This window comes from Leclercia sp. UBA5958, assembly GCF_002430365.1.
GTDB classification, from domain to species: Bacteria; Pseudomonadota; Gammaproteobacteria; order Enterobacterales; family Enterobacteriaceae; genus Enterobacter; species Enterobacter pneumoniae.
This window is the reverse complement of record NZ_DJCE01000008.1, coordinates 288,358-345,469: the sequence shown is the minus strand read 5'-3', so window position 1 is coordinate 345,469 and position 57,112 is coordinate 288,358. Positions and strand designations below refer to the sequence as shown.

Below are 57,112 nucleotides of genomic sequence, written 5' to 3'. Positions count from 1 at the left end.
GCGTTACATGCTCTGTAATTATTTCTTTACAAAAATTCGCCGGACATGCTTTCCGGACATTTGCCCAACAAATTTGGTAAATCCATCTACTTCATAAGGACAATGTTTTCCCGGCACAATCGGGCGTAACGTAAACAAATCCCGCAAATAATCAAAAAAATGAGGTAGTGATGACTGACAGCAACCCATTTCAGGCATCCTGGAGCCGCTCAGGTAATTTGCTCTGTCACGGACACTGGACCATCCTCTGGCAAGGGCAGCCCCTGACGTTGCCCGAATCGCGACGCGAAAAAGAGATGGGGACCTGGGGTATCTACTCCATCATTGATCCGGAGGACGAGACCTTTGCGCAGGGTCTGGAAGAAGATGAGTGGATCATTGCAAACGTGGAGTGGCTAACCGACCTCTTTTACGACCAGGGCATACCGCTGGAAAGCCGCTCATACCGCCAGTTTTATCAGGCCGTAAATCGCCATGACTGGCGCTGCACCAGCTGTGCAGGCTGCATGTAAACCTGCGCCAGCGCAAGGCAAGCGTAGGGCGAAACGGGTAGGCTGCGGCTTTAATCTGGAGGGTTTATGGCATCGATACACGGTCACGAAGTATTAACCATGATGATAGCATCCGGCGAGCGCTACACCCGGCAGAGCCTGGCGGCGGCCATTATTGCGCGTTTTGGTGATAAGGCTCGTTTTCACACCTGTTCAGCCGCGCAGATGACCGCGGCAGAGCTGGTAGCCTTTCTGGCCGGGAAAGGGAAATTTATTCCGCTGGAGGCGGGGTTCACAACAGACGAAAGTAAGATATGTAAGCACTGAAAATAATAACGGCGCCCATTGAAGGCGCCGCGGAATAATTATTTCTGTGCGTCGAGTGTAGCCAGCTCTTTATCAATAAAGTACAGACCTTCGCCCGATTTACCCGCCAGCGACAGTTTATCGAGAACAGATTTAAACAGTTTCTCTTCTTCGTGTTGTTCCGCGACATACCACTGCAGGAAATTAAAGGTGGGATAATCCTGGCCGATCATAGCAGAGTGAACCAGCTCATTAATTTTTTGGGTGATCAGCTGCTCGTGTTCATAGGTGGCACGGAACAATTCATCCAGTGAGCCATATTCAGCGACGGGCGAGGCGACCGGTGCGATGCGTGGCAGGCTGCCGGTATCGGTCAGGTAATCGAACAGGCGCTGCATGTGCGTCATCTCTTCCTGAGCGTGGCGGCGCAGGAAAGCCGCAGCGCCTTCAAAGCTATGGTAACTACACCAGGCGCTCATCTGTTGATAAAGCAGAGAGGAGAAAAGCTCCAGATTCATTTGCTCATTCAGCTTGTCGATCATTTCAGGTTTAAGCATGGTGTCGCTCCGTTTTATTATTCATTGGTCAACGCGAACGCCACTATAATTTGTTATTTATATATTTGCAAAAGTTAAAATAAATAATTAAATGATCATAATACGAATGGGAATAACACGCATTGAGGCTTATTAAATTATATTAATGAGAATTATTCTGTTTCGTGTTTAATAGAAATATTGCCAGCCGGGTAAACTGGCAATCAGATTAATAATAAGCGGGGGCCGTCACCGGATTTGGGGCAAAGCCCTGACACTGATACTGAATGGTCACCGTTTCGTTCAGGCACAGCGAGCCGCTAATCACGCTACAGGTTTTAACCGGCTGTCCGTAGGCCATGGCCGTGTTGTAGCCCATCGCCTGGCATTCGCGGGTGGCGGTGCCGTTTGTCACATAAGCGTCGTAGCGGGCATTTTGCAGTGCGGCCTGACCGTAATTCATCCAGACGAGGCCCTGCGGCACATCGACGCGACTCACTTCCGCCTGCCGGGTTACGCTACATCCCGTCAGCAATAAGAGCAGGGCACTAAGGCATACTTTCTTCATGGAACACTCTGCATGAGGTGAAATAGCTTATCCTACCGTGACCCTGCGCGCGCAATGGCCTGAATAGCCGGGGTTTATCCCCTTTCTTTACTGATAGTTAATCGGCCATGCTGTCGAAGATGGCCTGAAACGCCAGATGGTGACGGCGAAACAACTGAACCAGCATGGGATCGAAATGGCGTCCGTTGCCTGCGAGGATCACCTCGCAGGCCTCTTCATGGCTGAAGGCGGGCTTATAAATCCGCTTCTGACGAAGGGCGTCGTAGACGTCCGCCAGCGCCAGAATACGCGCCTCTACTGGAATCTCCTCGCCGCGTAGCCCCTGCGGATAGCCACTGCCATCCCACTTCTCATGATGGAAGTGGATCATGTTTTCTGCCACGGGCCCCAGTCCCAGCCCCTGAATAACGCGCCAACCCTTCAGCACGTGCAGTTTCATTTCGCTGAACTCTTCCGGGGTGAGTTTGCCCTGTTTACGCAGAATACGATCGGGCACCGCAATTTTGCCGACGTCGTGGAGTGAGGCGAAGTGTTCGATATCGTGAACAGTACGACGGGGCAGGCCCAGTTCACGAGCCATCATCCCGCAATATTTCGCCACCCGCTGAATATGGCTGCCGGTTTCGTCATCGTGTGCGCGGTTGACCTTCTCCAGCGCCTGCACGATATTGCGATTGACCAGCCGGTTTTTCTGCATGTGCCGCCACATCATCACCAGCATTCCGAGGCTGAATAGCGAGGCGATAAGCAGTATTACGCTGATCATCTTCCAGCTGTTTTTCGTCAGCTCCGGTAAGGTATCCGGTTTTTCCTGCCGTTCGAGCTGCGTGCGGAAACTGGAGAGCCGCTGCACCTGGCTCAGCAGATTATGCAGCGGATGGTCGGGGGCGACCCAGGGACCGATCTCGAACTCTGACCGGGTTACCCCTGCCACTTTGAGCACGCCGCGGAACAGTTCATTTCCGCGAAGGGCGGCTTCCAGCGTACTGAGGTCGCCGAGAATATAATCTATCTCTTTATCTTCTATGGCAGCGATCAACTGGTCGACAGAGGCGCGGTTAACGATCGTCACGTCCTCGCCGAAGCGACGTTGCAGATAGGTTTGAGCAAAGGAGCCCGTGAGTACCCCGATACGCTGGTTACGGATACTCTCTTCATCCCACAAAAAGGGGTGGCCGATAAGATTGTAATACGCATTGTGCCAGGGAATGGTGGGCCCAATCTGCCCCTGGGTGAGGTTATCACCTTTCGACTCAGCGATATTGAGTAGCCGCACCGGCCACTGCTGCTTTCGCAGGGCAGTTGCGTAATCATCGATAAACTGCACGTCCACTTTCATCCCGAGCAGTTCGCGCATGTCGTTGATCATATTGAGGGCGATGCCATGATAACCCTGACCCTCTCTCCAGATCACCGGGGCGTAGTTCTCATTTTTGGGCAGCCAGACCTGTAAATGATGCTGCTGTAACCAGTCGCGCTTGGCCTCAGACAGCGTGATACGGCTCAGGAGATAATCGCGCTTACTCTCTTCGAGCAGGTGGCGCATCTTTCCGCTACGAAACCATTCGCTAATTAACGTGTTGACCTGCTCCCGTAACGGGCGCAGATCGGGGCTGAAGGTCATGACTACCGGAATTCGAAGTTCGGGGAAGGGGCGGGAGATAACATAATAGCGGGCCGTATTCTCCATTTCGCTGGCGTCGTTAATGTAGAAATCGGCTTTATTCTCGCTCAACAGTCGAAACGCTTCATCGCTGCTGGCCACCTCGCGCAGAGAGCGGAAGGTGAGATCGGGGTAGCGCTGTTTCACGCTTGCGAGGGTAGCGTCGTTTTCGCGAAACAGGACGCGAGCATGGCGTAACGGCTCCAGCGTACTAATCTGCTGTGTCTGGCTGGCGGCTACCACTTCATTATCAAATAGCCGGGAGGAGAGGAGTTTAGTTCGGGCTCGCTGTTCTGTGCGCAAGACGCCCACATAGACTCCATAAGCGTCGGTATTAAAACGCTGGCCAATTTCACTGCCGGAAATCGGACGCAGTTGCAGATTGAGGTTAAAGCGTTGATTAAGGGCTGAAACGAGTATGGGATAAAACCCGCGCGCCTCACCCTGCGGCGTGTGCCAGAATTCGAAGCTGTCCGCATTGTAGATCCAGACCGGCACTGCGTCAGCGGCAGGCTCTGAGCTGGCAAGTAGCCAGGGGGTCCATAATGTCGTCATAAACAGGATGGCGACACGCAAAGCGGTGAAACGAAGCGTCGGGCGGCGCAAATTCACAGTTAAACCTCGAACTGATGGTTTGTCGTCTTTTTCTTGCAGTCTAGTCAAAAGAAGAGCAGGGCGACTAAGCTTTTTTTCAGGTTGTGAATCCATGCAGCAAAACGGTTAAAGGACGAAACTGTGAGCCCATCTTTATTTTTTAAAACTATTTTTCAGTTAATTTGAAAGTATGTTTGCTAAGTAGTAAGGTTGAAAAGGTTAGCTATTCACCGCGGGAAAGCCCGCCACGCATTCAGGAGATGAAGAATGAAAATTGCACTGATGATGGAAAACAGCCAGGCGAGCAAAAACGCCATCATCCTCAATGAATTAAACGCCGTTGCCGATGAGAAAGGTTTCCCGGTGTTTAACGTCGGCATGAGCGATGAGCAAGATCACCATCTGACCTATATTCACCTCGGTATCATGGCGAGCATCCTGCTCAACTCCAAAGCAGTTGATTTTGTTATCGCCGGCTGCGGCACTGGCCAGGGTGCACTGATGTCCCTGAACATCCATCCGGGGGTGAACTGCGGCTACTGCATCGATCCGGCAGATGCGTTCCTGTTTGCACAGATTAACAACGGTAACGCGCTGGCGCTGCCTTTTGCGAAAGGCTTCGGCTGGGGTGCAGAGCTGAACGTGCGCTTTATCTTTGAAAAAGCCTTCACGGGGCGTAAAGGCGAAGGCTATCCACCAGAGCGTAAAGAGCCGCAGGTGCGTAATGCCGGCATTCTTAACCAGGTGAAAGCGGCGGTGGTCAAAGATAACTATCTCGACACGCTGCGCGCCATCGATCCGGAACTGGTGAAAACCGCAGTAACGGGTCAGCGCTTCCAGCAGTGCTTCTTTGAAAACTGCCAGGATAAAGAGATCGAAGCCTTTGTTCGCGGTATTGTTGGCTAATTTGTAGGTAGTAATAAAAAGCCAGCAGCAGCTGGCTTTTTTTATGCCTGCTTACCCGAGACGGCGCTACCGGCGTTTTTCGTCAGCCGCAGCGTATCGAACATGCCTGCCAGGCAGATCAGCGCAATCACCACAAACGCCAGCCGGAAGCTAATGCCGGGCAGCGCGTTAATCTCCAGCATCTCGCTAAAAAGCTCACCAATGCGGATCCCGATTGCGCCAAGCGTGATGCCCAGCCCCACGGCCAGTTGGGTAGCGGTCGAGAAGAGGGTGTTGGCATAGCTCATTTGTGGTGAAGGGACATCTGCAAAAGCGAGGGTGCTAATTGCGGTAAACTGCACTGAACGAAACACGCCGCCGAGATAGAGAATCAGCATAATAAGCCAGACGGGCGTCTCGGGGGTCAACAAGGCACAGGCTAACAGCGCCAGGACGTTCAGCGTCCCGTTGATGAGCAGCAATTTTTTGAATCCCAGCGTGCGAATCAGCGGCGTGGTTGCCGGTTTGATGGTCAGGTTACCGACAAATACCGCCAGCACCAACAGCCCTGAGTGAAACGCATCCATTCCAAACCCCACCTGAAACAGCAGCGGCAGCAGAAACGGCACCGCGCTGATAGAGGCGCGGAATAATGAGCCACCGTACATTGTGACGCGAAACGTCGGCACCTGCATGGCATCGAGGCGGATCATGGGCCATGGTGCCCGCAGGAAGTGGCGCAGAGCCCAGACCAGCGTGACGGTGCCGAGTGCCAGCAAACCCAGGGTCAACCCCAGGTCTATCTGCCCGACACCCAGCGACTCCATGGCATAGACCAGGCTTACCATCGCAATGGCGGTGGCGATGAAGCCTGGCGTGTCAAACGGACGGCGGGCCTCCTCGCGGATATCGGGAATAATGCGCAGGGCCAGGGCGATAGCTATCAAGCCCAGCGGCACATTGATAAAGAAGATCCAGCGCCAGTTGGCATAGCTGGTAATAAAGCCTCCGAGCGGAGGTCCGATAATGGGGGCCACCAGCGCAGGCCAGGTGAGGGTGGCGATAGCGGTAATGAGCTGATGTTTTGGCGTAGTGCGCAGTACGGCCAGTCGCCCGACCGGTACCATCAAGGCGCCGCCCATCCCCTGCAAAATACGCATGGCGACAAATTGATCGACGCTATTGGCCAGCCCGCAAAATACCGAGGCAAGGGTGAAAATGGCTAACGCAAGCGCAAAGACTTTGCGTGCGCCAAAGCGGTCTGCAATCCAGCCGCTGGCCGGAATGAGCACGGCCAGGGTAATCAGATAGGCGCTAATGCCAATGTTAAGATCGACCGCCTGAACGCCAAAGCTTTTAGCCATATCAGGAAGCGCCGTGGCGATCACGGTGCCATCGAGAAACTCCATAAAGAAGGCGCCGGCAACCAACAGCGCGGCGGGCGAGAGCCCACCGGAGGCTTTACCGGTATTGTTTTCTGCCATTAGTCCTCTGCCACTAAAAAAATTTTAAATTTTACTGAGATTTGTTTAATTTTAATCTCATGTTTTTGCTTATATTTTTGGTCAAATGCGCCATTTATCTGGCATTTGCATGAGTGATGGGTATCACAAAACCATTGATTTTTGTGATGCAGGTCATATTATAAGCGCATCAACCAAAACACCTGCACATAAAAACAACCGGAGCATACCGATGAAACTGCGCGCAACCCTGAAGAGCATGTGGGAAACCTACTGCAAAACCTTCAAAGACGTCCCGCCTGGCGCGATGTTCTGATAAAAAAACCTGCTGCGGCAGGTTTTTTTATGCCCGAAAACGGCATCCGGGAAGGTGCAAGGGCAGGAGTTTTGCTACTATGGCCGCCTTTCAATAAGGAGAAGCCAAATGTCTCAAAACCTGAGTGCCGATCAGGAGCTGGTCTCTGACGTGGTCGCCTGCCAACTGGTCATTAAACAGATTCTGGACGTGCTTGACGTCATTGCCCCGGTCGAAGTTCGCGAGAAGATGACCACCCAGCTCAAAAACATCGATTTTAGCAGCCATCCTGCCGCCGCCGACCCGGTCACCCTGCGCGCCATCCAGAAAGCCATTGCGTTGATTGAGCTTAAGTTCACTCCGCAGGGCGAATCCCATTAAAATAAACCGATGTTTTGAATTTAGAAACGTTTTTGTGAAGTTTTTAAACGGGCGGCAGCGCGCCGCCCGGAAAGGTTTTTAGAAGAACAACTGCACCAGCATGTAACTAACCGCGCAGGCGCAGCCTACCCCAATCAGCCCCGGTAAGATAAAGCTGTGGTTGATGATTAATCTGCCAATCCGCGTGGTGCCGGAACGGTCAAAGCCGATACAGGCGAGGTCGCTGGGGTAGGTAGGCAGGACAAAATAGCCGTACGAAGCGGGGAAGAAAGCAATCAGCATTTTGGGATCGATGCCCAGCATAAGCCCCATCGGCGCGACGGCGGTTAAGGCTGCCGCCTGGCTGTTCACCAGCTTTGAGACTAAAAACAGCACGAGGGCGTAGGTCCAGGGATGGTTCTTCACTACCCCCTCCAGGGCCATTTTTAACTCTTCCAGATGGGCCTGGAAAAAGGTATCGCTCATCCACGCCACGCCAAATACCGAGAAGATGGCCACCATACCCGCTTTAAAGACCGCGCCATTGGAAATGGATGAGGGATTAACCTTGCAGACCACCAGCATTACCGCACCGGCTATCAGCATCATCATCTGAATGACCAGGTTCATTGAGAGCGGGGTCAGCTTGCCTTTCACCTCAAATGCCGGCCGTAAATCAGGTAACGCCCCCAGCAGAACCACCAGCGCAATAGCGGCAAAGAATATCCACGTTGACCACCAGGCGTGTTTTTGAAATTGCTGGTTAAGCAGGGTCTCAGTGCTACCGTAAATAAACTTTCGTTGCTCAGGATCGCTGATTCGCTTCTGAAACGCTTCATCATCTGCCAGATCTTTGCCCCGGCGCAGGCTCCAGAGCGCCGCTATCGCCACACCCGCTAACGACGCGGGTACTGACACGGCCAGAATCTGCAGAATGCCCCACGCCTGACCGCCCCCGTGATGCTGGGCAAGGATAGAGATCAATGACACCACCGCCACAGAGACTGGCGATGCGGTGATCGCCATCTGCGAAGCAATAGAGGCCACGGCCATCGGGCGCTCGGGGCGAATCCCTTTTTTCAGCGCGATGTCGGCGATAATAGGAAACATGGTGTAAACCACATGCCCCGTGCCGCAGAGAAAGGTCAGCATCCAGGTGGTAAAAGGGGCCAGCAGGGTAATGTGCTGAGGATGTCGGCGCAGCAGCCGTTCCGCAAACTGCATCATCACATTTAACCCGCCTGCGGTTTGCAGTGTGGCCGCACAGCCGATCACCGCCAGGATGGTGAGCATCACATCGACCGGGGGTTTACCGGGCTGCAGGCCAAAGATAAAGCAGAGAATAAACAGCCCAATGCCGCTTATCAGGCCAAGCCCCATACCGCCAAACCGCGTACCTGCCAGCAGGCAAAGGATAATGACCAGAAATTCCATCGTAATCATGAACGCCCTCATCAATGTAAACAGATTTTGCCAAATCATTACATGATGTGCGGGTATTCATTGCGAGCGGGATCGGATTTATTAAAAGTTAATAAAAGCAATGCGTTAGTAACTTTTGCGTAACATAAAAAAGCCCGGCGGAGCCGGGCGTTTAAGCAACAGGAGGTTTAATGGTGCTGATGGCTGACAATATTCAGGAGATGTCGGTCGGTCTGTTCCTGACATAAGCCCGCCTGGCGGGCATTCTTCACTTCGTCGAGTACCGCTTTTAATAACAGGCCATCTTGCTGCTGTTCTTGTTTAATTTCCTGCAGGAAATTGAGCGTGCTGCTATCTTTCAGCGCTCTGGCATCCTGCGTTAATTCCGCAAGGTTATGATGGCGCTGTTCATAATCTTCAAGCGTTCGTTGAAAGAGTGCTTCCAGCGTGGAGTAATCTTCGTCGCACAAATCAATGGCTTCAAGAACCGGCATGGCGCCAGAGGCTTTTATAAAGTCAAATACCCGCATCATCTGCGTAACGTTGCTCTGCGCCTGGGTACGCAAAAATGTTGCTGTACCATTCAGACTGTTGTGTGAGCACCATTCACTGAGGCGGAGATAAAGATTAGAAGCGTAATACTCCCGATTCATCTGGGTGTTAAGTTTCTTCATCATGACCTGAACAACCATAATAACTTCCTTTTATTTGGGGGTCTTGAACGGGGTAAATTTCACCTCGAAGGGCTTATAAATATAGTTGCTCTTCAGAAGATGAAAGATGAGAAATATTCATTAAGTGCACTTAACACAAATTATAATACCCCTGGCGCTTTTATAAGAAAATCCTTATAAATATATTCTTACCGTTCATTACTCTTAATTTATAAAACTTAACGCAGGGAAGATATTGACAATTTAGTTGGTAGTTATGTTTCTTATAACATGTTGATATATAAAATTTATTTCCATTTATTGATCTGGATGGGTCTTTATCAATCCCCCCTGTTTTTATGCGCTTGAGAAAAATGATCCAAACAATAAAAACCAGTGTCCCTGTCTCAGTTCACACGCGCTGATTATTTATTCAGCACAACGACGGCTAAGCGCCATCTTCAAAAGCCTTTCCCCTGCTTTAGCCCGTTCTGTGATCCATCATGAGGTTTGCTGGCAAAACTTCTGTAAAAATGAAACATTGTTTTATCTTTTGTTGGATACGGGAGTGGTTTATGGCAAAGGTGGCGGTGCTGTTGGCACCCGGTTTTGAAGAAGCAGAAGCGATTATTACCATTGATATCCTGCGTCGCATGCACATTGAGGTCGAGACGCTGGCGTGCGCTGAGTCGCGTGCGGTAGTGAGTTACCATAATATTCCCATGGTGGCAGACAGCACCCTGAGCGAAAAGCGCGAGACCCGCTACGATGCCGTTGTCCTGCCCGGCGGGCCGCAGGGCAGTGTCAATCTGGCCGCCAGCGAAGAGGTGGTGCGCTTTGTGGCGGCACACGATGAGATGGGTAAATACATCTGCCCCATCTGCTCAGCGGCGGCACGTGTACTGGGCGGCAATGGTTTATTAAAAGGGCGCCGCTATGTCTGTTCAGGCGATCTTTGGCAGGACGTAAAAGATGGCGTCTATATTGATGCCCCGGTTGTAGAAGATGGCCACCTTCTTAGCGGCAAAGGATTAGGACATGCGTTCGATTTTGCCCTGACGCTGGCGGCGCGTCTTTTAAAAGACGAAGCTCCGGTACGCGATCACGCCGACCATATCTATTACGCCTGGTAATTTTTCTTACGGGCGCTATGGCGCCCATTTCACAAGGATATCATAGCTGAAGTTATGGATTATCCTGCTTACCCCCTCTTGATTTGTCTGACAAACCCCCCTTTTTTTATGTCATTTTTCGCTGAATTTATGTACGCAATTACTGTAATTCTGCCGTGTGATGGCGCTCTCTTATGGATGATTAATTTCCCGCTAAAACTATCTCAAGCAAACGCGCTTTAATCCCTTCTAGCGCTAATGCCTTGTTTTAAGTCCGATAAAATTAAATTTGAATACGTTTTCCCTACAGAAAAGAACATTAAAGCTGGAGTTTACCATGCACAAATTTACTAAAGCGCTGGCGGCCATTGGTCTGGCCGCGGTTATGTCACAATCCGCTATGGCAGAGAATCTGAAGCTCGGTTTTCTGGTGAAACAACCAGAGGAGCCCTGGTTCCAGACGGAATGGAAATTTGCTGACAAAGCCGGCAAGGATTTAGGTTTCGAGGTGATCAAAATTGCCGTGCCGGACGGTGAGAAAACATTGAACGCCATCGATAGCCTGGCGGCCAGCGGCGCGAAAGGGTTTGTCATCTGTACTCCGGATCCCAAACTGGGCTCGGCCATCATGGCGAAAGCGCGCGGCTACGACATGAAAGTGATCGCGGTTGATGACCAGTTCGTCAACGCCAAAGGTCAACCGATGGAGACCGTACCGCTGGTGATGATGGCCGCCACCAAAATCGGTGAGCGTCAGGGGCAAGAGTTATACAAAGAGATGCAAAAGCGCGGCTGGGACGTGAAAGAGACCGGCGTAATGGCGATTACTGCAGATGAGTTGGATACGGCGCGTCGTCGTACTACAGGCTCCATGGATGCGCTGAAGGCTGCAGGCTTCCCGGAAAAACAGATCTTCAAAGTGCCAACCAAATCTAACGATATCCCAGGGGCATTCGATGCCGCGAACTCCATGCTGGTACAGCACCCTGAAGTGAAGCATTGGCTGGTGTTAGGGATGAACGATAACACCGTGCTGGGTGGCGTGCGTGCAACAGAAGGTCAGGGCTTTAAAGCCGCAGACGTTATCGGTATCGGTATCAATGGCGTGGATGCGGTGAGCGAACTGTCAAAAGCGAAGGCGACCGGCTTCTACGGTTCTCTGCTGCCAAGCCCGGACGTGCATGGCTATAAATCCAGCGAAATGCTCTATAACTGGGTGACCAAAGACGCAGAGCCGGCGAAGTTTACCGAAGTGACCGACGTGGTGCTGATCACCCGCGACAACTTCAAAGCAGAGCTGGAGAAAAAAGGGCTGGGCGGTAAATAAGTTATTGTGATTGCGCCCTCTGCGCTGTGCAGAGGGCCAGACGTTCACTACTCGATCTTCGGAGACGTTATGCAACAGTCTGAACCCTATCTCTCATTTCGCGGCATCGGCAAAACCTTCCCCGGTGTTAATGCCCTTACCGATATCAGCTTCGATTGCTATGCCGGTCAGGTTCATGCCCTGATGGGGGAGAACGGCGCCGGAAAATCTACCCTGCTGAAAATTCTCAGCGGTAACTACGCCCCGACCACGGGCAGCCTGGCCCTGAAAGGGGAGCAGGTCTCGTTTGCTGACACCACCGCCGCGCTGAATGCCGGGGTGGCGATTATTTATCAGGAACTGCATCTGGTGCCGGAGATGACGGTCGCCGAGAACATTTATCTCGGCCAGTTGCCCCATAAAGGCGGTTTTGTGAACCGCTCCCTGCTCAATTACGAAGCCGGTTTGCAGCTTAAGCATCTCGGCCTGGATATTGATCCGCAGACGCCGCTTAAGTATCTCTCCATTGGCCAGTGGCAGATGGTTGAAATCGCCAAGGCGCTGGCGCGAAATGCCAAAGTCATCGCCTTTGATGAACCGACCAGTTCGCTCTCGGCGCGCGAAATCGACAATCTCTTCCGCGTGATTCGCGAGCTGCGCAAAGAGGGGCGCGTCATTTTATATGTCTCCCACCGTATGGAAGAGATTTTTGCCCTCAGCGATGCCATCACCGTCTTTAAAGATGGCCGCTATGTGCGCACCTTCTCTGATATGCAGCAGGTCAATCATGATCAGCTGGTGCAGGCGATGGTGGGCCGCGACCTGGGGGATATCTATCACTGGGAGCCGCGTCAGTATGGCGGTGAATTGCTGCGTCTGGAGGAGGTTAAAGCCCCTGGCGTACGCAAGCCCATTAGCCTGACGGTGCGCAGCGGCGAAATCGTCGGTCTGTTTGGCCTGGTGGGAGCAGGGCGCAGTGAATTAATGAAAGGGCTGTTTGGTGGAACGCGGATCACCGAAGGGCAAGTCTACATCGACGGGCAGCGGATCGATATTCAGAAGCCTGCTCACGCCATTCGTGCGGGGATGATGCTCTGCCCCGAAGATCGTAAAGCCGAGGGGATCATCCCGGTGCATTCAGTGCGCGATAACATCAATATCTCCGCGCGCCGTAAAACCATCCGCGCCGGCTGCCTGATTAACGATAGCTGGGAGGTGAGCAATGCCGACCACCACATTCGTTCTCTGAATATCAAAACGCCGGGTGCCGAACAGCTGATTATGAACCTCTCTGGCGGTAACCAGCAGAAGGCGATTCTTGGGCGCTGGCTGTCGGAAGAGATGAAAGTGATCTTGCTGGATGAACCGACCCGCGGCATTGACGTTGGGGCGAAACATGAAATCTACAACGTGATTTACGCGCTGGCAAAACGCGGAGTGGCGGTGCTCTTCGCCTCCAGCGATCTGCCGGAAGTACTGGGGGTTGCCGACCGCGTAGTGGTGATGCGGGAAGGTGAAATCGCCGGTGAATTACTTCATGAACAGGCGAATGAACAGCAGGCGTTAAGCCTTGCGATGCCTAAAGTTAGCCAGGCAGTCGCCTGATTAAGGAGAATATGATGTCCTCTGTCACAACTTCCGGAGCGCCAAAATCGGCCTTCAGCTTTGGGCGTATCTGGGATCAATACGGCATGCTGGTGGTCTTCGCCGTACTGTTTCTCGGCTGCGCCATTTTCGTGCCCAACTTTGCCACCTTTATCAATATGAAGGGGCTGGGGCTGGCTATCTCTATGTCCGGGATGGTCGCCTGCGGAATGCTGTTCTGTCTGGCATCCGGTGATTTTGACCTGTCGGTGGCCTCTGTCATCGCCTGCGCCGGGGTCACCACGGCGGTGGTCATCAATATGACCGAAAGTCTGTGGATTGGCGTCGCGGCCGGGTTGCTGCTGGGCGTGGCGAGTGGGCTGGTGAACGGCTTTGTCATCGCCCGCCTGAAAATCAATGCCCTTATCACGACGCTAGCCACCATGCAGATTGTGCGTGGGCTGGCCTATATCATTTCGGATGGTAAAGCGGTGGGTATCGAAGACGAGCGCTTCTTTACGCTCGGCTATGCCAACTGGTTAGGGCTGCCGGCGCCTATCTGGCTGACGGTCGGGTGCCTGATTATCTTTGGTTTCCTGCTCAACAGAACCACTTTTGGCCGTAATACCCTCGCCATTGGCGGTAATGAAGAGGCGGCGCGTCTGGCCGGGGTACCGGTTGTACGCACCAAAATCATTATCTTCGTTCTTTCGGGGCTGGTGTCGGCAGCGGCGGGTATTATCCTGGCATCGCGTATGACCAGCGGCCAGCCGATGACCTCCATCGGTTATGAGCTGATTGTCATCTCAGCCTGCGTTTTAGGCGGGGTTTCACTAAAAGGCGGCATCGGAAAAATCTCATATGTCGTGGCCGGTATCCTGATCCTCGGCACGGTGGAAAACGCGATGAACCTGTTGAATATCTCCCCGTTCTCGCAGTACGTGGTTCGCGGCCTCATCCTGCTGGCAGCGGTGATCTTCGACCGTTATAAGCAAAAAGCGAAGCGCACAGTTTAAGCAAAAATCCCCCTCTGGCGACCCAACTTTTAAGTGTAGTTGCCTATAAAACCCCCTTCCAGCCGCAGCGGGAAGGGGGTCTTCAAATGGCGAGCAGCGTCACACTGTCTATACTTACATGGCTGTAGAGATATCCGTTACTTGATATCTCATTAACTGTGAGGAGGACAAGTGTGGCAGATACGTTAACTGCACCGCCTGTGTTAGCTGGAAATTTTGCTTATTTTTTTGATCTCGACGGAACGCTGGCGACGATAAAACCACATCCGGACGAGGTTGTTGTTCCACCTGATGTCTTGCAGGCGCTTAATCAGCTTGCGCTACAAAATCAGGGGGCACTGGCATTGATATCAGGGCGTTCAATGGCCGAGCTTGATCAGCTGGCCGCACCATACCGTTTCCCGCTTGCCGGCGTACACGGGGCAGAGCGCCGCGACATCCATGATCACTCTCATATTATTTCCCTCCCGACTAGCCTGATTCAATCGCTGCATGCCGAGCTGGCCATCGCGCTTGCCGCATTGCCGGGAACCGAGCTGGAAGCGAAAGGAATGGCCTTTGCGCTGCACTATCGGCGCGCGCCGCAGTATGAGGCGGAAATCATGGCGCTGGCGTCCCGCATGGTGGAGAAAACCCCTCAGCTGTCACTTCAGCCGGGTAAATGCGTGGTGGAGTTGAAGCCAAAAGGCATCAACAAAGGTGAGGCCATCGCTGCATTTATGGCAGAACCGCCGTTTTTGGGTAAAACGCCGGTCTTTTTCGGCGATGACCTGACGGATGAGTACGGATTCAATGTGGTAAACCAGGCGGAGGGTTTATCTGTGAAGGTTGGCCCGGGTCACACCGCGGCAAAATGGCGCCTGGAGGGCGTCTCCAGCGTCTGGGAATGGGTTAAACAAGTCGCTAACCAGAAACAAGAAGAAGAAATAGCGCAAACTAACAGGAGAAATCATTATGGGTCGCTTAGTCGTAGTCTCTAACCGAATCGCACCGCCGGACGATAAAAAAGCCAGTGCGGGTGGTCTTGCTGTCGGGGTACTTGGGGCGTTAAAAGCCGCAGGCGGCCTCTGGTTTGGCTGGAGCGGAGACATAGGCAACGAGGATCAGCCGCTTAAAAAGGAGACGCGCGGGAACATCACCTGGGCATCGTTTAACCTTAGCGAGCAGGATTACGAAGAGTACTATTGTCAGTTTTCAAATGCCGTACTGTGGCCAGCGTTTCACTATCGTCTGGATCTGGTTAAGTTCCAGCGTGAGTCCTGGGAAGGGTATACCCGGGTAAATAGCATGCTGGCAGACAAACTGCTGCCGCTGGTGGAAGAGGACGACAGGCTGTGGATACATGATTATCATCTGCTGCCTTTCGCCGGTGAGCTACGCAAACGTGGCGTAAACAACCGGGTCGGTTTTTTCCTGCACATTCCTTTCCCGACCCCTGAGATTTTTAACGCGCTGCCGCCTGCAGAAGAGCTGCTGGAAGCGCTGTGTGATTATGACCTTCTGGGCTTCCAGACCGATAACGATCAGATGGCTTTCCTGGATTGTGTCGCCAGCAAAACGCGCCTGACCAGCCACGATGATGGTTCTTACAGCGCCTGGGGTAAGCGATTCCGCACCGAAGTGTATCCGATTGGTATTGAACCTGACGAGATTGCCGCCGACGCTTCCGGACCTCTGCCGCCAAAACTGGCGCAGCTGAAAAACGAACTGAAAAACGTGAAGAATATCTTCTCCGTAGAGCGTCTCGACTATTCCAAAGGGTTGCCGGAGCGTTTCCTTGCCTTTGAAACCCTGTTGGACAAGTTCCCGCAGCATCATGGCAAAATTCGTTACACCCAGATTGCCCCTACGTCCCGGGGAGAGGTGCAGGCTTATCAGGACATTCGCCATCAGCTGGAGACCGAAGCAGGGCGTATTAACGGCCGCTATGGTCAGCTGGGCTGGACCCCACTTTACTACCTCAACCAGCATTTTGATCGTAAAATTCTGATGAAAGTGTTCCGCTATGCGGAGGTCGGTCTGGTTACGCCATTGCGAGACGGGATGAATCTGGTGGCGAAAGAGTATGTCGCCGCGCAGGATCCTGCCGATCCCGGTGTGCTGGTGCTGTCACAGTTTGCCGGCGCGGCGAACGAATTGACCTCGGCGTTGATCGTCAATCCTTATGACCGCGATGATGTGGCGAATGCACTCAACCGCGCATTAACGATGCCGTTAACGGAACGTATTTCGCGTCATGCAGAAATGATGAAAATTATTAAAGAGAACGATATTGATCGCTGGCAGGCGCGTTTTATTGACGATTTAAATCAAATAACCGCCCGCAGCGTGGAGAGCAATCTCCAAAAAAAGGTCGCAACTTTTCCTAAACTGGCCTGAGGTCATACCGCCGGTGGTTTTATAAACCGCCGAGCGGTATTAACAGCACGTCGACTTTAGTGCTGCTAACAATTTTTTTAGCAGAACAGGTAGTCCGGGAAAAAAAGTTTTGATTATGATTGCCACATACCACTAAATCGACCTGCTGCTTTTCACAAATATCGAGAATATATTCGCTCAATTCACCCGTTGCAATCACTGCGCGGGTGAGAGGATATTCTGCCTGCGCGACAAGTTCATTCAAAAATGTCTGCGTTTCTTCCTGTAAAACCCCACGAATATCTTCCAGCATTGGCGCGGCCAGTTGGTTATACATTTCCGGTTCAGCCCCAAGCGTAACTACTGTAATTTTGGCCTGATAAGGGCGGGCGATGGCCACCGCTTTGGCGAGGAGATAGTGGCTTTCAGGAGAAACAGCAACAGAAACAAGCAGATGGGAGTAACGCATTGGACACTCCTTTTTAGAGCGTGAGCGGTCTATTCATCAGCTTTAGCGCGGAATGTTTTTCAGCGCAAGGGGTAGACATGTCAATTGTGTGACGCTAATCATAATTATTCATTAATTATTCTTATAGAAAGAATAATCCGTGTACTGCATAGCAAGTCAAAAAACATGCACTTAACCGAAATCATACAAATTCAATCCACATCGGCCTACCTCTTTTAAACAAAATCAACGACCCAAAAAATGGTAACGCAAGGTAATAGTTTACCTATTGACGTGCCCCATGCAGCTGTATTTAAAGAGTATTTTATTAACGTTTCTAACATAGAAATGGTTGATATGGCGTAGGGGGCGATGACGGACGCTCTCGGCAAGATGCGTGCCTGACTTATTAACACTTCTGCATGAGTATTCGTCTGTTCAGAATATATTCTTCCCTTAATCGTTCAAAAAGAGGGCAAATTAGAAGTCATACTGATGGATTTCTGCCTCAAATTCACTTAAATTATGTGACGTGGATCACATTTATTTTAAATTTCAGCGAGGGCTGCATTGTATGTGACAAACCGGACGAGTACAGTTGCGTCGAATTAGGAAAAATCTTAGTTATTTGTAAGAAATGATAAACGCGAAGAAAAGGAATCTATTTTTTCGTGTCGTTCGGACTCTATACAAACCTTAATTCAACTATGCATTTTAGCCTTTTCTTCTTTTTTACCGGGGTTTTTCCCGGCGACATCACGGGGTGCGGTTACACCGCATAAAAATATTAGTTGGTTATTCGGGATGGGAAAAATGCATACATCCGAGTTGCTAAAACACGTTTATGACATCAACTTGTCATATTTATTGCTAGCACAGCGCTTGATTAGCCAGGACAAGGCGTCCGCTATGTTCCGACTGGGTATCAACGAAGAGATGGCGACCTCTCTGGGCGGATTAACACTGCCACAGATGGTTAAATTAGCCGAGACGAATCAGCTGGTTTGCCAGTTCCGCTTCGATAATCCTCAGGCTATTACGCGTCTCACTCAAGAATCCCGTGTTGACGATCTGCAACAGGTCCATACCGGTATTTTACTCTCGACACGCCTGCTCAACGAAATCAGCCAGCCTGATGATGCGGCAAGGAAAAAAAGGGCCTGATAATGAGCGAAAAAAGCATTGTTCAGGAAGCGCGAGACATTCAGTTAGCGATGGAACTGATTACGCTTGGTGCTCGTTTGCAAATGCTGGAAAGCGAGACTCAGCTGAGCCGTGGTCGCCTTATCAAACTGTACAAAGAGTTGCGCGGTAGCCCTCCGCCGAAAGGCATGCTGCCGTTCTCAACCGACTGGTTTATGACCTGGGAGCAGAACATTCACGCTTCGATGTTCTGCAATGCCTGGCAGTATTTACTGAAGACTGGCTTATGCAGCGGCGTTGATGCCGTTATCAAAGCCTACAAACTCTATCTTGAACAGTGTCCACAGCCGGAAGAGGGGCCTTTGCTGGCACTGACGCGTGCCTGGACACTGGTGCGTTTCGTTGAAAGCGGAATGTTGGAACTCTCTCGCTGCAACTGCTGCGGCGGCAACTTTATCACCCACGCTCATCAGCCTGCAGGCAGCTTCGCCTGTAGTTTGTGCCAGCCTCCATCCCGAGCCGTAAAAAGACGTAAACTTTCCCGGGAGGCTGCCGATATTATTCCACAACTGCTGGATGAACAGATCGAACAGGCTGTTTAACCCTTACGTGTGGGCAAGATTCCAGCAGCGGTAAGTGATTACCGCTGCTTTTTTTTACCCGCCGTTTGGCTAAACCTCCCGAGCTGCGCATCCTGCGAAAGTCACTAGCGGAAGGATGATGTCGTGCTTATCTTATTAGGTTACCTGGTTGTTCTCGGTACAGTTTTCGGCGGTTACATGATGACCGGCGGGCACCTTGGGGCACTCTATCAACCGGCCGAGCTGATCATTATCGGCGGCGCAGGGGTGGGGGCCTTTATCGTTGGTAACAACGGTAAAGCGATCAAGGGGACGCTGAAGGCGTTACCTTTGCTGTTCCGTCGTTCTAAATACACCAAAAGTATGTACATGGACTTGCTGGCACTGCTGTATCGCCTGATGGCGAAGTCGCGTCAGCAGGGGATGTTCTCGCTTGAACGGGATATCGAAAACCCGAAAGAGAGCGAAATCTTCGCGAGCTATCCACGTATTATCGCGGATACCGTCATGCTCGATTTCATCGTTGACTACCTGCGTCTGATCATCAGCGGCAACATGAACACCTTCGAGATCGAAGCCCTGATGGACGAAGAGATCGAAACCCATGAAAGCGAATCCGAAGTGCCGGCGAATAGCCTGGCATTGGTGGGGGATTCCCTACCGGCGTTCGGGATCGTGGCCGCGGTAATGGGGGTGGTACACGCCCTGGCTTCGGCGGATCGTCCCGCGGCAGAGCTGGGGGCGCTGATTGCCCACGCCATGGTGGGTACCTTCCTCGGGATCCTGCTGGCGTACGGTTTTATCTCGCCGCTGGCTTCCGTGCTGCGTCAGAAGAGCGCCGAAACCACCAAGATGATGCAGTGCGTCAAGATCACGCTGCTCTCCAACCTTAACGGCTATGCCCCGCCAATTGCAGTGGAATTTGGGCGTAAGACCCTCTACTCCAGCGAGCGTCCGTCGTTTATCGAACTGGAAGAACACGTGCGTGCGGTGAAAAACCCCAACCAACAGACGACCACTGAGGACGCATGAAAAACCAGTCCCATCCCATCGTCATAGTTAAAAAACGCAAACACAAAAGCCATGGGCACGGTTCCCATGGCTCGTGGAAAATCGCGTATGCGGACTTTATGACCGCGATGATGGCGTTTTTCCTTGTGATGTGGCTGATTTCAATCTCCAGCCCGAAAGAGCTGATCCAGATTGCCGAATACTTCCGTACCCCGCTGGCGACGGCGGTGACCGGTGGGCAGCGTATCTCCAATAGCGATAGCCCGATTCCTGGCGGGGGCGATGACTACACCCAGTCCAAGGGCGAAGTGAAACGCGAACCGAACATCGACGAGCTGAAAAAACGCATGGAGCGCAGTCGCCTGCAAAAACTGCGCGGCGATCTCGACCAGTTGATCGAGGCGGATCCGAAACTGCGTGCGCTGCGTCCGCATTTGAAGATCGATCTGGTGCAGGAAGGGCTGCGTATTCAAATCATCGACAGCCAGAATCGCCCGATGTTTAAAACCGGCAGCGCCGAAGTGGAGCCCTACATGCGCGATATTCTGCGCGGGATCGCCCCGGTGCTGAACGGGATCCCGAACCGAATTAGCCTCTCCGGCCACACCGATGACTTCCCGTATGCCAACGGTGAAAAAGGGTATAGCAACTGGGAGCTCTCTGCGGATCGCGCTAACGCCTCCCGCCGCGAATTAGTGATAGGTGGCCTGGACGATGGCAAAGTGCTGCGGGTTGTCGGCATGGCCGCAACCATGCGCATGAGCGATCGCGGCCCGGATGATGCCATTAACCGTCGTATTAGTCTTTTAGTGCTCAACAACCAGGCGGAGCAGGCCATCCTGCATGAAAACGCCGAGAGTCAGAGTGAGTCACTGGATGATTTGAAACAGCCTGGCGCCTTGCCTTCGGCTGCCGTTCCAACATCGCCACCAGCCAATCCGAGGTGATAGCGTGAGCATGGATATTAGCGATTTTTACCAGACGTTTTTTGATGAAGCCGACGAACTGTTGGCTGATATGGAGCAACACCTGCTGGACCTGGTGCCCGAAGCACCGGACTCTGAGCAGCTCAACGCCATCTTTCGTGCCGCGCACTCTATAAAAGGAGGCGCCGGAACCTTTGGGTTCACCATTCTGCAGGAGACGACCCATTTAATGGAGAACCTGCTGGATGAAGCGCGGCGCGGTGAGATGCAGCTCAATACCGATATTATCAACCTGTTTTTGGAAACCAAAGATATTATGCAGGAACAGCTCGACGCCTATAAAAGCTCGCAAGAGCCGGATGCCGCCAGCTTTGAATATATCTGCAACGCTCTGCGCCAGTTAGCGCTGGAAGCCAAAGGCGAAGCGGCGGTACCTGCCGTTGCGCCGGCGAAACTGAGCGTTGTAGAGACCGCCCCTGCCGCGGCACCAGCCCAGGACGATCGTCTGCGTATCGTGCTGTCTGGTCTGAAAGAGAGCGAAGTTAACCTTCTCGAAGAAGAGCTGAGCAACCTCGCTACGCTGAGCGACGTGGTGAAAGGGAAAGATACCCTTGCCGCAACCCTGAATGGCGACATCGGAAAAGATGATGTTGTGGCGGTGCTCTGCTTCGTGATTGAACCGGATCAGATTAGCTTTGAAACGCCAGCTGCCGTCGAGCCAGCCGCCGTTGAGGTGGTCGCGGTTGCCGAAACCCCGGCTGCACCGGCCGTCGTTCCTGCCGCACCGGCAGTAAAAGCCGCGCCTCGCGAAGCGGCCGCGCCAAACCGCGCGGAAAAACCGGCGGCGCGCTCCAGTGAATCGACCAGCATCCGCGTGGCGGTTGAAAAGGTCGATCAGCTGATCAACCTGGTGGGCGAGCTGGTGATTACCCAGTCAATGTTGGCCCAGCGCTCGAACGAGCTGGATCCGGTCAACCACGGTGACCTGATCACCAGCATGGGCCAGCTGCAACGCAACGCCCGTGACCTGCAAGAATCGGTTATGTCGATCCGTATGATGCCGATGGAATACGTCTTCAGCCGCTTCCCGCGTCTGGTGCGTGACCTTGCGGGCAAGCTGAATAAGCAGATTGAGCTGACTCTGATGGGCAGTTCCACCGAGCTGGATAAGAGCCTGATCGAGCGCATTATCGATCCGTTAACTCACCTGGTGCGTAACAGCCTCGACCACGGGATCGAGCTGCCGGAAACCCGCGTGAACGCAGGCAAATCACCGGTCGGGAATCTGATTCTCTCTGCGGAACACCAGGGCGGAAACATCTGCATCGAAGTGACCGATGACGGGGCAGGCCTTAACCGCGAGCGTATTCTGGCGAAGGCGATCTCCCAGGGGATGGCAGTCAGTGAAAACATGACCGACGAAGAAGTGGGCATGCTGATCTTCGCCCCTGGCTTCTCCACCGCCGAGCAGGTGACCGACGTCTCTGGCCGCGGTGTGGGCATGGACGTGGTGAAACGTAACATCCAGGAGATGGGCGGCCACGTTGAGATTCAGTCTAAGCAGGGCTCCGGTACCACTATTCGTATCCTGCTGCCGCTGACCCTGGCGATCCTCGACGGTATGTCGGTGAAAGTGGCAGGCGAAGTGTTCATTCTGCCGTTGAACGCAGTAATGGAATCACTGCAGCCGCGCGAAGAAGATCTGCATCCGCTGGCGGGTGGCGAGCGCGTACTGGAAGTGCGTGGCGAGTACCTGCCGCTGGTGGAACTGTGGAAAGTGTTCGATGTGGCAGGGGCCAAAACCGAGGCGACGCAGGGGATTGTGGTCATTCTGCAGAGCGCGGGTCGTCGTTATGCGCTGCTGGTCGATCAGCTGATTGGCCAGCACCAGGTCGTGGTGAAGAACCTGGAAAGCAACTACCGCAAAGTGCCTGGAATTTCAGCCGCCACCATCCTTGGGGATGGCAGCGTGGCGCTGATCGTCGATGTTTCGGCGCTTCAGGGTTTAAATCGTGAACAACGTGTGGCGTACACAGCCGCCTGATACTGTTAAGAAGGTAATAACATGACCGGTATGAGTAATGTAACCAAGCTGGCCGGCGAGCCGTCAGGGCAGGAATTCCTGGTATTCACTTTAGGTGACGAAGAATACGGTATCGATATTCTGAAAGTGCAGGAGATCCGTGGCTATGATCAGGTCACTCGCATTGCTAACACGCCTGAATTCATTAAAGGCGTAACCAACCTGCGTGGCGTCATCGTGCCGATCGTCGATCTGCGCGTGAAGTTTAGCCAGGGCGACGTGGATTATGACGATAACACCGTCGTGATCGTACTGAATCTCGGTCAGCGTGTGGTGGGCATTGTGGTGGATGGCGTCTCTGATGTCCTCTCCCTGACTGCCGATCAGATTCGCCCGGCACCAGAATTCGCGGTGACGCTGTCAACCGAGTACCTGACCGGTTTGGGTGCGCTGGGTGAGCGGATGCTGATTCTGGTGAACATCGAGAAGTTACTGAACAGCGATGAGATGGCACTGCTGGACATTGCCGCGACGCACGTAGCCTGATGTGTAACGGGAGGGGAATCCCTCCCGTTTTTTTATCCCCTTTTCTGCTTTTTCCTCGTAAAAAAAACGCTTCTGCAAAATATATTTCGAATAAATAGCCCGCCTATTATTTAGCTATCCTTAACTGTTTATTATAAGAATTTAAATATAACCCCTTCAGGCTATTTATCCTGAAAGCTTTCAGCGCCCTGAATTGCGAACATGATCATAAATTAAATCGCTAAAACGCTAAAAAACAGCGATTCAGGAAAAGTAAAATTACCTTAAGTTGTTGTTTTTGATGCGCATTAAAAATTAATACCCGTTTTTTCCGATAGAGTGCAATAAAAGTGGCTGATTGTCGTTCCGTAAACTAAATTCATTTTAGTGACTCATAAATAACAATAATGAGTCAGCACCAATTATGCGTTAGCCAAATAGACAACGGCTGATAACATTTTCTGGAGGGTGGAAAATGAACATGAAACTTCTCACGATATTCACAGGTTCATTGTTGGCGTTAAGTGCCGGTTCGGCGCAGGCGGTAACCAGCAGCGGGACGATTGGCGCAACCCTGACGTTGACCAACGGATGCTTGATCAACGGATCGCCAACGCAAAACGGCATTAACTTCGGTACTCTGGACTTCGGTACTCACCCGGCGACTTTCTCCACCCTGACTACCCAGCTTACCGGGGCCAGCGGCGGCAATACCTTTACTATCCAGTGCACCACCGACAGTTATACGGTCGCCATTACCGGCAACACCAACTCCACGGCCCCTGGTACGGTAGTGGGTACGCCAGGGACCCCAACGCGCTATCTGGTGAATACGGCCAATGCCGCACAGGGCGTGGCTTATAGTCTGTTTAGCGACAGCGGGTACAACAACATCATTGCCAATAACGCACCGCTTCCGATTGCATCCACCGCTGGGGGCGTAAACAGCTATACGCTGTATGGCCGAATTACCGGTGGTGGCAACAGCGTGACGGTTGTTCCCGGCACCTATACCGATACCATCAACGTTAGCGTCACCTATTAAGCTGTCCTGCAATGCGCGTAGAGAGTGCATCGCTCCGGCCACGGGGTAAGGGGAAGCTGCGCACATTTTTCTGCCTAAGCCTGGCGCTGCTGGTGGCACAGAGCGCCCAGGCGATCACCACCCAGCAGTTCAGGGTTAACGCCACCATCACTCCCGGATGCTCGGTGATGGCAGGCACGGGCAGTGTGTTAGGGACGCTCAACTTTGGTACCCGCTCCGGGGTGGAGAGCGGCCAGGTCAGCACCAGTTTTGTCCCTAACGGCGCGCTCAGCATTGCCTGTACACCCGGCGTGGCGCTGAGCATGACTATCGACGGTGGCCAGTATTACACCTCGGTACGGAATATGCAGCGCAGCGGAGGGACTCAGCGCGTGGCGTACCGCCTCTACAGCAGCAGTTCGCTTGGGGCCAACAGTGAAATCGGCGTAAACCAGGCCATTCCGGTGGCCTATACCAATAGCAATAACATTGCCTTGCCACTTTTTGGCGTGGCGCTTCTGACCGGCTTTAGCCCGGCAGGAAACTATTCAGATCAACTCACCGTGACCTTGTCATGGTGAATAGGGAGAAGGACGATGAGGATATTTGCATCCGGCAGGGCGCTGGCGTTAGCCATGGCGCTGGGCATCACGGCAGGCACGGCGCACGGCGCGGCAACCATTCTACTCTGGCCAATCGATCCCTGGCTCTCTGCGGATACCAAAGCGACCGAGCTGTGGGTGCAGAATCAGGGAAACAGCGCCACCACCATGCAGGTGCGCATTGTGCGCTGGCGGCAGGAGAATGGCCTTGAGCGCTACACCGCGCAGCAGGATGTGGTTGCCAGCCCTCCTATCGTCACCATCGCGAAAGGCAGTAAACAGCTGATTCGTCTGATTAAACAAGGTGATGTGCCGGTGGGCGTCGAGCAGGCCTACCGGATTATTGTCGATGAAATTCCCCAGCCTCAGGACAACGCGACGCCGCAAATGGGCCTGAAACTGCAGATGCGTTACTCCATTCCGCTGTTTGTTTATGGACAGGGGATCCCGACCATTAAAGAGGGTGAGCATCACGCTCTGGTCGATACCAATGCCCTGAGCTGGCGAGTGGTTCGCGACAATGGACAACCGGCGCTACAGGTGCGTAACCGCAGCGACGTGCATGTTCGCTTAAGCAAGGTCACCCTTTCGCAGGGCGGGCAGCAACGAACTATCGCGGATGGTTTGCTCGGCTATGTTTTACCGGGTAGCGAACGCAGCTGGCCGTTGCCTGCCGGGATTGGCCAGCCGGGACAGATGAGTGCGGAAATTAATGCCCGGGATACGCGATGGCAGTCGGCCCCCGTCAACTGAAACCGACCATGATGATGCTGCTTTGTCTGTCGACCGCGAGCTGGGCAGAAACCGGCGATGACGCTTTACCGCCGCCACCCGCACCGCAGTCGTTAAATGACGAAGCCGTGTTTCAACTGGGGTTGATCGTTAACCATTACGACACCGGACAGGTAGTGCCTGTGAGCCAGCGTAACGGTGAGTTCTGGATCTCCAGCGCCGATCTGCTGCGCGCCGGACTACCGCCGGAAAAAGTGCCGCCAGGCGAGGTCAATCTGGCGCAGCTAACCGGCGTCAGAACCGAATATGATAGCGCCGGCCAGCGTCTATTGCTGAGCGTGCCGCGAGACTGGATCTCTGCCAGGGTTACCCCCTTCGGCGGCACGCCTGCCCAGAGCAAACCGCGTTACGGCAGAGGGGCGCTGCTGAACTATGACTTCTACTCCAGCAAAACCGAGCACGCGGGTGGGCAAGCCTCTCTCTGGCATGAATTCCGCTATTTTGACGACCGGGGTTCATTATCCTCGACCGGTTATTACCGGCAAAACTTCTCTGGCGGTGGCCAGCAGGAGGGGTATGTGCGCTACGACACGACGCTGCTGGTGACCAATGAAGATGACGCCATCACCTGGAGCGCCGGGGATGTGATCAGCGATGCCCTGAGCTGGAGCAGCAGCGTGCGCATGGGCGGTATCAGCTACGGCCGTGACTTCTCGCTGCGCCCGGATCTGGTGACCTGGCCACTGCCGGAATTTTCCGGCGAGGCGGCGGTGCCAACGTCGGTGGATCTCTTTGTGAATGGCTACCGGGCTGGCTCCACCCGCTTACAGCCGGGCCCCTTCACCCTGACCAACCTTCCTTATATCAACGGCGCGGGTGATGCGGTTCTGGTCACCACCGATGCGCTTGGTCGCCAGGTAAGCACCACACTTCCGTTTTACGTCACCAGCGAACTGCTCAAAGAGGGGCTGAGCGACGGGGCGATAACCCTCGGGAGCCTGCGACGCAACTACGGGATTGAAAATTTCGACTACGGCCCGGCGGCGGGCAGCGGATCCTACCGCTATGGTTTGACCGACTGGCTCACTCTTGAAGGACACGTTGAGGGGGCGGAGGAGCTGGCTCTTGGCGGGGCAGGCACGGTGGTTAAACTGGGTCGCTTTGGGGTAGTGAATACCGCCTTGTCTCACAGCCGGATGCGCGGCGACGACGGGGAGCAGATCAACTGGGGTTATCAGTACAGTACCAGCGCATTCAGTCTTGCTACCCAGCACAGCCGCCGCGATCGCGGCTTTGGTAACCTGGCGCTGTACGATCAGCCTACGATTTATGACGAATACAACCAGCCTATTGCCAGTCTCAGCCGCAATACGGATCAATACTCCGTGAGCGTTAACCTCGGCGATTACGGCAACATCGGTGCGGCATGGATTGGCGTAGAGAGTTTTGATAGCCAGAAAACCGAGCTGCTTAACCTCTCCTGGAGCCGCAATCTCTGGGGCAGCAGCAGTATCTATCTGGCCGCCAGCCGGGATCAGCAGCGCGGCGACTGGACCGTGGCCATGTCGTTGCAAATTCCGCTTGGCGAGCGCGACAGTGCTGCGGTAACCCTGGAGAATACGCCGGATTCGGGCAGTACCCAGCGTCTCAACTACAACCATTCGATGCCGACCGACGGCGGCTTTAGCTGGAACATGGCGCTGGCGCGGCAGTCCCGCTCCAGCAACTATCAGCAGGCGTCGCTGGGCTGGCGCAATAACAATATTGAAGTGCAGGGCGGCGGTTACGGCGAACGTGACATGATGACCTGGTGGGGCGAAGCGTTAGGTTCGGTGGTGCTGATGGATGGCGAACTCTTTGCCGCCAATAAGATCAACGACGCCTTCGTGGTCATCAGCACCGACGGGCAGCCGGACGTGCCGGTCAGCTATGAAAACCAGCCGGTCGGAAAAACGAACAGGAATGGCTATCTGCTGGTTAGCGGCGTCTCGGCCTATTATCCCGCCAGCTACAGCATTAACACTCTCGATCTGCCAGCCGATACCCGGCTGAAAGAGACCGAACGCCGGGTCGCCCTGCGCCGTAACAGCGGTTATCTGGTTGATTTTCCGATGGAGCAGGAGCGGGTCGCCAGCGTGATTCTGCACGATGGGGAAGGGCATGCTATTCCGTTGGGCAGTCAGGTTCGACGGGCGTCGCACTCTAACGCTACCGTGGGGTATGACGGTATCGCCTGGCTCGAGGATCTGAACGACGTCAATCCGCTAGAGGTGCGCACCCCGGAAGGCAAAACCTGCAAGGTCACCCTCACACTGGCCGCCAACCCGGATCATAAGCTGCAAACATACGGTCCACTCACCTGCAGGCTGACGCCATGAAACGCCTGCTACTGCTCTTTGTGCTGCTGATGCTCTCCGGCGCCAGCTGGGGAGCCTGTACTGCCAGCACCCTGAACGCCAACTTTGGCAGCGTGACCTCTTTTGCGCTGAGCGGTAGCAATGAAGTGCAGACCACCGGCACGCTGGTCGTGAACTGCGATGCAATACTGAATTTGCTGACCAACGACTCCATCACCTTAACGTACACCGGGGCCACCATTGCCGCGTCGAATCGCGCGACCCTGAAACGCACCGATAATGCGGCAATCACCGACGTCATCCCTGTCCGGCTGTGCGGCGCCTCCGGGTGTAATACCGCTAACGAAGTGCAGATCGGCAGAACCTACACCTGGAGCGGCAACACGCTGCTGGGTCTGCTGGGCAGCCGGCAGTATAATATTCCGCTCTATTTTCGTACCCTGGCCGGGCAGAATGTCACCGCCGGACCCTATCGGGTCACCCTCAATTTCAGCATCTATTACAATGTCTGCTCGGTGGGGGCGGTCGGATTATGCCTTACGCCGCAAACCGGTACGGTCACCACCAGCATCGCGGTGGATATCAATGTCACCAACGACTGTAGCGCCATGACCACGCCGGATATCAACTTCAACAGTGCGCCGCTGGTGCAAAATTTCCCCACGGTCTCGCAGGCAATCTCTGTCTCCTGTACCAAGGGCAGCGTTTACACCATTGGCATTAACAATGGCGCTAACGCCCTTAACAACGTGCGGCAAATGGCCAGCGGCAGTAACCGCATGAGCTATGACATCTATAAAGACGCCACTGCCAACCGCTGGGGAAGCAGCGGTTCGGAGCGCTGGTCCAGCGGCACCTCCTCACAGGTCAGCGCCGATGGCCTGCTGCGTACCTATAATTACACCGCCAAAGTCCTGACGACCCAGGCCACCCCGCCCGCCGGTAGTTACACCGATACCCTGATTGTTGATGTCGCCTTCTAAGCCGCGCTTTTCCCTTTCGCAAATGTAAAGTTCCCGTCAGCTGTGCCGATAACACCGATAACCAATCCAGGAGAAGGTGTTGTATGTTGAACCGTATGCGCGTTGTCACAATGCTGATGTTAGTGCTGGTTGTCTTCGCACTTCTGCAGCTGATTTCCGGCGGTCTCTTTTTCTCATCGTTAAAGGAAAATCAGGAGAGCTTCGCCGCATCCAATGATTTACGCCTGCAACAAAGCGAGCTGACCACCACCTGGGATTTGATGCTGCAAACCCGCATCAACCTCAGCCGCTCCTCCGCCCGGATGATGATGGATCCTAATAACCAGCAGAGCAGTGCCAAAACGGAACTGCTGAAGAATGCGCGTACCACGCTGGATGAAGCCGGTAAACACTACGAGGCCTTTAAGGCTATCGCGCCGCTACCGACGATGGTCGATGCCAGCAACAATATTGAAGAGAAGTACCGCAACTATGCCGCCGCGCTGGCGGAGCTGATTCAGTTCCTCGAAAGCGGGAACATGGATGCCTACTTTGCCCAGCCGACGCAGGGGATGCAGAACGCGCTCGGCGCCGCGCTTGGCGACTACGCCAAAGCCAGCGCCGAACAGTATCACACCGCCTTTAGCGAAAGCGCCAATGACTACCAGTTTGCTAAATGGCAAATGGCATCGCTGGCACTGGCGCTGTTCATTGTGCTGGTCGGCGTCTGGTACGGTATTCGCCATATTCTGCTCAACCCGCTGGGGCGCGTCATTACCCACATCCGAGACATTGCCAGCGGCGATTTGACCCAGACGCTGGTGATTTCCGGGCGCAACGAGATCAGCGAGCTGGCCAGCAGCGTGGATCATATGCAGCGCTCCCTTAGCGAAACGGTAACCAACGTGCGTCACGGCTCTGATGCTATCTACGACGGCACCAGCGAAATCGCCATGGGTAACAATGACCTCTCCTCCCGTACCGAGCAGCAAGCTTCCGCGCTGGAGGAGACCGCTGCCAGCATGGAACAGCTGACCGCGACGGTAAAACAAAACGCCGACAATGCGCGCCAGGCCTCGCATCTGGCAGAAAGTGCGTCGGAAACTGCCCAGCGCGGCGGGAAAGTGGTAGATGGCGTGGTGAAAACCATGCACGAGATTGCCGATAGTTCGCGAAAAATCGCCGACATCATCAGCGTGATCGACGGTATTGCTTTCCAGACCAATATTTTAGCCCTCAACGCCGCGGTAGAAGCTGCCCGCGCCGGTGAGCAGGGACGTGGCTTCGCTGTAGTAGCAGGGGAGGTACGTAACCTCGCCAGCCGCAGCGCCAATGCCGCCAAAGAGATCAAAGCGTTAATCGAAGACTCCGTCTCGCGTGTGGATACCGGCTCGGTGCTGGTCGAGACCGCCGGCGAGACCATGAATGACATCGTGAATGCGGTGACCCGCGTAAACGACATCATGGGTGAAATCGCCTCGGCATCTGATGAACAGAGCCGGGGTATCGATCAGGTCGCTCTGGCGGTATCAGAGATGGATCGGGTAACACAACAAAACGCCGCGCTGGTGCAGGAGTCCGCTGCGGCGGCCGCTGCGCTGGAAGACCAGGCGAGTCGTCTGAAGATGGCCGTCTCGGCGTTTCGTCTTACTGCAGCACCTACAAAATTGGTTTCAGCCCGCAGAAACCCTGGTACGACGGCATCCGCCGCCGCGCCAGGCAGCTTGCGCGTGCCGACAGCCGGACAAGAAGAGAACTGGGAAACATTTTGACTGAACTTTAAACCGCGGCTGCTGGCCGCTGAATGGGAGCGTGGATGTTAAATCGTATTCGTATCTCGACCACACTGTTTTTGATTCTGATCCTTTGCGGTGTGTTGCAGGTTGGCAGTAACGGGTTGTCTTTTTGGGCGTTTCGCGATGGCTATCAGAATTTGCAGGAAGTCGAGACCAGCAATCAACAACGCTCCGCACTGGCGCAGACCCGCGCCGTGCTTTTACAGGCCAGCACCGCGCTCAACAAGGCGGGAACTTTAACCGCGCTGAGTTATCCGCCGGATGACATTAAAGCGCTGATGGTAACCGCGCGCGACAGCCTGAAGCAGGCTGACACGATGTTTAAGGCTTTTATCGCGCAGGATACCCTCAGTGAGCAGGGTAAAAAACTGCGTACAGACATGCAGAAAGGGTATGCCCAGTGGCACGGCGATCTGGAGCACCAGGCCACATGGCTTGAAAACAATCAGCTGTCGGACTTCCTCACCGCGCCGGTGCAGGAGTCGCAGGCGGCGTTTGATAAGAGTTTCAATGCCTGGCAGCTGGAGATTAACCACTTCGTCGAGAAGGCGGGGGCCGACAGCCGCACCAGTTATCACATGTCTGGTGTGATCTTCACCACCGTGGTGATTCTGGCCGCGCTGCTGACCAGCGCGGCGCTGTTCTGGTCGCGCAGGATGATCGTGCAGCCGCTGGCGATCATCAGCAGCCATTTCGACAGCATCGCCAAAGGCGATCTCGCCCGTCCGGTGGCGGTGTACGGTAAAAACGAAATATCGGCGATCTTTGCCAGCCTGAAGGCGATGCAGGGATCGTTACGGGAAACGGTGAGTAATGTGCGGCAGGGTAGCTATGCCATGCACACCGGGATTTCAGAGATCGCCGAAGGCAACAATGATCTCTCTTCCCGCACCGAGCAGCAGGCGGCCTCGCTGGCGCAGACGGCAGCCAGCATGGAACAGCTGACGGCGACCGTCAGCCAGAACGCCGACAACGCTCGCCAGGCATCTGGCCTGGCGCAGAGCGCTGCGCAGACGGCGAAAAAAGGGGGCGATCAAGCAACCCACGTGGCGCGCACCATGTCGGATATCGCCACCAGCTCGCAGAAAATTGGCGACATTATTAGCGTGATTGACGGTATCGCGTTCCAGACCAACATTCTGGCGCTGAACGCGGCGGTAGAAGCTGCCCGAGCCGGGGAGCAGGGACGGGGATTTGCCGTTGTCGCCGGTGAGGTACGTAATCTGGCCAGCCGGAGCGCCAACGCGGCAAAAGAGATCAAAGTGCTGATTGAAGAGTCGGTCTCCCGCGTTCAGCAGGGTTCCGAACTGGTAGACACCGCCGCGAAGACCATGACGGAGATCGTCAGCTCGGTGACGCGCGTGAACGACATTATGGGAGAGATTGCCTCCGCATCGGATGAGCAGCGCCGGGGAATTGAACAGGTTGCCCAGGCCGTAAGCCAGATGGATCAGGTAACGCAACAGAACGCCGCTCTTGTAGAAGAGGCGGCCGCCGCTACCGACCAGTTAGCCAACCAGGCGGATCACCTGACCTCGCTGGTGGCCGTTTTTAATGTAAGTGAGCAGGTCGTAAAAGTAACAGAAGTCGGACGGTCACAAGCCGTGCCAGTGGGATCCTGAAAGTGATAAAGAAGGCGCTATGACATCATCTCTGCCCTCAGGGCAATCGTCATTACTTATGCAGATGACACAGCGCCTCGCGCTGTCCGATGCGCATTTCCGTCGGATATGTCAGTTAATCTACCAGCGTGCCGGGATCGTGCTAGCCGATCACAAGCGCGACATGGTCTACAACCGGCTGGTTCGCCGGTTGCGGACCCTGGAACTGGACGATTTTGGCCGCTACCTGGGCATGCTCGAAGCAAACCCGAACAGCGCGGAGTGGCAAGCGTTTATCAACTCGCTGACCACCAACCTGACGGCATTTTTCCGCGAAGGCCATCACTTTCCGGTGCTGGCGGAGCATGCTCGTCGGCGTAGCGGAGAGTACCGGGTCTGGAGCGCGGCGGCCTCAACCGGAGAAGAGCCCTATTCACTGGCGATTACGCTGGCGGATACGCTCGGCACCGCGCCGGGGCGCTGGAAAGTGTTCGCCAGCGATATCGATACCGAAGTGCTGCAAAAGGCGCAAAGCGGTATTTATCGTCAGGATGAACTGAAAACGCTGTCGCCCCAGCAGCTACAGCGATACTTCATGCGCGGTACCGGCCCGCACGAGGGGCTGGTGCGGGTGCGTCAGGAGCTGGCCAACAACGTGGAGTTTACCCAGCTGAACCTGCTGGATAAGCAGTACAACGTGCCGGGACCCTTTGACGCAATTTTTTGCCGTAACGTTATGATCTATTTCGACAAAACGACGCAACAGGAGATTCTGCGTCGCTTTGTACCGTTGCTCAAGCCGGACGGATTACTGTTTGCCGGGCACTCGGAGAACTTCAGCAACCTCGTGCGTGAGTTTAGCCTGCGTGGGCAAACGGTATATGCGCTGAGTAAGGATAAAGCATGAGTAAAATCAGGGTCTTGTCAGTCGATGATTCGGCATTGATGCGCCAGATCATGACCGAAATTATCAACAGTCACAGTGACATGGAGATGGTGGCAACGGCTCCCGATCCGCTGGTCGCCCGGGATTTAATTAAAAAATACAATCCCGACGTGCTGACGCTGGATGTCGAAATGCCGCGGATGGACGGCATCGATTTCCTGGAAAAATTGATGCGTCTGCGCCCGATGCCGGTGGTGATGGTCTCCTCGCTCACGGGTAAGGGCTCTGAAATTACGCTGCGAGCCCTGGAGCTGGGGGCGGTGGATTTTGTCACCAAACCGCAGTTGGGCATCCGCGAAGGCATGCTGGCCTACAGCGAGATGATCGCGGAGAAGATCCGCACCGCCTCCCGGGCACAGATTGCGGCGCATAAGCCGATTGCCGCACCGGCGACCCTGAAAGCGGGGCCGCTGCTCAGCTCGGAAAAACTGCTGGTTATTGGCGCGTCAACCGGGGGAACAGAGGCAATTCGCCATGTACTCCAGCCATTGCCGCTCTCCAGCCCCGGTATTCTGATTACGCAGCATATGCCGCCGGGCTTCACCCGTTCTTTTGCTGAGCGTCTGAACAAACTGTGCCAGATCAGCGTGAAAGAGGCGGAAGATGGCGAGCGCGTGCTGCCGGGACATGCTTACATCGCGCCGGGCGATAAGCACATGGAGCTGGCGCGCAGTGGCGCAAACTATCAAATCAAAATTCATGACGGGCCGCCGGTTAACCGGCACCGTCCGTCGGTGGATGTGCTGTTTCATTCGGTGGCGAAACATGCGGGGCGCAACGCCGTTGGGGTGATCCTGACGGGGATGGGCAACGATGGTGCCGCCGGAATGCTTGCAATGCACCAGGCTGGCGCCTGGACGATTGCGCAGAATGAAGCAAGTTGTGTGGTGTTCGGCATGCCGCGCGAGGCCATCAATATGGGTGGCGTGAGCGAAGTGGTCGATCTTAGCCAGGTAAGCCAGCAGATGCTGGCAAAAATCAGTGCCGGACAGGCAATACGTATTTAAAGAGGAGTGTAGTTTTATGGCGGACAAAGAGCTCAGATTTTTGGTTGTGGATGACTTTTCCACCATGCGTCGCATCGTGCGCAACCTGTTGAAAGAGCTGGGCTTCAACAACGTTGAAGAAGCAGAAGACGGCGTAGATGCGCTGAACAAACTGCAGGCGGGCGGCTTCGGTTTTGTCATCTCTGACTGGAACATGCCTAACATGGACGGTCTGGAGCTGCTGAAAACCATTCGTGCCGACAGCAATATGTCTGCGCTGCCGGTGCTGATGGTGACCGCAGAAGCCAAGAAAGAGAACATTATTGCTGCCGCACAGGCGGGGGCAAGCGGATATGTGGTGAAACCGTTCACTGCTGCAACCCTGGAAGAGAAACTCGGCAAGATCTTCGAGAAACTCGGCATGTAAGGTGGTGAATATGATGCAGCCTGCAATTAAACCCGCTGAGGAGCATTCACCCAGCGAAATCATCGCCCGTATCGGTAGCCTGACGCGCATGCTGCGCGACAGCCTGCGCGAGTTGGGTTTGGATCAGGCGATTGCCGAAGCCGCGGAAGCGATTCCGGATGCGCGCGACCGTCTCGATTATGTGGTACAGATGACCGCTCAGGCGGCTGAACGTGCGCTGAACAGCGTTGAAGCGTCTCAGCCGCACCAGGACGAGATGGAGAAGGGCGCCAAAGACCTGACCAAACGCTGGGATGAGTGGTTCGAAGACCCGATTGAGCTCTCTGATGCGCGTGAGCTGGTGACGGACACCCGTCAGTATCTGAAAGCGGTGCCGGGTCATACCAGCTTCACTAACGCCCAGCTGCTGGACATCATGATGGCGCAGGATTTCCAGGACCTGACCGGTCAGGTTATCAAGCGAATGATGGATGTGATCCAGGAGATTGAGCGTCAGTTGCTGATGGTACTGCTGGAAAATATGCCAGAGCCTGCCGCCCGTCCGAAGCGTGAAAACGAAAGCCTGCTCAATGGCCCGCAGCTCGACACCACCAAAGCCGGTGTGGTTGCCAGCCAGGATCAGGTCGACGACCTGCTGGACAGCTTAGGTTTCTAATCTGAATCGCTCCGGTTTTGGCAACGAAACCGGAGCTTTTTTGCCTATATCCGAAAAACCTGCCCTTTTTGACCCTTACTCTGCCCATTAGCTTTGCAGGCGGCTGGCATGATATTGCCAAACTTCTACCTGCGGGACGCTTGCCGTGGCAGACGACAGCGACGACAAAACAGAAGCCCCCACACCCCACCGACTTGATAAAGCGCGTGAGGAAGGGCAAATACCCCGATCCAGAGAACTCACCTCCCTGCTCATTTTAGTGGTAGGCGTGTGCATTATCTGGTTTGGCGGGGAGTCTCTTGCCCGCAGGCTGGCAGGGATGCTTTCGGCCGGGCTGCGTTTTGACCACAGTATGGTTAACGACCCCAACCTGATCCTCGGGCAGATTATTCTGCTGATTAAAGGCGCTATGGTGGCGCTGTTGCCGCTGATTGTCGGCGTGGTTCTGGTGGCGCTTATCTCCCCGGTTCTGCTCGGCGGGTTGGTCTTTAGCGGTAAATCGCTGCAGCCTAAGTTTTCCAAGCTTAACCCGCTGCCCGGTATTAAACGCATGTTCTCCGCCCAGACCGGTGCCGAGTTGCTGAAAGCGATTCTGAAAGCAACGTTGATGGGCAGCGCCGCAGGCTTCTATCTGTGGCTGCACTGGCCTGACATGATGCGGCTGATCAGTGAATCGCCCGTCACCGCCATCTCGAATGCTCTCAACCTGGTTGGCTTGTGCGCTCTGCTGGTGGTGCTGTCGATCATTCCGATGGTGGGCTTTGACGTCATCTTCCAGATTTACAGCCACATCAAAAAACTGCGGATGTCCCGCCAGGATATCCGTGACGAATATAAGCAGATGGAAGGCGACCCGCACGTGAAGGGGCGTATCCGTCAAATGCAGCGCGCCGCTGCCCGACGCCGCATGATGGAGGATGTGCCAAAAGCGGACGTGATTGTCACCAACCCGACGCACTACTCCGTGGCCTTGCAGTACGACGAAAACAAAATGAGCGCGCCGAAGGTGGTGGCGAAAGGGGCGGGGCTTATCGCCCTGCGAATTCGTGAGATTGGTAGTGAAAATCGCGTGCCGATGCTGGAGGCGCCGCCGCTGGCGCGTGCCCTTTATCGCCACGCTGAAATTGGACAGCAGATCCCAGGTCAGCTCTATGCCGCGGTAGCGGAAGTGTTGGCGTGGGTTTGGCAGTTGAAGCGCTGGCGTCTGGCTGGCGGTCAACAACCTGTGAAACCGGTGAATTTGCCAGTGCCTGAAGCGCTGGATTTTTTGAACGAGAAGGACACTGATGGCTAATCTGGTGGCAATGTTGCGCCTGCCCGGCAACCTGAAATCGACGCAATGGCAAATCCTTGCCGGCCCGATTCTCATCCTGCTAATTCTGTCGATGATGGTACTGCCACTGCCGGCATTCATCCTCGATCTGCTTTTTACCTTTAACATTGCACTGTCCATTATGGTGCTGCTGGTGGCGATGTTCACCCAGCGCACGCTGGACTTTGCCGCGTTTCCAACCATTCTGCTGTTTACCACCTTGCTGCGCCTGGCGCTGAACGTGGCCTCAACCCGTATCATCCTGATGGATGGCCATACGGGGGCTGCGGCAGCGGGTAAAGTGGTGGAAGCCTTTGGCCACTTCCTGGTGGGCGGCAACTTCGCCATCGGCATCGTGGTGTTCGTAATCCTCGTTATCATCAACTTTATGGTTATTACCAAAGGTGCGGGACGTATCGCCGAAGTGGGCGCGCGTTTCGTGCTGGACGGAATGCCGGGCAAACAGATGGCGATCGACGCCGACCTGAACGCCGGGCTGATCGCCGAAGATGAAGCGAAAAAACGCCGTTCGGAAGTGACCCAGGAAGCGGACTTCTACGGCTCGATGGACGGGGCAAGTAAGTTCGTGCGTGGCGATGCCATCGCGGGGATCCTGATCATGGTGATCAACGTGGTGGGGGGCCTGCTGGTCGGGGTTCTGCAACACGGTATGGATATGGGACATGCCGCCGAAAGCTATACGCTGCTGACCATTGGTGACGGCCTGGTAGCACAGATCCCTGCGCTGGTTATCTCTACCGCCGCGGGCGTTATCGTTACCCGCGTGGCTACTGACCAGGATGTGGGTCAGCAGATGGTTGGCCAGCTGTTCAGCAACCCGAGCGTGATGTTGCTGAGCGCCGCGGTTCTGGGTCTGCTGGGTCTGGTACCTGGCATGCCTAACTTTGTCTTCCTGCTCTTCACCGGTGCGCTGTTGGGGCTGGCGTGGTGGCTGCGCGGACGTGAAACCAAACCGAAGGCGGAGCCTGCGCCGGTGAAAATGCCGGAGAACAGCCAGGCGGTTGAAGCGACCTGGAATGATGTTCAACTGGAAGACTCCCTGGGTATGGAGGTGGGTTACCGCCTTATCCCGATGGTTGATTTCCAGCAGGACGGTGAGCTGTTGGGGCGTATTCGCAGTATTCGTAAGAAGTTTGCCCAGGATATGGGCTTCCTGCCGCCGGTAGTGCATATCCGTGACAATATGGATCTGCCACCTGCTCGCTACCGTATCCTGATGAAAGGGGTTGAGATTGGCAGTGGTGATGCTTATCCGGGGCGCTGGCTGGCCATTAACCCAGGCACGGCGGCGGGGACGCTGCCAGGGGAGCAGACCACTGACCCGGCGTTTGGCCTGGCGGCAATCTGGATTGAGAGCGCCCTGAAAGAGCAGGCGCAAATTCAGGGATACACCGTGGTGGAAGCCAGTACCGTTGTGGCAACCCATCTTAACCACCTGATTGGCCAGTTCTCGGCCGAGCTGTTCGGCCGCCAGGAGGCGCAGCAGTTGCTTGACCGCGTCACCCAGGAGATGCCGAAGCTGACGGAAGATCTGGTGCCGGGTGTAGTGACCCTCACCACGCTGCATAAAGTGCTGCAGAATCTGCTTGAAGAGAAGGTGCCTATCCGCGATATGCGTACCATTCTTGAAACCCTGGCCGAGCACGCGCCGCTGCAAAGCGATCCGCATGAACTGACGGCGGTGGTGCGCGTGGCGCTGGGTCGCGCCATTACTCAACAATGGTTCCCGGGCAACGATGAGGTGCAGGTCATTGGCCTCGATACGCCGCTTGAACGCCTGTTGCTTCAGGCATTGCAGGGCGGCGGTGGCCTGGAGCCTGGGCTGGCAGATCGCCTGCTGGCTCAGTCACAAGAAGCGTTGCGTCGTCAGGAGATGCTGGGGGCACCGCCGGTGCTGCTGGTCAACCATGCGCTACGTCCACTGCTGTCGCGCTTCCTGCGTCGCAGCCTGCCGCAGCTGGTGGTTCTGTCGAATCTCGAACTGTCGGACAACCGTCATATTCGTATGACCGCCACCATTGGAGGCCAGTAATGCGCAAATTACTCTGGCTGTTGGTTTTACCTTTTATGGCGCAGGCGGCGGGTGAGGGGAGCTGGCAGGCCAGCAGTATCGGTCTGACCCTGAACAACCGGGGAGTGGCTGCCTCTTCCAGGCCACTGTCGGCCAGTGAGCCGGTCTCCGGTCTGATGACGCTGGTGGCCTGGCGCTATGAGCTCAATGGCCCGATTCCCGCAGGGCTGCGGGCGCGCCTCTGTTCGCAATCCCGTTGTACCGAGCTGGACGGACAGAGCGGCACCACCCATGCCTTCAATAACGTACCGGCTGCCGAGCCGCTGCGGTTTATCTGGGAAGTGCCGGGCGGTGGTCGCCTGATCCCGGCCCTGAAAATTCAGCGTAACGAAGTGATTGTCAACTACCGCTAATCCGCTGCTGCCGCTCCACTCAGGTGCGGCAGCGCTATTTCCCTCCGTCATGCTTCCCCGCCTGCCCCTGGTAATAATGCAATTAAGTAGATAATTGTCCCCCTGCGAATATACTGGCGATCTAAGGTTTCGGTATTTTATTTATCTAAATTCTGTTTTTGATAATTCACAAAAATAATTAGCACGACGAAAAGGGCACAGGGAATGCGGCATTTATATAAGGTCTCTCTGTTTTGGGGCGCAATGGATACGTTATATTGCGCAGGGTATTTGACGGAAAATCTTGTTCAGCAGCGCATCCCGCTGGTGGATGATGTGATGAGCTTCAGCGACCTCTATACGCAGCATGGGGGCGGTGGCTGGCTGATAGGGGGATTTATTCTCTCGTTCGTCACCACGCTCTCCATTGGGGTCTCTGCCGCCCTGTGGTTCTGCCGGCCGCATTACGCCCGCTGGCTGGCGCTGGGGCAAACGCCGTTGCGGCTGTTGATGGTTGTGCCATCGGTCTCTTTTTTACCCTGGGTTTTGAACGGCCTGAATATGCACAGCGTCACCCTTGCGTTCAGTCTGTTAATTGCTTCGGAGATCCTGAAGGTGGCCTCACTGTTATTAACCAAACGGCTAGAAACCTGAGCGCTCTCTTTTACTAACACACAAACAAGGAAGGAAAATGAATAAAACGGCGATGGAATGCTACACCGAAGGCTGGAAGAAAATAGGGGATTACCGGGGGCGTTCGACACGGCGTGCGTTCTGGTTATTTATATTCATCAATATTATTATTTTATTATTCATAGCGGTGCTGACCTATTTGGGCCTGACCCTGAGCGTGACGGACGAGACAGGCCGTGGCGGTATGTTGCTGGTGTGGGGCTGGTATGTCTTACTTCCGCTTGGCGGTCTTGCCCCGCTGGTGCTCTTGCCGCCGATCGTAGCCGCGGGGATCCGCCGGATGCACGATATCGGTAAATCAGGCTGGTGGTTCGGCGGGCTGCTTTTCGCGAAACTGGCTGGCTTGCCGCTGCTGATTACTCTGGCTTCGCGGCTCCTGCCTGTTAATGCCGTCAACCTGTGGGTTATCCCCATGGCGAGCTTAGCGGGGACCGTGATGTCCTGTGTTCTCCTCTGGCTATGCTGTAAACCGACGGTTCCTGGTAATGAACCCCGCCCTGATACCCGCCGCCCAGGCGCACTGCTCTGATCACTTTTTGCCCAGTCATCAGGCGAATCTGATGACTGGCTCGCAATTCTGACCCTCTCTTTTGAAGCAAAAGAAACACTGTTTTATAAATCAGTGACACGCGTAGTGAGTCTCTTTGCATTTTTGCCAGATGGTTTCCCCGGGTGGCAGAAACAGAAAGGTATCCCACTGGTGATACTCTTACTGTAGCCGTGTAATCACTCCCGTAAAGAATGTGGTTGTCAGGGAGTCTCCCAAAACTTACAGGGTTGACGGCAATGAAAACACGTAAAATTGGACTCACAAACTACCTGGCCTACGGATCAGGCGATTTTCTTGGGGCCGGCACCACCGCGCTGACGGCCGCATGGCTTTTATACTTCTACACCACCTTCTGTGGCCTTACCCCTATCGAAGCCACCTTTATTTTTGCCGCGGCAAGGGTGCTGGATGCGGTGGTGAGTCCGCTGATGGGCTTCCTGACCGATAACTTCGGCACCACCTGGCTTGGCAAACGCTTTGGCCGTCGCAAATTCTTTATTCTGCTGGGTATCCCGTGCGTCTTCAGCTACTCGCTGATGTGGGTCGGTGACATGAGCTTCTGGTACTACCTGCTCACCTATCTGGTGTTTGATATTGTCTACACCATGATTCTGGTGCCGTATGAGACGCTGGTACCGGAGATGACCGATGACTTCAAACAGAAGACCAAATTCTCTGGCGCCCGTATCTCTATGGCGCAGATGTCAGCGATTCTCGCCTCGTTCCTGCCAGGTGTCCTGCTGACCGCATTCGGCAAAGACAACCCGATCTCCTTCTTCTATGCAAGCCTGGTCTTCTCGGTGCTCTGCGCCCTGATGCTGACCTTCGTCTGGTTCTTCACCTGGGAACGACCGCGTGAAGAGTGGAGCGAAGCTGCCCTGCGCGCGGAAGAAGAGAAGAAGAGCCTGACCCTTAGCCAGAGCCTGAGCCGCCTGATCACCGAATTGAGCTCAACCCTGCGCATCAAGATCTTCCGCCAGCATCTGGGGATGTACCTTGGGGGGTATATCGCACAGGATGTGTTCAACGCCGTATTCACCTACTACGTCGTATTTGTGCTGATGCAGGAAGCCTCCATGGCCTCTAACCTGCTGGGCACAATGGCTATCTTCCAGTTCATCGCGGTTATCGCCATGATCCCGCTCTGCATCCGCTTCGGACCGGCACCTTCGTATCGCATGGTTGTTGTGCTCTTTGGTCTGGCCTCGCTCTCCTATGCGGGTCTCTACTATGCCGGCTTAAGCGACGTCTACTCTCTGCTGCTGCTGATCTCTGCGGTTGCGGGCCTGGGTCGCGGCGGGATCAACTATGTGCCATGGAATACCTATACCTACATCGCCGATGTGGATGAGGTCGTGACCGGCCAACGCCGCGAAGGGATCTTTGCTGGCATCATGACGCTGACCCGTAAAGCGTCCCAGGCGGGTGCGGTCATGCTGGTGGGGATTGTGATGCAGATGTCCGGCTTCGTCAGCGGCCAGAAAGTGCAGGCTGAAGGGGTGAGTCATACCATTCTGATGATCTTAAGCGTGGGGACCATTCTGGTGTTGATCTGCGGCTTCCTGGTCTCTCTGCGCTTCAAACTCAATCTGCAGACCCACAGTGTCCTGCGGGAAGAGACGGCAAAAATGCGTGAAAGTGGCAGGGCAATGCCTGAAGCGGCAACCCCGCAAGCGCGCGCCACCGTGGAAATGCTGGCCGGTATGCCTTACGAGTGTCTGTGGGGTAACAACAATATCGGTTATCTGAACCGCAACAAGCCCGCTGCGCCGTCTCTGAAACATCGTGCATCACTGAATTCGACATATAACTGAGGTTAAGAATATGAAGGTTTGGCCTGTCAAACATAGCCCATTACTGCGTCAGCCAGAGCGGTTTATCGCCCGGGATGAACTGAAGTCGCTGATTGAAAAGGTGACGCATAACCTGGTGAACATTCACGATAAGACCGGTGAGTTTTTACTGCGGCTGGACGACGGGCGCGTGATCGATACCAAAGGCTGGGCGGGGTGGGAGTGGACGCACGGCATTGGTCTCTACGGTATCTGGCAGTACTACTGCCAGACCGGTGATGAAGGGATGCGCGATATCATCGACAGCTGGTTCCGCGACCGCTTCAACGAAGGGGCCACCACCAAGAACGTCAATACGATGTCACCCTTTTTGACCCTGGCCTACCGGTATGAAGAGAGCCGCAATCCGGCCTGGTTGCCCTGGCTGGAGAGCTGGGCGGAGTGGGCGATGAACGAGATGCCGCGTACCGATCACGGTGGCATGCAGCACATCACGCTGGCGGAAGAGAACCATCAGCAGATGTGGGATGACACTCTGATGATGACCGTGCTGCCGCTGGCAAAAATCGGCAAGCTGCTCAATCATCCCGAGTATGTGGAAGAGGCGGTTTACCAGTTCCTGCTGCACGTACAGAACCTGATGGATCGGGAGACCGGCCTCTGGTTCCACGGCTGGAATTACGACGGCCAGCACAACTTTGCCAGGGCGCGCTGGGCGCGTGGAAATAGCTGGTTAACCATTGTGATCCCGGATTTCCTCGAGCTAGTGGATCTGCCGAAACAGAATGCGGTGCGCCGTTATCTGGTTCAGGTATTGAATGCGCAAATCGCTGCGCTGGCTAAATGCCAGGATGAGAGTGGCCTTTGGCACACGCTGCTCGACGATGCTGACTCCTATCTGGAAGCCTCTGCCACGGCAGGCTTTGCTTACGGGATCCTGAAGGCGGTGCGCAAAGGGTACGTCGGCGCAGAGTATGCCGGGGTGGCAGAAAAAGCGATTCGCGGCATTGTGAAAAACATTTCGCCGGAAGGGGAGCTGCTGCAAACCTCATTCGGTACAGGGATGGGCAGCGATCTGGAGTTCTATCGCCAGATACCGCTCACCTCCATGCCGTATGGTCAGGCCATGGCGATACTCTGTCTGACGGAGTATTTGCGAAAGTACTTCTGATAAGAAAAAACCCGGCGATTGCCGGGTTTGTTTTTTTACATGCGCTCGACGGTTTCGATGCCCAGGGTATCCAGACCCAGCTTCAGGGTCTTCGCCGTAAGCTGCGCCAGCTTCAGGCGACTGTTACGCACGGCTTCGCTCTCGGCAGAGAGGATAGGGCAGTGTTCGTAGAAGCCAGAGAAGAGGCCAGCCAGGTCGTACAGGTATGAGCACATCACGTGCGGGGTACCGTCACGGGCGACCACAGAGAGCGTCTCTTCAAACTGCAGCAGGCGTGCTGCCAGCTGGGCTTCACGATCTTCAGAGATGACTACCGCTGCGGCGGCAAGGGCCGCTTCATCCACTGCCGCTTTACGGAATACGGAGAGCACGCGGGTATAGGCGTACTGCATGTAAGGGGCCGTATTGCCTTCGAAGGCCAGCATGTTATCCCAGTCGAACACATAGTCCGTGGTACGGTTCTTGGAGAGATCCGCATATTTAACCGCGCCGATACCGACCGCGTTAGCCAGTTTTTCCAGCTCGTCCGCCGCCATGTCCGGGTTCTTCTCCGCCACCAGACGGCGCGCACGCTCCAGCGCTTCGTCCAGCAGATCGGCCAGCTTCACCGTACCGCCAGCGCGGGTTTTGAACGGCTTACCGTCTTTACCCAGCATCATGCCGAACATGTGGTGTTCCAGCGGTACGGAGTCCGGCACGTAACCGGCTTTACGCACGATAGTCCACGCCTGCATCAGGTGCTGGTGCTGGCGAGAGTCAATGTAATAAAGAACGCGGTCCGCATGCAGCGTTTCGTAGCGATATTTGGCGCAGGCGATATCGGTGGTGGTGTAGAGATAGCCGCCATCCTTCTTCTGGATGATGACGCCCATAGGTTCGCCTTCCTTGTTTTTATACTCATCAAGGAAGACCACGGTCGCACCTTCGCTCTCGACCGCCAGCCCTTTGGCCTTCAGATCGGCCACAATGCCTGGCAGCATAGGGTTATAGAGGCTTTCACCCATCACATCCTTGCGGGTGAGGGTCACATTCAGGCGGTCGTATGTGATCTGGTTCTGGGACATGGTGATGTCCACCAGCTTACGCCACATCTGCAGGAAGTACTCGTCGCCGCCCTGCAGCTTAACAACGTAGCTACGCGCGCGCTCGGCGAAGGCTTCGTCTTCGTCGTAGTGTTTTTTCGCTTCGCGATAAAAACCTTCCAGGTCTGCCAGCGCCATTTCACCGGCGTTTTCCTGCTGCTGCTTCTCGAGATAAGCGATGAGCATCCCGAACTGGGTACCCCAGTCGCCAACGTGGTTAGCGCGGATTACCTTGTGGCCCAGGAACTCAAGCGTACGCACGGCCGCATCACCGATGATGGTGGAGCGCAAATGGCCTACGTGCATCTCTTTCGCCACGTTAGGGGCCGAATAGTCCACCACGATGGTTTGTGCTGCCGGCTGGTTTACGCCCAGACGGTCAGATTTCAGCGCCGCGTCAACGTGGCTGGCAAGGAAGGCCGGGTCGAGGAAGATATTGATAAAGCCCGGTCCGGCAATTTCAGTTTTGCTGGCGATACCGTCAAGATCCAGATGAGTGAGTACCTGCTCTGCGAGTTGTCGCGGCGCCATGCCCAGTTTTTTAGCTACGGCCATCACGCCATTTGCCTGATAGTCGCCAAACTGTACTTTTGCTGACTGACGAACCTGAGGTTCGCAATCCGCAGGCGCGCCTGCGGCAATCAGTGCCTGACTGACTTTATCTGAGAGAAGTGCCTGAATATTCACCTGGATACCTTACTTTTTTGCTGCGGCAGACCAACCATCCGCGCCAGTTTAAGAATGAGGCCGGGAGTATACTGCAATTGCCTCTTGCCGTCAGCACCGGACAAATCAGCGGTTGGTGGGCGGCGCGCAACAGAGTAAATTAACCGTTTTGTACGATAGGACGAGTAATAATAATGGCGAACTGGCAATCCATTGACGAACTGCAGGACATCCGCGCCGACCTGCCGCGCTTTACCCGCGATTTTCACGCGCTGACTCAGCGCCTGGGGCTGGAGATCGCTCCGCTGGCGGCAGACCATATCTCCCTGCGCTGCCACCAGAATGCCACCGCCGAGCGCTGGCGTCGAGGTTTTGAGCAGTGCGGCGAGCTGCTCTCTGAAAACATCATTAATGGCCGCCCAATCTGCCTGTTTAAACTGCATGAGCCCGTCTGCGTCGCCCACTGGCAATTTGACGTGGTGGAGCTGCCATGGCCGGGTGAGAAGCGCTATCCCCATGAAGGGTGGGAGCATATTGAGATCGTTCTGCCCGGCGACCCCGACGACCTGAATGCCCGCGCGCTGACGCTGCTCTCTGACGAGGGGTTAAGCCAGCCGGGGATTTTTGTGAAATGCAGTTCACCCAAAGGGGAGCGCGAGCGCCTGCCGAATCCCACCCTGGCGGTGACGGACGGTAGCGTGACGGTGAAGTTTCACCCCTGGACTATCGAGCAGATCGTCGCCAGCGAAGCATAACGCGTAGAAGTTTGTGAGCGACCGCCGTGTCCGGCCTGTTCGGGCATGGCATGATGCCGTATTCATGATGTTTTAAGGAGGAATCATGGCAGTGCTGGAGATCTGCTGTTACAGCATGGAGTGCGCCGTGACCGCACAGCAACAGGGGGCTAATCGCATCGAACTCTGCGCGGCACCGAAAGAGGGGGGCTTAACCCCCTCTTATGGCGTCCTGAAATCAGTGCGTGAGGCCGTCACTATTCCGGTTCATCCCATTGTCCGTCCCCGCGGCGGCGATTTCTGTTACAGCTCAGGCGAGCTAAGCGCCATGCTGGACGATGTGGCGCATATCAACGCGCTGGGATTTCCGGGGGTGGTGATTGGCCTGCTCGATGAAGATGGCGAAGTCAATATGCCGGCAATGCGCCAGCTGATGGCGGCTGCGAAGGGGATGGCGGTGACATTTCATCGCGCCTTCGATATGTGTGCCGATCCACGACAAGCTTATGAAAAGCTGGCGGAACTCGGCGTCACGCGGATCCTCACCTCGGGGCAGCAAGCATCCGCAGAAAAAGGTCTTTCATTAATTACGGAACTTAATGGCCGATCTGGTGTTCCAATAATCATGGCAGGAGCAGGCGTGCGCGCCGGCAATCTGCATAAGTTTCTCGACGCAGGGGTGAAGGAGCTGCATAGCTCAGCGGGTAAATGGATACCCTCGCCCATGCGTTATCGCAATACAGGGTTGTCTATGTCGACGGATGCCGAGGCGGATGAGTACTCCCGCTATAGCGTTGATGGAGAGTCGGTTGCGGTAATGAAAGCGATTATTGACCGTTATCACGTGTAGCAACGTTTTTACCGCCGCATCATGTCGCCCAATATGATGCTTGTTTGTACCAGGCCCCTGCCTTTTACACAGGGGCCTTTTTTTCTCCTGCATATTTCAGGCCGTAGCGGCGTTAGCCGCCTCGCTTGCCCTTATTGAGGAGAGATTACGGCTTCGTTGCAATCAATACTGCACGCATCGGCGCAGGATAGCCTTCCACCGTTTTGCTCTGGTCAGCCGGATCCAGGAACTGCTCCAGCGACTCGGTGATCATCCAGTCGGTACGACGCTGCTCTTCGGTCGAGGTTACGCAGACGTCGGCGATACGCACATCCACGAAGCCGCACTTCTCAAGCCAGTTTTTCAGCGCCAGCGCGGATGGAATGAAATAGACATTTCGCATCTGTGCGTAGCGGTCGCCTGGCACCAGCACCGCGTTCTCATCACCTTCAATTACCAGTGTTTCCAGCACCAGTTCACCCCCGTTGACCAGCTGATCTTTCAGCTGCCACAGATGTTCCAGCGGTGAGCGACGGTGGTAAAGCACCCCCATCGAGAAGACCGTATCGAAGGCTTTCAGGGCAGGCAGTTGTTCAATACCCAACGGCAACAGATGCGCGCGCTGATCATTACCCAACAGTTTTCGCACCGCTTCGAACTGACAGAGGAACAGCTGCATAGGATCGACACCGACCGCAAGATGCGCGCCGGCGCCAATCATGCGCCACAGGTGATAGCCGCTACCGCAGCCCACGTCAAGAATGGTTCGGCCTGACAGGTCAGACAGGTGCGGCAAAACGCGATCCCACTTCCAGTCAGAACGCCATTCGGTATTAATGTCCACCCCATAGAGCGAGAAGGGCCCTTTACGCCAGGGCATCAGGTTACGGAGCAGGGTTTCGATACGGTTCGTCTGCCCGGCGCTTAACGGCGTTTCGCTCTCTGCCGTAACGCTGTGCAGCAAGTCGAGACGGTAAGGCGTAAGCTCAGGCAAAAACTCCACCGCGTTAGACCACTGCTTTAACAAGCCATGCTGCTGGTCGCGCTGCCAGGTGGCGATTTGAGCGGGCAGGGTCTCCAGCCAGTGGGAAAGGTGATTCTTTGCAATCAGCTGATAAAAATTACTGAATTCAATCATGCCGCTTCGCCGCCTTTCAGTGCCACCAGAGAGCCAAAGTTAAAACACTGGAACCACAGCTCGCTATGCTCAAAACCTGCGCTGCGCAGGCGAGCCTTATGCGTTTCGACCGAATCGGTCAGCATCACATTTTCCAGCATGCTACGTTTCTGGCTGATCTCCAGCTCGCTATAGCCGTTGGCACGTTTAAAATCGTGGTGCATGTTGAACAGCAGTTCACCGACGTTGGCATCTTCGAAGCTAAATTTCTCTGACAGCACCAGGGCGCCGCCCGGGTTAAGCCCCTGATAGATCTTATTCAGCAGCAGCTGACGATCGGCGGGCTCTAAAAACTGCAGCGTAAAGTTCAGTACCACCATGGAGGCATTATGAATTTCGATATCACGGATATCGCCCTCAATGACTTCCACCGGCGTGGAGGCTTTCCAGGCGTCGATGTGGCGGCGACAGCGCTCAACCATGGCCGGGGAATTATCCACGGCGATAATTTTGCAGCCTGGCTGATTAACGTTACGACGAACCGACAGCGTAGCCGCGCCCAGCGAGCAACCCAGATCGTATACCTGCGTGTCAGGCTGAACAAAACGCTCCGCCAGCATGCCGATCATGGAGATGATATTAGAGTAACCGGGCACTGAGCGCTGAATCATATCCGGGAAGACTTCAGCCACCCGTTCATCAAAGGTCCAGTCGCCCAGACTGGCGATAGGCGCAGAAAAAAGCGTGTCGCGATCTGACATAACGTTAAAATCCGGGAAAAATAAAGGGGCGTATTGTGCGCTAATGCAGGGAGAAAACCAACTCCCACGGCATATACCAGAGGTTAGCCAGCACCATCAGCAAAAGCGAACACCAGGTGGCGCTCATGCCTGAGCGACGCCAGCGGAACAACCGATTGTGAAAGCCGTAGTAATGCATCAGGCGACCGGCAATCAGCAGCAAACCGCAAACGTGCACCATCCACGTCTCAGCGCCGTTCATTTCCATAAAAAGCAGCATGATCAGGGCAACCGGGATGTACTCCACGGCATTCCCATGCACACGAATCGCGCTTTGCAGCTCAGAAAACCCACCGTCGCCCCAGGAGACGCGATACATCATCCGCAGACGCACAACATCGAACGAAAACTTAATTAACAGTAACGCACCCAAAACCGCATACAGCGCGCTGACCATACAAACTCCCTGTTTATCTGGCAGATGGCACTTCTATGATAGGGGGTGCGGCTAGAAAAGAGAAGATTGTTGTGGGATGGCAGGGGCAGGACCCAGGCCCGGAAGCGCGTCCTGCAAGGCCTGCCAGAGAGCATCGACCAGTTCAGGGGCCTGGGCAATATCCGGAGTATGCAGAAACAGATAGGGGGTGGTGGTCTGCTGCCATTTCGCTAATGTTTGCAGCCAGACGGCGAACATCTGCTGGTTTTGCTGCATATTATCGCTGCCGATAAAGCGCACCATCGGGTTGCTGGCGGTCACCACGGCATGCACCGGCACCTTCGGTTTTTTCCGCTGGGCGTCGATAACGGCTTCACTGTGGGGTACGGCACTGTGTACGGGACGACTGTCGAGGATCACGCGATTCACGCCGCGCTCATGTAACCCCCGGTTGAGCGCCTTTTCCGTTTCGCCTTTATTAAAGAACGCTGGATGGCGCACTTCCACTCCGTAAGTAAAGGCTTTGGGCAGGGTATCGAGAAAGTGCCACAGCGCCGGCAGCCCCTGCGGGCCAAATGTTGCCGGGAGCTGGAGCCAGTATTGACCGATGCGGTTCGCCAGGGGATCCATACGGGTAAAAAATTCCGCTGTGAGATCGTCGCAGTTGCGCAGTGCAGCGGTGTGTGAAATGGTGGATGGAAACTTGAAGCAAAAGCGGAAATCATCGGTCGTCTGCTCACGCCAGCGTTCAACAATCTCCGCCCGGGGCAGGGCGTATAGCGTCGTATTGCCCTCCACGCAGTTAAAGTGGCGAGCATACTCCTCAAGGCTGGTGATACCCAGCCGCACCCATTTCGGGTGCGACCATTGGGGCAGGCCCAGATAGATCATAACGCGCTAAGGATCTCGTCGGTGCTACGCACGCGGCCAATGCGCGGGAAGATGTTCGTCATGCTGCCCTGGTGTTGATCTGCTGAGGCGGCACTGCAGGCATCTTCGGCGATAATCAGGTTAAAGCCCATCTCCCAGGCGTGACGCGCGGTTGATTCCACTCCGATGTTGGTGGAGATGCCGCACACAATAATGGTGTCGATACCGCGACGACGCAGCTGCAGTTCCAGATCTGTGCCGTAGAATGCGCCCCACTGGCGTTTGGTCACCTCGATATCACTGTCGCGTTTACCCAGTGCAACCGGGTACGTCCACCAGTTCTCGGGCAGGGCGTGCGCTGGAGCCTGCGCATCTACCGGTTGTTTCAGCGCTTCGGCAAAATCGGCAGACCAGCCGACGCGTACCATCACTACCGGTGACCCGCTGGCCCGGCACTTGTCGGCCAGACGCGCACTACGACTGACCACATCGTCCGCCGTGTAAGGACCTCCGGCGAACGGCAGGATCCCTTCCTGTAAATCAATCACGACAAGGGCGGTTTTGGTGGCGTCGAGGTTCAACATAATTTCTCCAGTCAAATAAATAGCTTTGCTACACCTTACGCTGTGGAGGCCTGTTCCAGGTCTGATATTTTTGTTAATTTTTGTGAGAATATGCAAGATGCGAGCAGCAATCGCGCTTCTGGCCGTGCTTCGCTCTTATCGTCCGGCGGAATTTCCAGTATAATAGCCGCCTTTTTTCATCCAGTTGTGACATACAAAAAGCTGCGACATAGTAGCCTGCATCACAGGCAACATTTAGCCGTCGGCTAAGTTAAGGGATATCTCATGCGTACAGAATATTGCGGGCAGCTGCGTCAGACCCATGTCGGGCAGCAGGTTACCCTGTGTGGTTGGGTCAACCGTCGTCGTGATCTTGGTAGCCTTATCTTTATCGATTTGCGCGACCGTGAAGGCATTGTGCAGGTGTTCTTCGATCCGGATCGCGCGGATGCGTTAAAACTGGCCTCTGAACTGCGTAATGAGTTCTGCATTCAGGTCACCGGTACCGTGCGTGCGCGCGACGAGAAAAACGTCAACGCGGAGATGGCAACGGGGGCAGTAGAAGTGCTGGCGTCCGATCTGGTTATCATTAACCGCTCAGAGTCGCTGCCGCTCGACTCCAACCACGTCAATACTGAAGAAGCGCGTCTGAAATACCGTTACCTGGATCTTCGTCGCCCGGAGATGGCTCAGCGCCTGAAAACGCGCGCTAAGATCACAAGCCTGGTGCGTCGCTTTATGGACGATCACGGTTTCCTCGATATCGAAACCCCGATGCTGACCAAAGCGACTCCGGAAGGCGCGCGTGACTACCTCGTTCCTTCCCGCGTCCATAAAGGCAAATTTTACGCGCTGCCGCAGTCCCCTCAGCTGTTTAAACAGCTGCTGATGATGTCCGGCTTCGATCGCTATTATCAGATTGTAAAATGTTTCCGCGACGAAGACCTGCGTGCTGACCGCCAGCCTGAATTTACCCAGATCGACGTCGAAACCTCCTTCATGACGGCTGAACAAGTGCGTGAAGTGATGGAAGCGCTGGTGCGCGGTCTGTGGCAGGACGTGAAAGGTGTCGATCTCGGCGACTTCCCGATCATGACCTTCGCCGAAGCAGAGCGTCGTTACGGTTCCGATAAGCCAGACCTGCGTAACCCAATGGAGCTGGTGGACGTGGCGGACCTGGTGAAAGAGGTTGAGTTTGCGGTATTCGCGGGCCCGGCTAATGATGCAAAAGGCCGCGTGGCTGCCCTGCGTGTACCAGGTGGTGCCGCACTCAGCCGTAAGCAGATCGACGATTACGGCAACTTTATTAAGATTTACGGGGCCAAAGGGCTGGCGTACATCAAAGTGACCGAGCGGGCGAAAGGCATCGAAGGGATCACAAGCCCCGTGGCGAAATTCCTGAACGCTGACATCGTGGAAGCGATCCTCGCGCGTACAGACGCACAGGATGGCGATATGATCTTCTTCGGCGCGGACAACAAGAAAGTGGTTGCCGACGCGATGGGCGCACTGCGTCTGAAAGTTGGCAAAGACCTGAACCTGACCGACGAATCCAAATGGGCGCCGCTGTGGGTAATCGACTTCCCGATGTTTGAAGACGACGGCGAAGGCGGCCTGACCGCGATGCACCACCCGTTCACCGCCCCGAAAGAGATGACCGCAGACGAGCTGAAAGCTGCGCCGGAAACGGCCATTGCCAACGCTTACGATATGGTTATTAACGGTTATGAAGTGGGCGGCGGTTCCGTGCGTATTCACCGCGGTGAAATGCAGCAGACGGTGTTCGGTATCCTCGGCATTGAAGAGCAAGAGCAGCGCGAGAAGTTTGGCTTCCTGCTGGACGCCCTGAAATACGGTACGCCGCCGCATGCTGGTCTGGCCTTCGGTCTCGACCGTCTGACCATGCTGCTGACCGGTACTGATAACATCCGTGATGTTATCGCCTTCCCGAAAACCACCGCCGCGGCCTGTCTGATGACGGAAGCGCCAAGCTTCGCCAACCCGACCTCTCTGGCTGAGCTCGGCATCGAAGTGGTGAAAAAGGAAGAGAAAAACTGATATGGCATACAAGCGTCCCGTTTCTGTCTTAGTTGTCATTTATGCCCAGGACACGAAGCGGGTGCTGATGTTGCAGCGGCGCGATGATCCCGCTTTTTGGCAGTCGGTTACCGGCAGCCTGGAGGCGGGAGAAACCGCGCTGCAGGCCGCCGCGCGCGAAGTAAAGGAAGAGGTCGCCATCGATGTTGCTTGCGAGCAACTGACCCTGAAGGACTGTCAGCGCACGGTGGAGTTTGAAATTTTTAGCCATTTACGTCATCGCTATGCGCCGGGTACCGAGCGCAATACAGAATCCTGGTTCTGTCTCGCGCTCCCCCGCGAACGGGAGATTGTGTTCACCGAACACCTGACCTACCGCTGGGTCAATGCAACGGAAGCCGCTGCACTGACCAAGTCGTGGAGCAACCGGCAGGCGATTGAAGAATTTGTAATTAACGCTGCCTGAGAAGGCGCGATTTTTGGAGAACTTTTTATGGCAGGTCATAGTAAGTGGGCCAACACCAAACACCGTAAAGCGGCACAGGATGCCAAACGCGGTAAGATCTTTACCAAAATCATTCGTGAGCTGGTAACAGCGGCACGTCTGGGCGGTGGCGACGCGGGTTCTAACCCACGTCTGCGTGCCGCTATTGATAAAGCGCTGTCCAACAACATGACGCGTGACACCCTGAACCGCGCTATTGCACGTGGCGTGGGCGGTGACGAAGACGCGAACATGGAAACCATCATTTATGAAGGTTACGGTCCTGGCGGTACGGCGGTCATGGTGGAATGCCTGTCCGACAACCGTAACCGTACCGTTGCCGAAGTACGCCATGCGTTCACCAAAACCGGTGGCAACCTGGGTACCGACGGCTCCGTGGCTTACCTGTTCAGCAAAAAAGGCGTCATCTCCTTCGAAAAAGGCGACGAAGACGTGATTATGGAAGCGGCGCTGGAAGCGGGTGCGGAAGATGTCGTAACCTTCGATGACGGTGCTATCGACGTTTATACCGCGTGGGAAGAGATGGGTGCCGTGCGCGATGCGCTGGAAGCGGCTGGCCTGAAAGCGGACAACGCTGAAGTCTCTATGATCCCGTCTACCAAGGCCGACATGGATGCGGAAACTGCACCAAAACTGCTGCGTCTGATCGACATGCTCGAAGACTGCGACGACGTGCAGGAAGTGTATCACAACGGTGAAATCTCTGATGAGGTTGCAGCGACGCTCTGATGAGAGCGTGTAAACCCATTACAGGAGAGGCGTGATGTCGATTATTCTTGGGATTGACCCTGGCTCACGCATCACCGGGTATGGCGTTATTCGTCAGGTGGGACGCCAGTTAACCTATCTCGGCAGCGGTTGTATCCGCACCAAAGTGGACGATCTCCCGTCACGCCTGAAGCTGATCTACGCGGGCGTGTCGGAGATCATCACTCAGTTCCGGCCCGACTATTTCGCCATTGAGCAGGTTTTTATGGCGAAAAACGCCGACTCAGCGTTAAAGCTCGGTCAGGCACGCGGTGTCGCCATCGTGGCGGCGGTGAACCAGGACTTGCCGGTATTTGAATACGCGGCGAGGCAGGTCAAGCAGACGGTAGTGGGTATAGGCAGCGCGGAGAAAAGCCAGGTGCAGCATATGGTGCGAACTCTGCTAAAGCTCCCCGCTAATCCGCAGGCCGACGCCGCCGATGCGCTGGCCATTGCGATTACGCATTGCCATATTAGCCAGAACGCCGTGCAAATGAGCGAGTCGCGGCTCAATCTGGCGCGAGGCAGGTTACGATAATGACAAATCAGGCTGGATGTTTATCCAGCCTTTTTTTATTATGGCAGCAGAAATTTTTAGCCCTTAACGCAGGAGCGTCACGTGATAGGCAGACTCAGAGGCATCATCATTGAAAAACAACCCCCGTTAGTACTGCTCGAAGCGGGAGGCGTGGGCTATGAAGTCCATATGCCGATGACCTGCTTCTACGAACTGCCGGACGCAGGCAAAGAGGCGATTGTCTTTACTCAGTTTGTGGTGCGAGAAGATGCTCAGCTTCTGTATGGTTTTAATAACAAACAAGAACGTACCCTGTTCCGCGAACTGATAAAAACCAACGGCGTCGGACCGAAGCTGGCCCTGGCTATTTTATCCGGCATGTCAGCCCAGCAGTTTGTGAATGCCGTGGAGCGCGAAGATCCTGCGGCGCTGATTAAACTTCCGGGCATCGGGAAGAAAACCGCGGAGCGTCTGATCGTTGAGATGAAAGATCGCTTCAAAGGGCTGCATGGCGACCTGTTCACGCCGGCGGCAGATCTGGTGCTTACTTCTCCGGGCTCACCTGTAACCGACGATGCCGAGCAGGAAGCGGTTGCCGCGCTGGTGGCGCTGGGCTATAAACCTCAGGAAGCGAGCCGCATGGTGAGTAAAATCGCGAAGCCGGACGCCAACAGTGAAACTCTGATTCGTGAAGCGCTACGCGCGGCATTGTGAGGTAAAGGATGATTGAAGCAGACCGTCTGGTGTCGGCAGGCAGCGTTCAGACAGAAGATGCAGTGGATCGCGCAATCCGCCCAAAGTTACTGGACGAGTATATTGGCCAGCCTCAGGTGCGTTCGCAAATGGAGATCTTCATCCAGGCGGCGAAACTGCGCGGAGATGCCCTCGATCATCTGCTCATTTTCGGTCCCCCGGGGCTAGGTAAAACCACACTTGCCAATATCGTTGCTAACGAAATGGGGGTGAATCTGCGTACCACCTCTGGCCCGGTGCTTGAAAAAGCGGGCGATCTGGCGGCCATGCTCACTAACCTTGAGCCGCATGACGTCTTATTTATCGATGAGATCCACCGCTTATCCCCCGTGGTAGAAGAGGTGCTCTACCCGGCGATGGAGGATTATCAACTCGATATCATGATCGGCGAAGGCCCGGCCGCGCGCTCCATTAAAATCGATTTACCGCCTTTTACCCTCATTGGTGCCACCACCCGTGCGGGATCATTAACCTCACCACTGCGCGACCGCTTTGGCATTGTGCAGCGTCTGGAGTTTTACCAGGTCGCGGATCTGCAACACATCGTGGGTCGAAGCGCGCGGTACATGGGGCTGGAGATGAGCGAGGAGGGAGCTTTCGAAGTCGCCAAACGCTCCCGCGGAACGCCGCGTATCGCCAACCGTTTGCTGCGCCGCGTGCGTGACTTTGCTGAGGTGAAGCACGATGGGACGATCTCATCCGACATCGCTGCCCAGGCGCTGGATATGCTTAACGTCGATGCGGAAGGTTTTGATTATATGGACCGGAAGCTGCTACTGGCGGTGCTGGATAAATTCTTCGGCGGCCCGGTAGGGCTGGATAACCTGGCGGCGGCTATTGGTGAAGAGCGCGAAACGATTGAGGACGTGCTGGAGCCCTATCTGATTCAGCAGGGCTTTTTACAGCGTACGCCGCGTGGGCGAATGGCGACGGTACGGGCGTGGAATCACTTTGGTATCACCCCACCCGCCATGCCGTGAGGCTTCTCCCTCTCCCGGCGGGAGAGGGGACCTACCCGCCTAGCTGGCGGGTTTTTTCATCATGCTGAAGATAAATAACAGCGCCGCGCACAGCACCACCGACGGCCCGGCAGGCGTGTCGTAAAAGGCCGAGAACGTTAACCCGCCCGTAACCGCAACCATCCCCACAACAACGGCGACACCCGCCATTTGCTCCGGCGTGCGGGCAAAACGGCGCGCAGTCGCCGCCGGAATGATAAGCAGCGAGGTGATAATTAATGCCCCGACAAATTTCATTGCCACACCAATAGTAAGCGCGGTGACCAGCATCAGTAACAGCTTCACGCGCTGCAATTTTACGCCATCGACAAAGGCCAGGTCCGGGCTGATGGTCATGGCCAGCAGATTCCGCCATTGCCAGAAGAGGATGGAGAGGACAATAACCACCCCGATGGCGATGGAGATTAAGTCTTCTGGCGTCACGGCCAGCAGGTCGCCAAAGAGATAGGCCATCAGATCGACACGAATATTCGACATCAGGCTGACCACGACCAGACCCAGGGATAGCGCGCTGTGGGCCATAATACCCAGCAGGGTATCCACCGCGAGGTGAGGGCGCTTCTCCAGCCAGACCAGACCGGCTGCCAGCAGCAGGGTAACAACGATGACTGCATAGAATGGATTAACATCCAGCAGCAAGCCAAAAGCCACCCCCAGCAGCGAGGCGTGGGCCAGCGTATCGCCAAAGTAGGACATTCGACGCCAGACAACAAACGAACCCAGCGGGCCAGCGGCGCAGGCGAGCATAATCCCGGCCAGCCAGCCGGGCAGTAATAATTCAATCATGAGTGACCATTTCCCCGGCGCAGAACAATTCGTCCTTGCAAATCATGGCGGTGGTTATGTTGATGGCGATAAATACCCAGCTGTTCCGCACCGCGTGGGCCGAACATAGAGATAAATTCCGGGTGCATAGAGACCACTTCCGGGGTACCGGAGCAGCAGATATGGTGGTTGAGACAGAGCACCTCATCGGTTTTGGCCATCACCAGGTGCAGGTCGTGGGAGACCATCAACACGGCGCAATTCAGCTCTTTACGCAGCTGGTCGATGAGATCGTAAAGCGCAACCTGGCCGTTAACATCCACACCCTGCGTCGGCTCATCCAGCACCAGCAGCTGCGGATTATTCAGCAGGGCGCGGGCTAGCAGGACGCGCTGGGTCTCACCGCCAGAGAGTTTTTGCAACGGGGCGTCG

General features: G+C 55.1%; 58 protein-coding genes (1 of these 58 cut by a window edge). 43 read left to right on the top strand and 15 right to left on the bottom strand.

The annotated features are described in order from the left end of the window. Positions 1-170 precede the first annotated feature (170 nt). Together B2Q93_RS14765 and B2Q93_RS14760 are read left to right on the top strand one after the other, a co-directional pair. A complete protein-coding gene (locus tag B2Q93_RS14765) occupies positions 171-512 on the top strand; it encodes a hypothetical protein (RefSeq protein ID WP_046885071.1) in 342 nt (113 codons plus the stop codon). 66 nt (positions 513-578) lie between these two features. Then, positions 579-818: a YecH family metal-binding protein gene (locus B2Q93_RS14760; protein ID WP_286933611.1), complete on the top strand. Its 240-nt coding sequence runs from the start codon at positions 579-581 to the stop codon at positions 816-818. A 38-nt stretch (positions 819-856) separates the two neighbouring features. Here B2Q93_RS14760 and ftnA read toward each other — a convergent pair whose 3' ends face one another. From ftnA to B2Q93_RS14745, 3 genes are all read right to left on the bottom strand, one after another. Beyond that, positions 857-1,354, bottom strand: coding sequence for a non-heme ferritin (gene ftnA / locus B2Q93_RS14755; protein ID WP_040075064.1), 498 nt, complete (start codon positions 1,352-1,354; stop codon positions 857-859). A 208-nt stretch (positions 1,355-1,562) separates the two neighbouring features. Next, positions 1,563-1,901 carry a YecR family lipoprotein gene (yecR, locus tag B2Q93_RS14750; RefSeq protein WP_040075065.1) on the bottom strand — a complete coding sequence of 113 codons (339 nt, stop codon included), beginning with the start codon at positions 1,899-1,901 and terminating at the stop codon, positions 1,563-1,565. 97 nt (positions 1,902-1,998) lie between these two features. Continuing rightward, entirely contained in the window at positions 1,999-4,176 is a 2,178-nt protein-coding gene (locus tag B2Q93_RS14745; RefSeq protein ID WP_286933610.1) for an HD domain-containing phosphohydrolase, read from the bottom strand. A gap of 249 nt (positions 4,177-4,425) precedes the next feature. Here B2Q93_RS14745 and B2Q93_RS14740 point away from each other — a divergent pair, with 249 nt between their 5' ends. Further along, entirely contained in the window at positions 4,426-5,064 is a 639-nt protein-coding gene (locus B2Q93_RS14740; protein WP_046885073.1) for an RpiB/LacA/LacB family sugar-phosphate isomerase, read from the top strand. A 41-nt stretch (positions 5,065-5,105) separates the two neighbouring features. On the opposite strand, the gene B2Q93_RS14735 is transcribed toward B2Q93_RS14740, so the two are convergent. Continuing rightward, positions 5,106-6,527, bottom strand: a complete 1,422-nt coding sequence (locus B2Q93_RS14735; RefSeq protein WP_286933609.1) for an MFS transporter — start codon at positions 6,525-6,527, stop codon at positions 5,106-5,108. A gap of 85 nt (positions 6,528-6,612) precedes the next feature. On the opposite strand from B2Q93_RS14735, the gene azuC reads away from it, so the two are divergent. Continuing rightward, the gene (azuC, locus tag B2Q93_RS21280) at positions 6,613-6,822 is read left to right on the top strand and encodes a stress response protein AzuC (RefSeq protein ID WP_414672036.1); all 210 of its coding nucleotides are present in this window, start codon (positions 6,613-6,615) and stop codon (positions 6,820-6,822) included. Positions 6,823-6,930: 108 nt separating this feature from the next. Then, positions 6,931-7,182, top strand: coding sequence for a DUF2766 family protein (locus B2Q93_RS14730; RefSeq protein ID WP_046885075.1), 252 nt, complete (start codon positions 6,931-6,933; stop codon positions 7,180-7,182). A gap of 78 nt (positions 7,183-7,260) precedes the next feature. Here the strand turns inward: B2Q93_RS14730 and B2Q93_RS14725 are convergent, their stop codons facing one another. After that, positions 7,261-8,604, bottom strand: coding sequence for an anaerobic C4-dicarboxylate transporter (locus B2Q93_RS14725; protein ID WP_286933608.1), 1,344 nt, complete (start codon positions 8,602-8,604; stop codon positions 7,261-7,263). Positions 8,605-8,771: 167 nt separating this feature from the next. Next, positions 8,772-9,275 (bottom strand): non-heme ferritin-like protein, encoded by a 504-nt coding sequence (locus B2Q93_RS14720; RefSeq protein ID WP_040075070.1) that lies wholly within the window; start codon positions 9,273-9,275, stop codon positions 8,772-8,774. A gap of 536 nt (positions 9,276-9,811) precedes the next feature. On the opposite strand from B2Q93_RS14720, the gene B2Q93_RS14715 reads away from it, so the two are divergent. The 6 genes from B2Q93_RS14715 (at position 9,812) to otsA (ending at position 16,633) form a co-directional block, all read left to right on the top strand. Next, complete coding sequence (locus B2Q93_RS14715; protein ID WP_212475586.1) at positions 9,812-10,369, top strand: DJ-1/PfpI family protein; 558 nt, start codon at positions 9,812-9,814, stop codon at positions 10,367-10,369. 316 nt (positions 10,370-10,685) lie between these two features. Continuing rightward, positions 10,686-11,675 carry an arabinose ABC transporter substrate-binding protein AraF gene (gene araF / locus B2Q93_RS14710; RefSeq protein ID WP_046885078.1) on the top strand — a complete coding sequence of 330 codons (990 nt, stop codon included), beginning with the start codon at positions 10,686-10,688 and terminating at the stop codon, positions 11,673-11,675. Between the two features lie 69 nt (positions 11,676-11,744). Beyond that, positions 11,745-13,259 carry an L-arabinose ABC transporter ATP-binding protein AraG gene (gene araG, locus B2Q93_RS14705; protein WP_212475588.1) on the top strand — a complete coding sequence of 505 codons (1,515 nt, stop codon included), beginning with the start codon at positions 11,745-11,747 and terminating at the stop codon, positions 13,257-13,259. A 14-nt stretch (positions 13,260-13,273) separates the two neighbouring features. After that, a complete protein-coding gene (gene araH / locus B2Q93_RS14700; RefSeq protein ID WP_040075074.1) occupies positions 13,274-14,254 on the top strand; it encodes an arabinose ABC transporter permease AraH in 981 nt (326 codons plus the stop codon). Positions 14,255-14,427: 173 nt separating this feature from the next. Continuing rightward, complete coding sequence (otsB, locus tag B2Q93_RS14695) at positions 14,428-15,234, top strand: trehalose-phosphatase (protein WP_207291986.1); 807 nt, start codon at positions 14,428-14,430, stop codon at positions 15,232-15,234. Continuing rightward, the gene (gene otsA / locus B2Q93_RS14690) at positions 15,209-16,633 is read left to right on the top strand and encodes an alpha,alpha-trehalose-phosphate synthase (protein ID WP_046885081.1); all 1,425 of its coding nucleotides are present in this window, start codon (positions 15,209-15,211) and stop codon (positions 16,631-16,633) included. Before otsB ends, otsA begins: the two co-directional genes overlap by 26 nt. 19 nt (positions 16,634-16,652) lie before the next feature. On the opposite strand, the gene uspC is transcribed toward otsA, so the two are convergent. Then, positions 16,653-17,081 carry a universal stress protein UspC gene (gene uspC, locus B2Q93_RS14685; protein WP_046885082.1) on the bottom strand — a complete coding sequence of 143 codons (429 nt, stop codon included), beginning with the start codon at positions 17,079-17,081 and terminating at the stop codon, positions 16,653-16,655. Positions 17,082-17,873: 792 nt separating this feature from the next. Here uspC and flhD point away from each other — a divergent pair. From flhD to B2Q93_RS14565, 24 genes are all read left to right on the top strand, one after another. Then, a complete protein-coding gene (gene flhD, locus B2Q93_RS14680) occupies positions 17,874-18,224 on the top strand; it encodes a flagellar transcriptional regulator FlhD (RefSeq protein ID WP_040075078.1) in 351 nt (116 codons plus the stop codon). Between the two features lie 2 nt (positions 18,225-18,226). Then, positions 18,227-18,805 carry a flagellar transcriptional regulator FlhC gene (flhC, locus tag B2Q93_RS14675; RefSeq protein ID WP_040075079.1) on the top strand — a complete coding sequence of 193 codons (579 nt, stop codon included), beginning with the start codon at positions 18,227-18,229 and terminating at the stop codon, positions 18,803-18,805. 123 nt (positions 18,806-18,928) lie between these two features. Further along, complete coding sequence (gene motA, locus B2Q93_RS14670) at positions 18,929-19,816, top strand: flagellar motor stator protein MotA (protein ID WP_040075080.1); 888 nt, start codon at positions 18,929-18,931, stop codon at positions 19,814-19,816. Next, the gene (gene motB / locus B2Q93_RS14665) at positions 19,813-20,742 is read left to right on the top strand and encodes a flagellar motor protein MotB (protein WP_046885083.1); all 930 of its coding nucleotides are present in this window, start codon (positions 19,813-19,815) and stop codon (positions 20,740-20,742) included. The genes motA and motB overlap by 4 nt, the downstream gene beginning before the upstream one ends. Before the next feature lie 4 nt (positions 20,743-20,746). Beyond that, positions 20,747-22,765, top strand: coding sequence for a chemotaxis protein CheA (cheA, locus tag B2Q93_RS14660; protein WP_286933607.1), 2,019 nt, complete (start codon positions 20,747-20,749; stop codon positions 22,763-22,765). Positions 22,766-22,786: 21 nt separating this feature from the next. Further along, the gene (cheW, locus tag B2Q93_RS14655) at positions 22,787-23,290 is read left to right on the top strand and encodes a chemotaxis protein CheW (protein ID WP_040075083.1); all 504 of its coding nucleotides are present in this window, start codon (positions 22,787-22,789) and stop codon (positions 23,288-23,290) included. 454 nt (positions 23,291-23,744) lie between these two features. Further along, a complete protein-coding gene (locus tag B2Q93_RS14650; protein WP_286933606.1) occupies positions 23,745-24,314 on the top strand; it encodes a Csu type fimbrial protein in 570 nt (189 codons plus the stop codon). Between the two features lie 11 nt (positions 24,315-24,325). After that, entirely contained in the window at positions 24,326-24,874 is a 549-nt protein-coding gene (locus tag B2Q93_RS14645) for a Csu type fimbrial protein (protein ID WP_286933605.1), read from the top strand. 15 nt (positions 24,875-24,889) lie between these two features. Then, positions 24,890-25,648, top strand: coding sequence for a fimbrial biogenesis chaperone (locus tag B2Q93_RS14640; protein WP_040075086.1), 759 nt, complete (start codon positions 24,890-24,892; stop codon positions 25,646-25,648). Further along, entirely contained in the window at positions 25,624-28,005 is a 2,382-nt protein-coding gene (locus B2Q93_RS14635; RefSeq protein WP_286782492.1) for a fimbria/pilus outer membrane usher protein, read from the top strand. Before B2Q93_RS14640 ends, B2Q93_RS14635 begins: the two co-directional genes overlap by 25 nt. Beyond that, entirely contained in the window at positions 28,002-28,967 is a 966-nt protein-coding gene (locus B2Q93_RS14630; RefSeq protein WP_286933604.1) for a Csu type fimbrial protein, read from the top strand. Before B2Q93_RS14635 ends, B2Q93_RS14630 begins: the two co-directional genes overlap by 4 nt. A gap of 83 nt (positions 28,968-29,050) precedes the next feature. Further along, on the top strand, positions 29,051-30,718 hold the full coding sequence (gene tar / locus B2Q93_RS14625) for a methyl-accepting chemotaxis protein II (protein ID WP_286933603.1): 1,668 nt from the start codon (positions 29,051-29,053) through the stop codon (positions 30,716-30,718). 44 nt (positions 30,719-30,762) lie between these two features. Continuing rightward, a complete protein-coding gene (tap, locus tag B2Q93_RS14620) occupies positions 30,763-32,364 on the top strand; it encodes a methyl-accepting chemotaxis protein IV (protein WP_046885089.1) in 1,602 nt (533 codons plus the stop codon). 19 nt (positions 32,365-32,383) lie between these two features. Further along, a complete protein-coding gene (gene cheR, locus B2Q93_RS14615; protein ID WP_040075093.1) occupies positions 32,384-33,250 on the top strand; it encodes a protein-glutamate O-methyltransferase CheR in 867 nt (288 codons plus the stop codon). Continuing rightward, positions 33,247-34,296 carry a protein-glutamate methylesterase/protein-glutamine glutaminase gene (locus tag B2Q93_RS14610; RefSeq protein ID WP_040075094.1) on the top strand — a complete coding sequence of 350 codons (1,050 nt, stop codon included), beginning with the start codon at positions 33,247-33,249 and terminating at the stop codon, positions 34,294-34,296. Before cheR ends, B2Q93_RS14610 begins: the two co-directional genes overlap by 4 nt. Before the next feature lie 16 nt (positions 34,297-34,312). Then, on the top strand, positions 34,313-34,702 hold the full coding sequence (gene cheY, locus B2Q93_RS14605; protein WP_046885090.1) for a chemotaxis response regulator CheY: 390 nt from the start codon (positions 34,313-34,315) through the stop codon (positions 34,700-34,702). 10 nt (positions 34,703-34,712) lie between these two features. Beyond that, a complete protein-coding gene (cheZ, locus tag B2Q93_RS14600) occupies positions 34,713-35,357 on the top strand; it encodes a protein phosphatase CheZ (RefSeq protein ID WP_040075096.1) in 645 nt (214 codons plus the stop codon). Positions 35,358-35,502: 145 nt separating this feature from the next. Then, a complete protein-coding gene (gene flhB, locus B2Q93_RS14595; RefSeq protein ID WP_207291976.1) occupies positions 35,503-36,651 on the top strand; it encodes a flagellar biosynthesis protein FlhB in 1,149 nt (382 codons plus the stop codon). Next, complete coding sequence (gene flhA / locus B2Q93_RS14590; RefSeq protein ID WP_046885092.1) at positions 36,644-38,722, top strand: flagellar biosynthesis protein FlhA; 2,079 nt, start codon at positions 36,644-36,646, stop codon at positions 38,720-38,722. The genes flhB and flhA overlap by 8 nt, the downstream gene beginning before the upstream one ends. Beyond that, positions 38,722-39,114, top strand: a complete 393-nt coding sequence (flhE, locus tag B2Q93_RS14585; protein WP_046885093.1) for a flagellar protein FlhE — start codon at positions 38,722-38,724, stop codon at positions 39,112-39,114. Before flhA ends, flhE begins: the two co-directional genes overlap by 1 nt. A 243-nt stretch (positions 39,115-39,357) precedes the next feature. After that, on the top strand, positions 39,358-39,747 hold the full coding sequence (locus B2Q93_RS14580) for a hypothetical protein (protein ID WP_154298793.1): 390 nt from the start codon (positions 39,358-39,360) through the stop codon (positions 39,745-39,747). A gap of 37 nt (positions 39,748-39,784) precedes the next feature. Next, on the top strand, positions 39,785-40,315 hold the full coding sequence (locus tag B2Q93_RS14575; protein ID WP_046885095.1) for a DUF805 domain-containing protein: 531 nt from the start codon (positions 39,785-39,787) through the stop codon (positions 40,313-40,315). A gap of 257 nt (positions 40,316-40,572) precedes the next feature. Continuing rightward, entirely contained in the window at positions 40,573-42,150 is a 1,578-nt protein-coding gene (locus B2Q93_RS14570) for an MFS transporter (RefSeq protein ID WP_046885096.1), read from the top strand. A gap of 10 nt (positions 42,151-42,160) precedes the next feature. Beyond that, positions 42,161-43,300 (top strand): glycoside hydrolase family 88/105 protein, encoded by a 1,140-nt coding sequence (locus B2Q93_RS14565; protein ID WP_286933602.1) that lies wholly within the window; start codon positions 42,161-42,163, stop codon positions 43,298-43,300. A 35-nt stretch (positions 43,301-43,335) separates the two neighbouring features. Here B2Q93_RS14565 and argS read toward each other — a convergent pair whose 3' ends face one another. Next, the gene (gene argS, locus B2Q93_RS14560) at positions 43,336-45,069 is read right to left on the bottom strand and encodes an arginine--tRNA ligase (RefSeq protein WP_207291972.1); all 1,734 of its coding nucleotides are present in this window, start codon (positions 45,067-45,069) and stop codon (positions 43,336-43,338) included. Positions 45,070-45,242: 173 nt separating this feature from the next. Between argS and B2Q93_RS14555 the strand changes: the two genes are divergently transcribed. Together B2Q93_RS14555 and cutC are read left to right on the top strand one after the other, a co-directional pair. Then, the gene (locus B2Q93_RS14555) at positions 45,243-45,803 is read left to right on the top strand and encodes a VOC family protein (RefSeq protein ID WP_286933601.1); all 561 of its coding nucleotides are present in this window, start codon (positions 45,243-45,245) and stop codon (positions 45,801-45,803) included. An 85-nt stretch (positions 45,804-45,888) separates the two neighbouring features. Beyond that, positions 45,889-46,632, top strand: coding sequence for a copper homeostasis protein CutC (gene cutC / locus B2Q93_RS14550; RefSeq protein ID WP_286933600.1), 744 nt, complete (start codon positions 45,889-45,891; stop codon positions 46,630-46,632). Positions 46,633-46,777: 145 nt separating this feature from the next. Here cutC and cmoB read toward each other — a convergent pair whose 3' ends face one another. The 5 genes from cmoB to B2Q93_RS14525 are packed head-to-tail and all read right to left on the bottom strand — an operon-like array spanning position 46,778 to position 50,358. Continuing rightward, the gene (gene cmoB / locus B2Q93_RS14545; RefSeq protein ID WP_286933599.1) at positions 46,778-47,749 is read right to left on the bottom strand and encodes a tRNA 5-methoxyuridine(34)/uridine 5-oxyacetic acid(34) synthase CmoB; all 972 of its coding nucleotides are present in this window, start codon (positions 47,747-47,749) and stop codon (positions 46,778-46,780) included. Beyond that, the gene (gene cmoA, locus B2Q93_RS14540) at positions 47,746-48,489 is read right to left on the bottom strand and encodes a carboxy-S-adenosyl-L-methionine synthase CmoA (protein ID WP_040075113.1); all 744 of its coding nucleotides are present in this window, start codon (positions 48,487-48,489) and stop codon (positions 47,746-47,748) included. Before cmoA ends, cmoB begins: the two co-directional genes overlap by 4 nt. A 40-nt stretch (positions 48,490-48,529) precedes the next feature. Then, positions 48,530-48,925 carry an MAPEG family protein gene (locus tag B2Q93_RS14535; RefSeq protein ID WP_040075115.1) on the bottom strand — a complete coding sequence of 132 codons (396 nt, stop codon included), beginning with the start codon at positions 48,923-48,925 and terminating at the stop codon, positions 48,530-48,532. Between the two features lie 51 nt (positions 48,926-48,976). After that, complete coding sequence (locus tag B2Q93_RS14530; protein ID WP_040075117.1) at positions 48,977-49,795, bottom strand: DUF72 domain-containing protein; 819 nt, start codon at positions 49,793-49,795, stop codon at positions 48,977-48,979. Then, positions 49,792-50,358 (bottom strand): hydrolase, encoded by a 567-nt coding sequence (locus B2Q93_RS14525; RefSeq protein WP_286933597.1) that lies wholly within the window; start codon positions 50,356-50,358, stop codon positions 49,792-49,794. The genes B2Q93_RS14530 and B2Q93_RS14525 overlap by 4 nt, the downstream gene beginning before the upstream one ends. A 264-nt stretch (positions 50,359-50,622) precedes the next feature. Between B2Q93_RS14525 and aspS the strand changes: the two genes are divergently transcribed. From aspS to ruvB, 6 genes are all read left to right on the top strand, one after another. Then, positions 50,623-52,395 carry an aspartate--tRNA ligase gene (gene aspS / locus B2Q93_RS14520; RefSeq protein ID WP_207291967.1) on the top strand — a complete coding sequence of 591 codons (1,773 nt, stop codon included), beginning with the start codon at positions 50,623-50,625 and terminating at the stop codon, positions 52,393-52,395. A gap of 1 nt (position 52,396) precedes the next feature. Further along, positions 52,397-52,840 (top strand): dihydroneopterin triphosphate diphosphatase, encoded by a 444-nt coding sequence (gene nudB, locus B2Q93_RS14515; protein WP_040075121.1) that lies wholly within the window; start codon positions 52,397-52,399, stop codon positions 52,838-52,840. A gap of 27 nt (positions 52,841-52,867) precedes the next feature. After that, positions 52,868-53,608, top strand: a complete 741-nt coding sequence (locus B2Q93_RS14510) for a YebC/PmpR family DNA-binding transcriptional regulator (protein ID WP_040075122.1) — start codon at positions 52,868-52,870, stop codon at positions 53,606-53,608. A 34-nt stretch (positions 53,609-53,642) separates the two neighbouring features. After that, entirely contained in the window at positions 53,643-54,164 is a 522-nt protein-coding gene (gene ruvC / locus B2Q93_RS14505) for a crossover junction endodeoxyribonuclease RuvC (protein ID WP_233802915.1), read from the top strand. 81 nt (positions 54,165-54,245) lie between these two features. Then, positions 54,246-54,857, top strand: coding sequence for a Holliday junction branch migration protein RuvA (gene ruvA / locus B2Q93_RS14500; protein ID WP_040075126.1), 612 nt, complete (start codon positions 54,246-54,248; stop codon positions 54,855-54,857). 8 nt (positions 54,858-54,865) lie between these two features. After that, a complete protein-coding gene (ruvB, locus tag B2Q93_RS14495) occupies positions 54,866-55,876 on the top strand; it encodes a Holliday junction branch migration DNA helicase RuvB (protein ID WP_040075127.1) in 1,011 nt (336 codons plus the stop codon). 39 nt (positions 55,877-55,915) lie between these two features. Here ruvB and znuB read toward each other — a convergent pair whose 3' ends face one another. Together znuB and znuC are read right to left on the bottom strand one after the other, a co-directional pair. Further along, positions 55,916-56,701 (bottom strand): zinc ABC transporter permease subunit ZnuB, encoded by a 786-nt coding sequence (gene znuB, locus B2Q93_RS14490; protein WP_040075128.1) that lies wholly within the window; start codon positions 56,699-56,701, stop codon positions 55,916-55,918. Then, positions 56,698-57,112: the 3' portion of a zinc ABC transporter ATP-binding protein ZnuC gene (gene znuC, locus B2Q93_RS14485; protein ID WP_286933595.1), read on the bottom strand. 341 nt of this gene lie beyond the right edge of the window; only the last 415 of its 756 coding nucleotides appear in the window; its start codon lies beyond the right edge, outside the window; its stop codon occupies positions 56,698-56,700. Before znuC ends, znuB begins: the two co-directional genes overlap by 4 nt.

Bases quoted from the DNA above. Each gene is read 5' to 3' on its own strand.
- azuC (WP_414672036.1), top strand. From the start codon at position 6,613: ATGCGCCATTTATCTGGCATTTGCATGAGTGATGGGTATCACAAAACC.
- ruvB (WP_040075127.1), top strand. From the start codon at position 54,866: ATGATTGAAGCAGACCGTCTGGTGTCGGCAGGCAGCGTTCAGACAGAA.
- flhC (WP_040075079.1), top strand. From the start codon at position 18,227: ATGAGCGAAAAAAGCATTGTTCAGGAAGCGCGAGACATTCAGTTAGCG.
- B2Q93_RS14765 (WP_046885071.1), top strand. From the start codon at position 171: ATGACTGACAGCAACCCATTTCAGGCATCCTGGAGCCGCTCAGGTAAT.
- cheY (WP_046885090.1), top strand. From the start codon at position 34,313: ATGGCGGACAAAGAGCTCAGATTTTTGGTTGTGGATGACTTTTCCACC.
- B2Q93_RS14555 (WP_286933601.1), top strand. From the start codon at position 45,243: ATGGCGAACTGGCAATCCATTGACGAACTGCAGGACATCCGCGCCGAC.
- cheW (WP_040075083.1), top strand. From the start codon at position 22,787: ATGACCGGTATGAGTAATGTAACCAAGCTGGCCGGCGAGCCGTCAGGG.
- yecR (WP_040075065.1), bottom strand. From the start codon at position 1,901: ATGAAGAAAGTATGCCTTAGTGCCCTGCTCTTATTGCTGACGGGATGT.
- otsA (WP_046885081.1), top strand. From the start codon at position 15,209: ATGGGTCGCTTAGTCGTAGTCTCTAACCGAATCGCACCGCCGGACGAT.
- B2Q93_RS14725 (WP_286933608.1), bottom strand. From the start codon at position 8,604: ATGATTACGATGGAATTTCTGGTCATTATCCTTTGCCTGCTGGCAGGT.
- motB (WP_046885083.1), top strand. From the start codon at position 19,813: ATGAAAAACCAGTCCCATCCCATCGTCATAGTTAAAAAACGCAAACAC.
- B2Q93_RS14570 (WP_046885096.1), top strand. From the start codon at position 40,573: ATGAAAACACGTAAAATTGGACTCACAAACTACCTGGCCTACGGATCA.
- araH (WP_040075074.1), top strand. From the start codon at position 13,274: ATGTCCTCTGTCACAACTTCCGGAGCGCCAAAATCGGCCTTCAGCTTT.
- B2Q93_RS14640 (WP_040075086.1), top strand. From the start codon at position 24,890: ATGAGGATATTTGCATCCGGCAGGGCGCTGGCGTTAGCCATGGCGCTG.
- B2Q93_RS14575 (WP_046885095.1), top strand. From the start codon at position 39,785: ATGAATAAAACGGCGATGGAATGCTACACCGAAGGCTGGAAGAAAATA.
- B2Q93_RS14715 (WP_212475586.1), top strand. From the start codon at position 9,812: ATGGCAAAGGTGGCGGTGCTGTTGGCACCCGGTTTTGAAGAAGCAGAA.
- B2Q93_RS14720 (WP_040075070.1), bottom strand. From the start codon at position 9,275: ATGGTTGTTCAGGTCATGATGAAGAAACTTAACACCCAGATGAATCGG.
- B2Q93_RS14650 (WP_286933606.1), top strand. From the start codon at position 23,745: ATGAACATGAAACTTCTCACGATATTCACAGGTTCATTGTTGGCGTTA.
- tap (WP_046885089.1), top strand. From the start codon at position 30,763: ATGTTAAATCGTATTCGTATCTCGACCACACTGTTTTTGATTCTGATC.
- aspS (WP_207291967.1), top strand. From the start codon at position 50,623: ATGCGTACAGAATATTGCGGGCAGCTGCGTCAGACCCATGTCGGGCAG.
- B2Q93_RS14630 (WP_286933604.1), top strand. From the start codon at position 28,002: ATGAAACGCCTGCTACTGCTCTTTGTGCTGCTGATGCTCTCCGGCGCC.
- B2Q93_RS14530 (WP_040075117.1), bottom strand. From the start codon at position 49,795: ATGATCTATCTGGGCCTGCCCCAATGGTCGCACCCGAAATGGGTGCGG.
- B2Q93_RS14735 (WP_286933609.1), bottom strand. From the start codon at position 6,527: ATGGCAGAAAACAATACCGGTAAAGCCTCCGGTGGGCTCTCGCCCGCC.
- B2Q93_RS14525 (WP_286933597.1), bottom strand. From the start codon at position 50,358: ATGTTGAACCTCGACGCCACCAAAACCGCCCTTGTCGTGATTGATTTA.
- nudB (WP_040075121.1), top strand. From the start codon at position 52,397: ATGGCATACAAGCGTCCCGTTTCTGTCTTAGTTGTCATTTATGCCCAG.
- flhE (WP_046885093.1), top strand. From the start codon at position 38,722: ATGCGCAAATTACTCTGGCTGTTGGTTTTACCTTTTATGGCGCAGGCG.
- ruvC (WP_233802915.1), top strand. From the start codon at position 53,643: ATGTCGATTATTCTTGGGATTGACCCTGGCTCACGCATCACCGGGTAT.
- znuB (WP_040075128.1), bottom strand. From the start codon at position 56,701: ATGATTGAATTATTACTGCCCGGCTGGCTGGCCGGGATTATGCTCGCC.
- cutC (WP_286933600.1), top strand. From the start codon at position 45,889: ATGGCAGTGCTGGAGATCTGCTGTTACAGCATGGAGTGCGCCGTGACC.
- cmoA (WP_040075113.1), bottom strand. From the start codon at position 48,489: ATGTCAGATCGCGACACGCTTTTTTCTGCGCCTATCGCCAGTCTGGGC.
- tar (WP_286933603.1), top strand. From the start codon at position 29,051: ATGTTGAACCGTATGCGCGTTGTCACAATGCTGATGTTAGTGCTGGTT.
- B2Q93_RS14610 (WP_040075094.1), top strand. From the start codon at position 33,247: ATGAGTAAAATCAGGGTCTTGTCAGTCGATGATTCGGCATTGATGCGC.
- B2Q93_RS14760 (WP_286933611.1), top strand. From the start codon at position 579: ATGGCATCGATACACGGTCACGAAGTATTAACCATGATGATAGCATCC.
- B2Q93_RS14510 (WP_040075122.1), top strand. From the start codon at position 52,868: ATGGCAGGTCATAGTAAGTGGGCCAACACCAAACACCGTAAAGCGGCA.
- B2Q93_RS14580 (WP_154298793.1), top strand. From the start codon at position 39,358: ATGGATACGTTATATTGCGCAGGGTATTTGACGGAAAATCTTGTTCAG.
- ftnA (WP_040075064.1), bottom strand. From the start codon at position 1,354: ATGCTTAAACCTGAAATGATCGACAAGCTGAATGAGCAAATGAATCTG.
- cmoB (WP_286933599.1), bottom strand. From the start codon at position 47,749: ATGATTGAATTCAGTAATTTTTATCAGCTGATTGCAAAGAATCACCTT.
- flhA (WP_046885092.1), top strand. From the start codon at position 36,644: ATGGCTAATCTGGTGGCAATGTTGCGCCTGCCCGGCAACCTGAAATCG.
- B2Q93_RS14635 (WP_286782492.1), top strand. From the start codon at position 25,624: ATGGCAGTCGGCCCCCGTCAACTGAAACCGACCATGATGATGCTGCTT.
- flhD (WP_040075078.1), top strand. From the start codon at position 17,874: ATGCATACATCCGAGTTGCTAAAACACGTTTATGACATCAACTTGTCA.
- cheR (WP_040075093.1), top strand. From the start codon at position 32,384: ATGACATCATCTCTGCCCTCAGGGCAATCGTCATTACTTATGCAGATG.
- B2Q93_RS14645 (WP_286933605.1), top strand. From the start codon at position 24,326: ATGCGCGTAGAGAGTGCATCGCTCCGGCCACGGGGTAAGGGGAAGCTG.
- uspC (WP_046885082.1), bottom strand. From the start codon at position 17,081: ATGCGTTACTCCCATCTGCTTGTTTCTGTTGCTGTTTCTCCTGAAAGC.
- B2Q93_RS14535 (WP_040075115.1), bottom strand. From the start codon at position 48,925: ATGGTCAGCGCGCTGTATGCGGTTTTGGGTGCGTTACTGTTAATTAAG.
- araG (WP_212475588.1), top strand. From the start codon at position 11,745: ATGCAACAGTCTGAACCCTATCTCTCATTTCGCGGCATCGGCAAAACC.
- cheZ (WP_040075096.1), top strand. From the start codon at position 34,713: ATGATGCAGCCTGCAATTAAACCCGCTGAGGAGCATTCACCCAGCGAA.
- B2Q93_RS14565 (WP_286933602.1), top strand. From the start codon at position 42,161: ATGAAGGTTTGGCCTGTCAAACATAGCCCATTACTGCGTCAGCCAGAG.
- B2Q93_RS14740 (WP_046885073.1), top strand. From the start codon at position 4,426: ATGAAAATTGCACTGATGATGGAAAACAGCCAGGCGAGCAAAAACGCC.
- araF (WP_046885078.1), top strand. From the start codon at position 10,686: ATGCACAAATTTACTAAAGCGCTGGCGGCCATTGGTCTGGCCGCGGTT.
- B2Q93_RS14730 (WP_046885075.1), top strand. From the start codon at position 6,931: ATGTCTCAAAACCTGAGTGCCGATCAGGAGCTGGTCTCTGACGTGGTC.